Genomic DNA, 55,757 nt, shown 5'->3' on the forward strand with positions numbered 1-55,757 from the left:
CGTCGGGCCGAATGCGCCGCGCTCCAATATCGAACTGCTGGAGCGCCTGCGCCTGGCGCGAGAGCAAGGCTATGCCTGTGTCGAGGAAAGTTCGGCGGTGGGTACTTCGGCGATTGCCGCGGTGGTCAAGCATCCCGTTGACGGGCGAGTGATCGGTGTACTGAGCATTGCCGGGCCAAGCGCGCGGATGCCCGGCGCGCGGCTGCATGAATTGGCGCCGCTGCTGATGAAGTTCACCGAGGAATTGTCGGCGGCGAGCCTGGCGTCCGAATTGTTCGTCTGACTCGCACCGATCCCTGTAGGAGCTGCCGCAGGCTGCGATCTTTTGGTCTTGAAAATCAAAGTCAAAAGATCGCAGCCTGCGGCAGCTCCTACAGGTTGAGCGTCAAGTACAAAGTTGTGCGGTGTTCGCACGGTTTTCCCATCACTGGGTGTTTGATTGTGGAACGCGGTTCTAAATTGTTGCTGGAGTGACATTTCCAACAACAATCACAAGAGGATCGCGCCTTGACTCCGCCCCTTCGTATCGCCCTGATCGGCGCTGGCAACATGGGCCAGCAGCATTACCAGCATTTGCAAACCCTCGAAGAAGCCCGGTTGTGCGCAGTGGCGGATCCCGGCCCGCAGGCTCCAGCGCTGGCGGCGCAGTGGGGCGTGGCGTATTTCGCCGATCACCGGCAGATGCTGGAGCAGGTGCGGCCCGATGCGGTGATCGTGGCCAATCCGAATAATCAGCACGTCAGCACGGCGCTGGATTGCCTCGCCGCCGGGGTTCCGGTGTTGCTGGAGAAACCGGTGGGCGTGCATCTGGATGAGGCACGCGAACTGGTGGCGGCAGTCAAACGCAGTGGCGTGCCGGTGCTGGTCGGCCACCATCGGCGGCACAATCCGTTGATCGTGCGTGCCCACCAATTGTTGCTCAGCGGCGCGCTCGGGCGGCTGACCACGGTTACCGCGCTGTTCCAGTTACGCAAACCCGACCGATATTTCGAGATTCCGTGGCGCCGAGAACCGGGCGCGGGCCTGTTGCTGACCAATCTGATTCACGACCTCGATCTGCTGCGTCACCTGTGCGGTGAAGTGCAGTCGGTGCAGGCCGTCACCGACAACGCGGTGCGTGGGTTTGCCAACGAAGACAGTGTCGCGGTGTTACTGCAATTTGCCGGCGGTGCACTGGGCACGCTGAGCGGTTCCGATGCAGTTGCCGCGCCGTGGAGTTGGGAGCTGAACTCCGGAGAGAACCCGGTCTATCCGCGTCAGGACGATCAGCCGTGTTATCTGCTGGCGGGAACCGCCGGGGCGCTGAGCATTCCGCAACTCAAGTGCTGGCATTACGCTGCCGATCAAGTCGATGCCGGTTGGCACGAACCGTTGATTGCGCAGCAAGAACGGTGTGAGGCAGGGGACGCGTTGCGGTTGCAGCTGCAGCATTTTGTGCAGGTCGCGCGGCGTGAAGTCGAACCCTTGGTCAGTGCCGCCGATGCCGCGCGAACCCTGGCGCTGGTCGAGGCGATTCGTGAAGCGGCGGCCAGCGGCCGTGCCTGTTGCCCAGCAGCGGTCGAGGCTTGAGCATGAACGAACGAATCCTGTCCCTGGCCAGTCTCACCGTGCTCGAATTGTCGCCACCGCAAATGGTCGAGGTCGCGGCGCGTGCCGGTTACAGCCATGTCGGCCTGCGCCTGGAGCCGGCGACGCCTGAGGAATATCACTTTCCATTGGTGGCCGATGGCGGCTTACGGCGTCAGACGTTGGCGCGTTTGCGCGACACTGGCATCACTGTGCTCGATGTGGAAATCCTGCGTCTGAAACCGCAAACCGTGGTCGCCGATTTCGAGAAGCTGCTGGCCGTCGGCGCGGAGTTCGGCGCCAGTGAGTTACTGGTCGCCGGCAATGATCCTGACGAGCAACGGCTCACCGACAACTTTGCGGCGTTGTGTGATCTGGCGGCGCCTTACGGTTTGCATCCGCATCTGGAGTTCATGCCCTGGACCGATGCGCGCAACCTCGAGCAGGCGTCGCGCATCGTTGCCAATGCCGACCGGGAAAACGCCGCGGTGCTGGTCGATGCCTTTCATTTCGATCGCTCTGGTTCACGGCTGGAGGATCTGGCCCACGTCGCGCCTGCGCGCCTGCGTTATGCGCAATTGTGTGATGTGGCGGGACCGAGACCGGTGGACATGGCCGAGATCTTGCGTCAGGCGCGCAATGAGCGGCGGTTTCCCGGCGAGGGCGATTGTGATTTGCACGGTTTGTTGCGCAGTCTGCCAGCTAATATTCCACTGAGCCTGGAGATCCCCACGGTAAAACTGCTGGAGCAGGGCGTAAGCGGATTGCATCGAGCGCAGATGGCGCTCGACAGGACGCGGGAATTGTTGGCGCAGTTGTAAGTCAGTTTTTGTGGCGGGGCGCCAGCGTCCCCGTCACTGTTTATTTTTCCTTCAGAGATATCCAATGACCGTCAGCACCCCGCTCTCAGGTGTCAATCAACCCTTCAAGGGGATCCTGCTGATTGTCGTGGCGACTTTCCTGTTCTCCAGCCACGATGCGCTGTCGAAATACCTCTCGGGTTTCTACCCGATCATCATGGTGGTATGGGCGCGGTATCTGGTGCACACCTTGCTGATGGCGGGGATTTTCCTGCCGCAGTCGGGGTTGCGTGTACTGCGCACCAAACGACCGCTATGGCAGTTGGCGCGGGCGCTGTGCCTGCTCGGCACCAGTCTGTTTTTCACCACGGCGCTGCTGTACATCCCGCTGGCCGAGGCCACCGCGGTCAACTTTCTCGCGCCGGTGCTGGTGACGGCGCTGTCAGTGCCGTTGCTCAAGGAACGGGTGACGCGCGGGCAGTGGATCGCGGTGATCTGCGGTTTTATCGGGGTGCTGATCATCGTCCATCCGGGAGGCGAGTTGTTCACCCCGGCGGTGCTGCTGCCATTCTGCTCGGCGCTGTTTTTCTGCTTCTATCAACTGCTGACGCGCAAACTCAGTGAGGTCGACAGTCCGACCACCAGCAACTTCTTCGCTGGTCTGTGCAACACGCTGGTGATGAGTGCGTTGGTGCCGTTCTTCTGGCAGGTGCCGACCTTGTCGCACGCCGTGTTAATGCTGGCGCTGGGCAGTTGCGGGATGACCGCGCACCTGTTTCTGACCCAGGCGTTCCGCCATGCCGCGCCGGCATTGCTGGCGCCGTTCGGCTACTGCCAGATCGTGTTTGCCGGGTTGTTGGGGTGGGTGGTGTTCAATCACACGCCGAGTCTGTTGACGGTGATCGGGATTGCGGTGATCTGTTGCAGCGGCTTGGCGGCGGCATGGCAACAGAGCCGTAAGTGAAATAGAGACACGCCCCTGTGGGAGCGGGCTTGCTCGCGAAGGCGGTGTTTCAGTCGACAGCTTCAGTGACTGACTGGACGCTTTCGCGAGCGAGCCCGCTCCCACAGGGGGGAGGGGTGCAGGCCGGTTACTCGGTGACGTCTGGAATCTTGCGCGGGGCCATGAAGTACATCCAGGTCAGCGCAATGAAGTACATCGCCGGGATCAGGGTGAACAGCACCGTGTAATTGTTGTTGGTGACGGTCAGGATATGGCCGACGATCTGGGTCATGAACATCCCGCCGATCGCTGCGCACATACCGCCGAAACCGAACACCGTGCTCATCATGTGCTTGGGCGTGTAGTCCATCACCAGGCTCCAGATGTTCGCGGTCCAGGCCTGATGCGCGCCGATGGCAAGAGAGATTGCCGCGACGGCGACCCACAGATTGCTCGAACCAGCCGCCATGACCACGCCGATGATGCAGCAGGCGAACAGGAACATCGACAGCAGTCGCGCCTTGATCGAGTTCATGCCGCGACCGATCAGGAACGAAGACAGAATGCCGCCGCCGACGCTGCCGAAGTCGGCCGTTACGTAGATGATGATCAGCGGAATGCCCATCTGGGTGACGTTGATACCCAGGTTGTATTGCTGATTGAGAAACGGCGGCAGCCAGTACAGGTAGAACCAGAACACCGGCGCGGTCAGCGAATAGGCGAGGGCGAAGGCCCAGGTGCCGCGCATGCGCAGGATTCGCGAGAACGGTACGCGGGCCTGTTCCGGTTCGACTTCTTTCTGGATGTAGTCCAGCTCCGACTGTTTCACGCTCGGGTGATCTTCCGGGTTGAAGTATTTCAAGCCCCAGAACAGCAACCAGATCCCGCCCAGTGCCGACATGCACAGGAACGCGGCCTGCCAGCCCCACACATGAAGAATCAGCGGCAGCAGCATCGGCGTGAACATCGCGCCGACGTTGGTCCCGGCGTTGAAGATGCCGGTGGCCACCGCGCGTTCGCCGGCCGGGAACCACAGGCGCGTGGTTTTCACGCAGGCCGGGTAGTTGGCCGCTTCGGTCAGGCCGAGGATGAATCGGCAGACCATGAAGCCGACGGCCGACGTCGCCAGACCGTGGGCGCCGGTGGCCAGGCTCCAGAGCAGCACCGCGCAGAAGAACACGCGCTTCACGCCGATGCGGTCGATCAGGCGTCCCTGCAGGACGAAGCCGATCGCGTAGCCGACCTGAAACCAGAAGTTGATGTTGGCGTAATCCATCGCCGTCCAGCTCATTTCCTTGGCGAGGATCGGCTGCATGACGCCGAGGGCGGCGCGGTCGATGTAGTTCAGGGTCGTGGCGAAAAACACCAGCGCCAGCATGCCCCAACGGGTCTTGCCGACAGCCATGGCGCCGCGGATCTTGTCGCCGATGCCACCCGTGGCAGTGCTCATGGCCGGGGCCATGCGGGAAGTCTGTGAAGGAATCATTGTTCCACCCGTTTTTGAATTTGTTATGTGGTGTTGTTTGCACGCACTGCGACCGAAGGTTCATTTCCGGACTCAATGTGAAGTCGATGGTGGGCAGTGGACGAAAAATCGTCAATTCGCCGAAACGCCATAGTGTTCGATAATCGCACGCAAAACTAACCGGCTGGTACACTTTAAATTGCTGCTGAAGACGATGCAGCCAATAATTTCCTCACGATAAAAAATGATCCCCTGTAAAAAACTGCAGCGCAGTCCGGGAGTAGCAACATGCAGCGTTCCATTGCCACCGTTTCCCTGAGCGGCACCCTGCCGGAAAAGCTCGAAGCCATTGCCGCCGCCGGGTTCGACGGCGTCGAGATCTTTGAAAACGATCTGCTGTATTACGACGGCAGCCCGCGGGAAATCAGGCAGATGTGCGCTGACCTGGGGATCGCCATCACCCTGTTCCAGCCGTTCCGCGATTTTGAAGGCTGCCGCCGTGATCGGCTGGCGCGCAACCTGGAGCGGGCCGAGCGCAAATTCGACCTGATGCAGGAGCTGGGCACCGATCTGGTGCTGGTGTGCAGCAACGCTTCGGCGGACAGCGTCGGCGACCGGCAGATTCTCGTCGATGATCTGCGGCTGCTGGCCGAACGTGCCGGCGCTCGCGGGTTGCGTATCGGCTATGAAGCGCTGGCCTGGGGCCGGCACGTCAATACTTATCAACAGGTCTGGGACATCGTCCGCCAGGCCGATCACCCGGCGCTCGGCGTGCTGCTCGACAGCTTTCACACCTTGTCGCTGAAAGGTGATCCACGCGCGATTGCCGATATTCCCGGCGACAAAATCTTCTTCGTGCAAATGGCCGACGCGCCGATCCTCGCCATGGATGTCCTGGAGTGGAGCCGGCATTTCCGTTGCTTCCCGGGGCAGGGCGAATTCGATCTGCCGGGGTTCCTCGCGCCGATTATCCAGAGCGGTTACACCGGGCCGTTGTCGCTGGAGATCTTCAACGATGGTTTCCGCGCCGCACCGCCACGGGCGAATGCCGCCGATGGTCTGCGTTCGCTGCTGTATCTGGAAGAGAAAACCCGTCAGCGCCTGGAACAGCAAGCAACGCCAGTGGCCAACCGTGAAATCCTCTTCGAAACGCCACCGGCCAGCGAGTACAACGGCATCGAGTTTCTTGAGTTCGCCGTCGACGAAAGCCTTGGCGCCAAACTGAGCAACTGGCTGGAGCGCCTGGGCTTCGTCAAGGCCGGACAGCATCGCTCCAAGAGCGTGAGTCTGTTGCGTCAGGGCGATATCAACCTGATCCTCAATGCCGAACCGTATTCATTCGGCCACAGTTTCTTCGAGGCCCACGGCCCGTCGCTGTGCGCCACCGCCGTGCGGGTCAAGGACAGCGCCAGCGCCCTGGCCCGCGCCGTCGCCTACAAGGGCCAGCCCTATCGCGGCCTGGTCGGCCCCAACGAACTGGAACTGGCCGCGGTGCGTGCGCCGGACGGCAGCCTGATTTATCTGGTGGATGAGGCGGCGGACGTTTATGGCACTGACTTCAATCTGCTGCCGAACGCACAGGCCCGTGGCGGCCTCAAGCGCATTGATCACATGGCCATGGCGCTGCCGGCCGACAGCCTCGACAGCTGGGTGCTGTTCTACAAGAGCCTGCTGGATTTCGAGGCCGACGATGAAGTGGTGCTGCCCGATCCGTACGGTCTGGTGAAAAGCCGGGCGTTGCGCAGCCGCGACAGCTCGATCCGTCTACCGCTGAACATCTCCGAGAATCGCAACACCGCGATCTCCCACGCGCTGTCGAGTTATCGCGGCTCCGGTGTGCATCACATCGCCTTCGATTGTGATGACATCTTCGCCGAAGTCAGCCGCGCCAAAGAAGCTGGTGTGCCGTTGCTGGATATCCCGCTCAACTATTACGACGACCTCGCCGCGCGCTTCGATTTCGACGACGAGTTCCTCAGCGAGCTGGCGTACTACAACGTGCTCTACGACCGCGACGCGCAGGGCGGCGAGTTGTTCCACGTGTACACCGAGCCGTTCGAGGGGCGCTTCTTCTTCGAGATCATCCAGCGTAAAAACGGCTATGCCGGTTATGGTGCGGCGAACGTTGCGGTTCGTCTGGCGGCGATGGCCAAGTCACGCAGCGGTGCGGTGCGTCAGGCGAAGTTGTAGGAATTTCGTAAACGCGGGATTAAACACGAGCCGCGTGGCTTCCTTCACTGTGCAGCGCGGCCCATAATCGCCAACCTGTGCAGTGATGGCCGTGAGCCCGCAATGACAATGACTTCAGAACTCCCCGCTGCTCCCGTCGAATCCGGTATCGAGCCGCGCAAGAGTCGCAAGAACAACCCGGAAAAAACCCGCGAGAACATCCTGCAGGAGGCGATCGTCGAGTTCGTCCAGCAGGGCTTGTCCGGCGCCCGCGTCGACGCGATCGCCGAGCGCATCCACACCTCCAAACGCATGATCTATTACTACTTCGGCAGTAAGGAGCAGTTGTACGTCGAGGTACTGGAGAAGCTTTACGGCGACATCCGCAGCACCGAAAACCGCCTGCACCTGGCCGAGTTGCCGCCGGTGGTGGCGATCCGTCGACTGGTGGAATTCACCTTCGATCACCACGACCGCAACGTCGATTTCGTGCGCATCGTCTGTATCGAAAATATCCACAACGCCGAGTTCGTGAAGCGTTCGGACACGATCAAGGCGATGAACAATACGATCCTCGATTCACTGGGCGAGATTTTGCGTCGCGGTGCCGAGGAGGGTGTCTTCCGCGCCGGGCTGGACGCGCTGGATGTGCACCTGTTGATCAGCTCGTTCTGCTTCTATCGCGTCTCGAACCGCCATACGTTCGGTGAGATCTTTCAGATCGACCTGCCGGACGAAAGCATCAAGCAGCGTCATCGCGAGATGATCTGCGAGTCGGTGTTGCGCTACTTGCAGCCGTGACACTTACCCATTGTGGGAGCGGGCTTGCTCGCGAAGGCGGCATGTCAGCCTATACATCTGGCGCCTGACACACCGCTTTCGCGAGCAAGCCCGCTCCCACAGGTTCCTTTTGAGCTTCAGCCATTCATGCTTTGAAAATGCGCCAGCATCCGCTGTGCGTCCGGCACCACGCCGCTGAACAATTCAAACGCCTTCACCGCTTGAAACACCGCCATGTTGCCGCCATCTAGCGTGCGGCAACCCAAGGCGCGGGCGTTGCGCAGCAGTTCGGTTTCCAGCGGGAAGTAAACGATCTCCGCGACCCACAATTCCTTGCGCAGCAGTTCCACTGGCACCGGCATGCCCGGCAGTTTGGCCATGCCCATCGGCGTGGTATTCACCAGACCATCGGCCTGATTCAGCGTGCCCGGCAGATCACGCCCGGCCACCGCGCGGCCTGAGCCGAAATGCTGGTTGAGGTTGTTCGCCAGACTCTCGGCGCGCTCGCGGTCGACATCGAAAATACTCAGCTGCTGTACGCCTTCGCTCAACAGCGCGTGGGCCACTGCCGCTCCCGCACCGCCGGCGCCCATCTGGACGACACGCTCACGGGCGACATCCTGCAAGCCGCGACGAAAACCTTCGGCAAAACCCAGGCAGTCGGTGTTGTGGCCGATGCGTTTGCCGTCCTTGAGCACCACGGTGTTGACCGCGCCGATGCCCCGGGCTTCCGGCGACAGTTCGTCGAGCAGCGGGATGATCGCCTGCTTGCACGGGAAAGTAATGTTCAGGCCGGTGTAGTTCATCCGCTCGGCCGCCTGCAGCAAGTCGGGCAGGGCGTTGCTGTCCAGATGCAACTGATCGAGATCAATCAGCCGATACAGGTAGCGCAAGCCTTGGGCGTCGCCCTCATGTTCATGCAGTGCTGGCGTGCGCGAGGCTTGAATACCCGCACCGATCAGGCCAGCCAGTATTACCGGTTTACGGGTCATGCTGCGCGCCCCTTCAGTCGCTGACTGAAATGCTCCAGGGCCAGGCGATAGCCATGGCTGCCGAAGCCGCACATCACCGCCGTGGCGATGGCCGAGACAAACGAGTGGTGGCGGAATGGCTCACGCGCATGCACGTTGGACAGGTGTACTTCGATCACCGGCAACTCACTGGCCACCAGCGCGTCGCGGATCGCCACCGAGGTGTGCGTCCACGCCGCCGGGTTGATCACGATCCCGGCGCAGCGGCCGCGTGCCGCATGAATCCAGTCGAGCAATTCGCCTTCGTGATTGGTCTGGCGAAACTCCACGGCCAGGCCGAATTCTTCGGCAGCGCGGCCGCACAGAGCAGAAATATCAGCCAGGGTTTCGTGACCGTAGGTTGCCGGTTCACGAGTGCCGAGCAGGTTCAGGTTCGGGCCGTTGAGCACCAGAACGATAGGGGGCATGGGGGCAAACTCCACTTATTGTTTTTGGCTTGGGCCGAAGGTTTCAGCCTGTGGAGGTAAAATGTACCAGATGGTTACCATGGTCAATTGAACTGATTTAACCCGATGGTTTTGTGTTCGGTGATCGCACAAAAGCTACATCGCATTCAGATTTTCCGAATTGTATCGACAGTTTTGCTTACGTTTTTTTTCGAAGATGCAGCGCTTCCTCATCCGTGCCGACGCTAGTCTGAATGTGGTGAAAGGCATTGAGGTGCTGTGCAGCACCGGCCGTCGGATTTGAAAGGAAAATCAAATCCTGAAACTTATTAACCTAACGGATGGGTTAGCATGAAAGTATGCAACTACAGGGAATTGTCGATAAGCATCATGTTGCGAGATGAGCATTGCCCGCCACATGTTCACGTTAATGCAGGCGCCTGGAATGCCCGATTTCAGTTCAGTTTCTGGCACAACGACATTGAACTGTGGGATGTCGTGCCGCTTTCACGTCGACCGCCGCTGGCGGTGCTGGAAGGATTGTGTCGATCACTGGGGCAACCTGCTCATCTGCGTCGCGCACGAGGGATCTGGTGGTCAGGCTTGCAGACAGTTTGTCTCGACAATCAGGTGTGGGACTGCGAGTCAAACGAAGTCCCCGTGATGAAACCGGTCACCGCTACGACCTACAGGATCAGTTCGACGCGCTATGAACCAGAAGCAGACAAGACTGTTCTGACATTGCTCGGCAAACTGGCAGGAGTTGAAATCGATTTATGAAAGTCATCAAGGCAAAGCCGTCCGTACATCGTCCGCTGACGGAAGAAATGCTCGATGCCGCGATAAAACGTGGCGAAGCGCGCCAAGCTAGCAGCTTGCAGGCTGTTTCTGTGACCTTTGAAAGCCCGTCTCTGGTCATTCGTTTTGAAGACGGCAGCGGTGTGTTGCTACCGGTGAGCCAGTATTCGGAGTTCGACGGGTTTGATTCAGACGATTATGCGAACCTGACAGTCGGCTATGCAGGCACTGCGCTTTGCCACGAGGGCAAAGACCTCGACGTTTCCATCTCCGGAATGATTTCGGCGAGCCCGTCACTCATGAGGATGGCGGCTTCGGTGGTTGCGTCGCGTAACGGTCGTCAAAGCAGTGCGGCAAAATCCGAAGCTGCACGAGCAAATGGCAAGAAGGGCGGGCGTCCACGTAAGACCGACACTGCACCGTAAGCACCCACAAAAAAGCCGTCAATCAAGACGGCTTTCTCGTACCCGGCATTCGCCATCAACGCCGGGTCAGCAACACCCCGGACTCCATGTGATGCGTCCACGGGAACTGGTCGAACATCGCGCAGCGGGTGATGCGATGCGTGTCGTGCAGTTGGGCGATGTTGGCGGCCAGGGTTTCCGGGTTGCAGGAGATGTACAGGATGTTGTCGAAGCGCCGGGTCAGCTCGCAGGTGTCCGGGTCCATGCCGGCGCGCGGCGGGTCGACGAACACGCTGCCGAACTCGTAGCTCTTCAGGTCGATGCCTTGCAGGCGACGGAACGGGCGCACTTCGTTCAGCGCTTCGGTCAGCTCTTCGGCGGACAGGCGCACCAGCGTGACGTTATCCACAGCGTTTTCGCTGAGGTTGCTCAGTGCCGCGTTGACCGAGGTTTTGCTGATCTCGGTGGCCAGCACTTTGCGTACACGGGTGGCGAGCGGCAGGGTGAAGTTGCCGTTGCCGCAGTACAGCTCCAGCAGATCGTCGGGACGATCGCCCAATGCTTCGTACGCCCAGTTGAGCATCTTCTGGTTCACCGTGCCGTTGGGCTGGGTGAATGCGCCTTCCGGCTGGCGGTAGCTGAAGGTGCGACCACCGACTTCGAGTTTCTCCACCACGTAATCGTGGCCGATGACTTCGCGTTTGCCCTTGGAACGGCCGATGACGCTGACGTTGAGATCAGCCGCCAACTTCGACGCGGCCGCATGCCAGTGTTCGTCCAGCGGACGGTGATAGCACAGGGTAATCATCGCATCGCCGGCCAGGGTGGTCAGGAACTCCACCTGGAACAGCTTGTGGCTCAGCGCCGAACTGGCCTGCCATGCCGCCTTGAGCTGCGGCATCAACTGGTTGATGCGCAGGCTGGCAATCGGGAACTCTTCGATCAGGATCGGCGTGCGTTTGTCGTCCTGGGAGAACATCGCGTAGTGCCGTTCGCCGGCCTCGCGCCACAGGCGAAATTCCGCGCGCAGGCGGAAGTTCTGCAGCGGCGAGTCGAACACGGTCGGCTCTGGCGCATCGAACGGGGCCAGCAGGTCACGCAAACGCGTGACCTTGTCTTCGAGCTGAGTGGCGTAGGCCTGGGAATCGAAAGTCATGCGTTGAACCAACCCAACTTGATCACAAACAGAATCGACAGAATCACCAGCGCCGGGTTCAGCTCACGGGCGCGGCCCGACAGCAGCTTGATCACGGTCCAGGAGATGAAACCGAAGGCGATGCCGTTGGCGATCGAGTAGGTGAACGGCATGGCCAGCGCGGTGACCACGACCGGTGCGGCGACGGTGATGTCTTCCCAGTCTATTTCCGCCAGACCGGAAGTCATCAGCACGGCGACGAACAGCAGCGCCGGAGCGGTGGCGAACGCCGGAACGCTGGCCGCCAGTGGCGAGAAGAACAGCGCCAGCAGAAACAGGATCGCCACGACGATCGCCGTCAGCCCGGTACGGCCACCAGCACTCACGCCGGCCGCGGATTCGATGTAGCTGGTGGTGGTCGAAGTACCCAGCAGCGAGCCGGCCATCGCCGCGGTGCTGTCGGCGATCAGTGCCCGGCCCATTTTCGGCATGTGGCCGTCCTTGCCCATCAGTCCGGCGCGTTTGGCGACGCCGATCAGGGTGCCGGAGTTGTCGAACAGGTCGACGAACAGGAAGGCGAAGATCACGCTGACCAGACCGATGTCCAGTGCGCCCTTGATGTCCAGTTGCATGAAGGTCGGGGCCAGCGAAGGTGGCATCGAGGTCACGCCGCCGAACGGGGTGAAGCCCATGGCGATGGAAATGATGGTCACTGCCAGAATGCCGATCAGCACTGCGCCGCGCACTTTCAGCGCTTCGAGGGCGACGATCAGGGCGAAGCCGAGGGTGGCGAGGATCGGCGCCGGGGCTTTCAGGTCACCGAGGCCGACCATGGTCGCCGGGTTGCTGACCACGATGCCCGCGTTGTGCAGTGCAATCAGCGCCAGGAACAGGCCGATACCGGCGGCAATCGCCGAGCGCAGCGGCAGCGGGATGCTGTTGATGATCCATTCGCGGATGCGGAAGATCGACAGCAGAAAGAAGCACACTGCCGAGATGAACACCGCGCCCAGCGCCACTTGCCAGGTGTGGCCCATGTGCAGGACCACGGTGTAAGTGAAGAAGGCGTTCAGGCCCATGCCCGGGGCGAGGGCAATCGGGTAGTTGGCGATCAGGCCCATGATGGTCGAGCCGATGGCGGCTGCCAGACAGGTGGCGACGAACACCGCGCCCTTGTCCATGCCGGTCTCGCCGAGGATGCTCGGGTTGACGAACAGAATGTAGGCCATGGCCAGGAAGGTCGTGACGCCCGCCAGAATCTCGGTACGCACGTTGGTGTTGTGTGCCTTGAGTTGAAACAGCCTTTCCAGCATGTCTGCTCCCCGTGGCGCGCGCGGCGCCGTGAATGTATCGACCTCAACAGCAAAGCACAGACCGTCGCAAGCGCCTGGGATTTTGTGGTGGGCCGGAAAAAGCCGCGCATCATACCAGCAGCGTGAGGAATATGGCGGTTGTTGGTGCCGAACGTCGTCGAAGTTTTGCCACAAGGCCAACTGCGCCATACTGCGCGCTGAATTTTTCGGGGAAACGTGATCACATGGGCAAGCGCTGGATAAAGGCTTTCGGGGTAGTGGCCGGGCTGATGGCCGGGTCGACGGCGGCGCTGGCAGCTTCGGCGCCACCGTTGACTGAAGTGAAGGTGATCAAGGTTCAATCGCCGGCCTGTGGTCTGGAAGACATCGGCGATAACCAGCCGCAAACCCAATGCGATCACAGCGGCCCGAGCATCAAGGTGTTCGTGCTGGAAATCGGCTATGGCCAGAACCAGCCGCATGCCACGCTCGATGGTTTTGAAGTCAACGGCACCCGGGCGCCGGTGTGCGCCTTTGATAACGGCAACCTGACTGAGTGCAAGCCTGGCAGCAACACCGTCGGCTCACTGTATACCTTTGATCTGGCGGGCAAGCAGGAAGGCACCTTCACCTTCAGTAACACCTCGATCAACGCGCCACGCAACACCCTGTCGGCCCAGCTTTACATCAAGTAACGGCTGTCATCGAACAGGGCAAGGCAAAGCTGACTACGCTTGAAAGATCACCCAGCGGATAGCGCCCATGACCTTTAGAGCCCTGATTACCCTCGCCGAGGGCATTGATGATCTGCAAAGCGTGACCCTGATCGACGTGCTGCGCCGCGCCGGCGTCGAAGTCGTGGCGGCCAGCATCGAAGGCCGGCGCATGCTGACCTGCGCGCGCGGTACGCGCCTGACAGCGGACGGCATGCTGGTTGATGTATTGGCGCAGACCTTCGACCTGATCGTCCTGCCCGGTGGTGCCGTCGGCGCCCAACATCTCGCGGCGCATCAGCCGCTGCAGCAATTGCTCAAGGACCAGGCCAGCGCCGGCCGCCTGTTCGCCGCCATCGCCGAAGCCCCAGCCATCGCCCTGCAAGCCTCAGGTGTATTGCGCCAACGGCGCATGACCTGCCTGCCGAGTGCCAGCCATCAACTGTCGGGCTGTACGTTTGTTGATCAACCGGTGGTGGTCGACGGCAATTGCATCACCGCCCAGGGCTCCGGCGCCGCACTGGCCTTTGCCCTGACGCTGGTTGAGCAGCTTGGTGGCAAGGCATTGCGGGTGAAAGTGGCGGGGGAGATATTGGTTTGACGAGCCTCAGACCTTCGCCTCTTCCACCGGCACATGCATCCGGTCGCGGTTGGCCAGGGTCGGGAACAGTTTGATCCACGTTCCGGTGACCACCAGCGTGCCGATCCCGCCCATCACCACCGCCGGGACGGTGCCGAACCAGTGCGCGGTGAGGCCGGATTCGAATTCGCCCAACTGGTTCGAGGCGCCGATGAACAGGCCGTTCACCGCGCTGACCCGGCCACGCATTTCGTCCGGGGTTTCCAACTGAACGAAGGAGGCGCGGATCACCATGCTGATCATGTCCGCCGCGCCTAGCACCACCAGCACCGCCAGCGAGAACCAGAACGAGGTCGACAGACCGAAGGCGATGGTTGCGACGCCGAACACGCCAACGGCGGTGAACATCACCCGGCCAACATTGCGCTCGACGGCAAATCGCGCCAGAAACAGTGACATCCCCAGCGCGCCAACCGCCGGCGCCGAACGCAGCAGGCCCAATCCCCACGGCCCGGTGAGCAGGATGTCCTTAGCGAACACCGGCAGCAACGCGGTAGCGCCTCCGAGCAACACCGCGAACAGATCCAGCGAGATCGCTCCGAGAATGTCCGGGCGGCTGCGAATGAAGCGGATACCCGCCAGCAACGAGTCCAGCGTGGCTTTGCCTTTGTTCAGCGGCGTTTGTCGGGCGGGCAGGTTGAGCATCAAGGTGCAGGCGATGACATAGAGCAACACCGTCGGGCCGTAGACCCAGACACTGCCAAACGCGTAAAGCAAGCCACCGAGGGCCGGAGCGACAATGGTGGCTGACTGTTGAGCCGACTGCGCTGCGGCGACCGCCCGTGGAAACAGGGCGCTGGGCACGATGCTCGGCAGCAGCGCCTGGGTGGTCGGCATTTCGAAGGAGCGCGCCGCACCGAGCAGGAAGGCGAGGATAAAGATCATTTCCCGGGTGACGTGGTCGGTCGCACTGCCGATGGCCAGTGCCAGGGCGATCATCGCCTGCAATGACTGACAGATCGCCGCAACCCGACGCCGGTCATAGCGGTCGGCGACATGCCCGGTGTGCAGCATGAACAGCACCCGTGGCGCGAACTCGACCAGCCCGACCAGACCCAGGTCGAGCACGTTGCCGGTCAACTGATACAGATTCCAGCCGATCGCCACCGTGAGCATCTGAAAGCCACTGGCGGTGAAGATTCGGGCGAACCAGAACGCAAGAAAAGGACGATGGTGACGTAACAGCAGGGGCTCTTGGCTGGGCATCTGAAGGCAGGTCTGGCTCGAAGGGGAACGTCGAGGTTATCACCAGTCTGTAACAGGAAGTTGCTATGACAAAAAATTTAGTTAGCCAGACATCTATCGCTCCCTGGCATACCTCATCTCAATGTGGTGAGGGGATTTATCCCCGATCGGCTGCGCAGCAGTCGTAAAAAATTGACGATGCACCAAAAGGCAGGATGTCTTTGGGGCTGCTTCGCCGCCCATCGGGGATGAATCCCCTCACTACAGGTCGTGCAGCTCTGAGGAGTGTCTTTCAGAACGTTGCCCAGGCAATGAGGCAACTTGTCACGCGGCAAACGACCACGCCGTTCTTCGTCGGAAATGGGACTACTCTTTTAACGTTGCTTGATCCAGATCAAGACCCTCCCGGGCCATGCTCTGGTGGCCCGTTGGCCAGACTCCCTGCGTTGCGATGGCTGTTAAAAAAGAACGAATCAGAATTCGCCGCACTCCATATCCGTGGGGGCAGTAGGCAGGGGCCACAAGCCCCAATGCCGGTATTACCTGACAGAGGAAGACTTATGTTCGGTTTAGAGGCACTCGATCTCGCCCGAATTCAGTTCGCGTTCACCATCTCGTTCCACATCCTGTTCCCGGCCATCACCATTGGTCTGGCGAGCTACCTGGCGGTGCTTGAAGGGTTGTGGTTGAAAACCCATAACGACACTTACCGGGATCTCTACCACTTCTGGTCGAAAATCTTTGCCGTCAACTTCGGCATGGGTGTGGTCTCCGGTCTGGTCATGGCTTACCAGTTCGGCACCAACTGGAGCCGTTTCTCGGACTTTGCCGGTTCCGTCACCGGACCGTTGCTGACCTACGAGGTGCTCACGGCATTCTTCCTTGAGGCCGGTTTCCTCGGGGTGATGCTGTTCGGCTGGAACAAGGTCGGACGCAAACTGCACTTCTTCTCCACGGTGATGGTGGCGATCGGCACGCTGATCTCGACATTCTGGATTCTCGCTTCCAACAGCTGGATGCAGACGCCGCAAGGCTTCGAGATCGTCAACGGCCAGGTGATCCCGACCGACTGGCTGGCCATCGTGTTCAACCCATCGTTCCCGTATCGCCTGATGCACATGGCGACCGCCGCGTTCGTGGCCACGGCGTTCTTCGTTGGCTCGTCGGCGGCCTGGCACCTGCTTCGCGGCAAGGACAACCCGGCGATCCGCACCATGCTGTCGATGGCAATGTGGATGGCGCTGATCGTCGCGCCAATCCAGGCGGTTATCGGTGACTTCCACGGGCTGAACACCCTTGAGCATCAGCCGGCGAAAATCGCCGCGATCGAAGGCCACTGGGAAAACAAAGGCAACGAAGCGACCCCGTTGATCCTGTTCGGCTGGCCGGACATGAAAGAAGAGAAAACCAAATTCGCCGTGGAGATCCCGTACCTCGGCAGCCTGATCCTGACCCACTCGCTGGACAAGCAAGTGCCGGCACTCAAGGAGTTCCCGCCTGAAGACCGGCCGAACTCGACCATTGTGTTCTGGTCGTTCCGGGTCATGGTCGGTCTCGGCTTCCTGATGATCTTCACCGGTCTGTGGAGCCTGTGGCTGCGCAAGCGCGATTCGCTCTACACCTCGCGGCCGTTCCTGTATCTGGCGCTGTGGATGGGGCCGTCCGGCCTGATCGCGATCCTCGCTGGCTGGTTCACCACTGAAATCGGTCGGCAGCCGTGGGTGGTCTACGGGCTGATGCGCACGGCGGATGCTTCGTCCAATCACAGTTTCATGCAGATGAGCATCACCCTGATCATGTTCGTCGTGGTGTATTTCGCGCTGTTCGGTGCGGGGCTTGGCTACATGATGCGCCTGGTGCGCAAAGGGCCGAAAACCGACGAAGGCAAGGAAACCAACGAAGGTGGTCCTGGCCAGAAACGCACTCCGGCTCGGCCGTTGTCCGCAGCCGATGATGAAGGTACCGACGCCGACTCGCAGCGCAGCCTGGAAAAGGAGATTTGACTCATGGGTATTGATCTTCCGCTGATCTGGGCCGTGATCATCATCTTCGGCATCATGATGTACGTGGTCATGGACGGCTTCGACCTGGGGATCGGGATTCTCTTCCCGTTCATCCCGGGCAAGACCGACCGTGACGTGATGATGAACACCGTCGCCCCGGTTTGGGACGGCAATGAAACCTGGCTGGTACTGGGCGGCGCGGCGTTGTTCGGCGCGTTCCCGCTGGCCTATTCGGTGGTGCTGTCGGCGCTGTACCTGCCGTTGATCTTCATGCTGATCGGCCTGATTTTCCGCGGCGTGGCGTTCGAGTTCCGCTTCAAGGCCAAGGACGACAAGCGTCACCTGTGGGACAAGGCGTTCATCGGCGGCTCGGTGGCGGCGACGTTCTTCCAGGGCGTGGCACTCGGGGCCTTCATCGACGGTTTGCCGGTGGTCAATCGGCAATACGCCGGCGGTTCACTGGACTGGCTGACACCGTTCACCCTGTTCTGCGGCGCCGCGCTGGTGGTGGCCTATGCCTTGCTCGGTTGCACCTGGCTGATCATGAAGACCGAAGGCAAGTTGCAGGAGCAGATGCACAACCTCGCGCGGCCCTTGGCGTTCGTGCTGTTGGCGGTGATCGGCATCGTCAGTCTGTGGACGCCGCTGGCTCACCCCGAGATCGCGACACGCTGGTTCAGCATGCCGAACCTGTTCTGGTTCATGCCGGTGCCGATTCTGGTGCTGGTGACGCTGTACGGGCTGATCCGCGCGGTGGCGCGCAATGCCAACTACATGCCGTTCCTGCTGACCCTGGTGCTGATATTCCTCGGCTACAGCGGTCTGGGCATCAGCCTGTGGCCGAACATCGTGCCGCCGTCGATCTCGATCTGGGACGCCGCCGCACCGCCGCAAAGTCAGGGCTTCATGCTGGTCGGTACGCTGTTCATCATCCCGTTCATCCTGGGTTACACCTTCTGGAGCTATTACGTGTTCCGCGGCAAGGTCACCCATGAAGACGGTTACCACTGATCTCTCGCTCTGCTCACCCTGTGAGAGCAAGCCTTCTCGCGGTGGCGTCCTCAGCGACGCCATCGCCCAAGAGGAACGATGCAATGAACGGCAAACATTCCCTGCACGAGATTGAAGAAGCCGAAAAAAAGCCGCTGTGGCAGCGGCTCGGCTGGTTGGCCCTGATCTGGATCGGTAGCGTCGGCGCGCTGTTCATTGCCGCCAGCCTGATGCGCCTGTTCATGAACGCGGCCGGCCTGACCACACACTGAAACATCCCGTCCCGCTGCCCTTGGGCACGGTTTTATGACCCTCTGTACCGCGGAGGGTTTTTTTTGCCTGACGCTTTACTTGCGTGCTTTGAGAATCACGAATTTCGGTGTGGCTGCCACTTGCTCGACGCCACGGAACAGCCGCGCCAGCTTGCTGTGATAGCCCAGGTGCCGGTTGCCGACGATGTACAACGCACCGCCCACCACCAGCGCCTCGCGGGCTTGCTGGAACATGCGCCAGGCGAGGAAGTCGCCGACCACCTGTTGTTGATGGAACGGCGGATTGCACAGCACTACGTCCAGCGATTGCGGCTCCTGGCCGGCCAGACCATCGCCAGCGCGCACGAGCACTTCGCGCTCGCCCAGCGCGGCGCGCCAGTTCTCGGCGGCCGATTGCACGGCCATGAACGATTCGTCGACCAGCGTGTAGTGCGCGTCGGGGTTGTGCAGGGCGCTGGCGATGGCCAGGACGCCGTTACCGCAACCAAGGTCGGCGACCCGGGCGCTGCCGAGGTTTTTTGGCAGGTGCGGGAGGAAGGCCCGGGTGCCGATGTCCAGGCCCTCACGGCAGAAAACGTTGGCGTGGTTGAGCAATTCGATGGCCGGCTCGTCCAGCTGATAGCGCGAAGGGTAGGGCGAGGTCGCCGGGGCTTTGGCTTCAGGCGTTGCGATCAACAGGCGAGCTTTCTTCACCGCCAGTGAAGCCTGTACCGGGCCAATGTAACGCTCCAGCAGATCACCGGCTGCGCGCGGCAAATGCTTGACCATGGCCGCTGCCACCACTTCGGCGCCGGGTGCCAGTAGCCCTTGCAGGCGGATCAGTTGCTCTTCCAGCAATGCCAGCGTCTTGGGCACGCGGATCAGCACCCGGTCGAACGGCCCGATCAACGGCTCACTGGCCGCAATCCCGCGCACGGCATCAAATGCCAGGCCGTTGCGTACCAGGTTCTTTTCCAGGCCCTGGAATGCGAGAAACGAGTCGCCACTGCTGCTGACCTGAACCTTGCCTGCCAGACTCGCCGCCAGCGCTCCGAAGCTGTCATTGAGTACCAACACCCGGGTGTCTGCCGTCGGTTGTTGCGCGGCCAGATGATTGAGCAGGTATTCGTCAGCCGCATCGAACGCTTGCAGAGGTTCATTCTGCTGCTCGGGCTGGCGGATCAGGTCGAGTTGGGCAAAGGGTGTTTCGAGCAAGGGCATCGGGCGAGAACTCTGGTTATTCAACGGGTGGCCCGCAGCCCAGGGCGTCGCGCGGCGGAACCATCCGAGTGGACTGCGGCGTGCGGCGCACGTCATCACTCAGGAAGGTTGCAAATGGTACGTTTTTTTCCGTTGAAATACTCGCAGCTTTTAGTGGGCGGGCATGTCGAGAAGGCCGCAACTCTTGGCGGCAATGACCGCAGAAATCTTGTTGCAGACGTTCAGTTTGAGAATCACGTTTTGCACGTGGTAATTCACCGTCCGCTCGCTCAGGCAGAGGATCCTGGCAATCTCATAGGCCGTCTTGCCGAGCGCCGAGAGCTTGAGCACTTCCAGTTCTCGCGGTGAAAGGCGTGGGGGGACGGGCTTTTTGGCCGGTTTGGGCAAGGTTTTGGCGAACAGGTCACTCAGGTGGCTGGTTGCGTAAAACATATAGCCAAAATGCTCGTATAACTCGAGCGGACTTAATGGACCGTTTTTCCTGGCAAGGCTCAGGGTGCTGCACAGCCCGCTGTCTTCGTGGTGGAACGACTGGGACCAACCGTGTCGCAACCCATGCCTCTGTTGCGCGTCCCACAGCGACAAGGTTTGCGAAAACACGTCCTCGGTCCAGACAATCGGCAGCATTGAATGACTGCAGTGTGCTACTACCGGGTCGATTTTTCTGTAGTTTTGTCTTTCATAAAGTTGGTTCCACTCTTTCGGATAGTTATTGATTTGCAAGGTCTTTAAGTCAGCGTTCCGATTGTTTGATGTCAATGAGATGGCACAAAAATTGAAGCCAATATTTTGAGCGAATCGCAGCAAGATCGGATAAGCGGTCTCTATTTCTCTTGCGAAAGTCAGTTGCTTTAATTGCGACTCCTTCCACATTTCCATCACTCACTCTCCATGAGTCGTTCGTCGGGTGCTTTTTATGGATCCAATCGGATCCTGCACGCAACCGAGTGTAGGACAGGTCTTACAAATGGCGTTGAATTTTTTTGCTCTTGGAGGGGGCGGTTAGTTGCTGGAAAGGTTATTAGTCATCAATAACGCGTTGGATTTAACCTGTCATTCAATCGGACTTTGAATAAAGCTGTATTAACGGCATTTGGGTTTAATTCTCATTTTTTCGGGCGGTCTGAACGGTAAACCACTACAAAAGCAGTGGTGTTTATGCTCTGAGTTTGCGCGAGACTGTCAGGGTCTTTTCCGTGGAGTGCCCCCATGACTGTCAGCGCAGATAAATTTACTGCCCAGACCTTGCTCGACGTGCAGCCTTTGACCCCCAGTCTGTTTACCCTGCGCACCACGCGCGATACGGGCTTCAGGTTTCGCGCGGGACAATTCGCTCGCCTGGGGGTGACAAAGGCTGATGGCAGCACGGTCTGGCGTGCTTACTCGATGGTCTCTTCACCCTTCGACGAGTTTCTCGAGTTCTTCTCCATCGTGGTGCCAGGTGGCGAATTCACCAGTGAACTTAGTCGCTTGCAGGTCGGCGATACCCTGCTGGTGGAACGCCAGGCCTTTGGTTACCTGACGCTGGATCGGTTTGTCGACGGTCGGGATTTGTGGCTGTTATCCACCGGGACCGGGGTTGCGCCGTTTCTGTCGATTCTGCAGGACTTCGAAGTGTGGGAGCGATTCGAGCGGATCATTCTGGTGTACAGCGTGCGCGAAGCGCGGGAACTGGCCTATCAGTCGTTGATTGCAGAACTGTCCGAGCGTGATTACCTGGCAGAACACGCCCATAAACTGCAGTTCATTCCCACCGTTACCCGAGAAAAGGTTCCTGGTGCCTTGCATGGCCGTATTACCAGCCTGATTGAAAGCGGCGAGCTGGAGCGTGAAGCCGGTGTTGAACTGGCCCCCGAGCACTCGCGCGTCATGCTGTGCGGCAATCCGCAGATGATCGACGACACCCGGGCACTGCTGAAGAAACGCCACATGAGCCTGAGCCTGACGCGGCGGCCGGGACAGGTGGCGGTGGAAAACTACTGGTAAAAAAACGGCGCCATCAGGCGCCGTTCTTTATTCATCAAGCAGTCAAGGCCGGTTGTTCTGGGCCTTGAGCAGATCGCGGATCTCACCGAGCAACTCTTCTTCCTTGGTCGGAACCGGTGGCAGGGAAGGGGCTACGGCTTCTTCGCGTTTAAGGCGGTTGATGGCTTTGACACCCATGAAGATCGCGAAGGCGACGATCACGAAGTCCAGAATGCTCTGGATGAATTTACCGTAAGCCATGACCACGGCAGGGGCGTTGCCCTCGGCGGCTTTAAGCGTGATGGCCAGATCACTGAAGTCCACCCCTCCGATCAACAGGCCGATTGGCGGCATGATCACGTCGCCGACAAACGACGAAACAATTTTGCCAAAGGCGGCACCGATGATGATACCGACGGCCATGTCGACCACATTGCCTTTGACCGCGAAGGCCTTGAACTCACTAAGCACGCCCATAGGTTATTTCCTTGTTACAGATGAGGTTGGTGTACGCAGTGTAAATCAGCAAACGCGTCCTGCGCGAAACACCTTCTTACATTGCCCGTTTTTATCGACCGATAAATCTGCAATTAGTTTGCAAAGTGCCACTAATCGCGCGCGAAATACGCCGTAACACGCTGATCGGGAAGCCAAAATTTTCAATCGTCGGGTTACGAACTTTCTATTTATGTTCGCGGACTTAGCCCTCTAGCCTCTGGTTGGCGCACCTGGATGCGCCCAAAAGAACCAGAGGAACCTGATATGAATTCCACCCTTGGACTGGGGGCTTTTCCCCATCGCCGTACGCTCGGCGTACTCACCGCCAGCCTGTTGACCTTCTCCGTGCACGCCGCGCCCCTGACCCGGGACAACGGTGCAGCGGTGGGCGACAATCAGAACTCGCAAACCGCCGGCGCCACCGGCCCGGTGCTGCTGCAAGACGTGCAACTGATCCAGAAACTCCAGCGTTTCGACCGTGAGCGCATTCCCGAGCGCGTGGTGCATGCCCGCGGTACCGGTGCCCATGGCACGTTCACCGTGACCAACGACCTCAGCGACCTGAGCAAGGCCAAGGTATTCGCTGCCGGGCAGGTGACGCCAGTGTTCGTGCGCTTCTCCGCAGTGGTTCACGGTAACCACTCCCCGGAAACCCTGCGCGATCCACGGGGCTTTGCCACCAAGTTCTACACCGCTGATGGCAACTGGGACCTGGTCGGCAACAACTTCCCGACCTTCTTCATTCGCGACGCGATCAAGTTTCCGGACATGGTCCATGCGTTCAAACCCGATCCACGCACCAACCTTGACGATGACTCGCGTCGTTTCGACTTCTTCTCCCACGTGCCGGAAGCCACTCGCACGCTGACCGAGCTGTATTCCAATTCGGGTACTCCAGCCAGTTATCGGGAAATGGACGGTAATGGCGTGCATGCCTACAAGTTGGTTAACGCCAAAGGCGAAGTGCACTATGTGAAGTTCCACTGGAAAAGTTTGCAGGGCATCAAAAACATGACACCTGAACAAGTCGAGAAAGTTCAGGGCAAAGATTACAGTCATATGACTAATGATCTGGTCAGTCATATCAATAAGGGTGATTTCCCGAAATGGGACTTGTACATCCAAGTGCTGAATCCGCAAGATTTGTCCAAGTTTGATTTCGATCCATTGGACGCTACCAAGATCTGGCCGAATGTTCCTGAGCGAAAAGTTGGACAAATGGTGTTGAACCGTAATCCGGCCAATGTGTTCCAGGAAACCGAACAAGTTGCCATGGCCCCGGCCAATGTTGTGCCGGGTATCGAACCTTCAGAAGATCGTCTGTTGCAAGGTCGAGTGTTTTCTTATGCCGATACGCAGATGTATCGCCTGGGTGCAAACGGCCTGCAACTTCCGATCAATGCGCCAAAAGTTGCGGTCAACAATGGCAATCAGGACGGTGCGATGAACTTCGGTGCCACGGCGTCTGGCGTGAACTATCAGCCAAGCCGCCTGCAACCGCGTGAAGAGCCGCAGAGCGCGCGTTACAGCCAGCTGGCACTGTCGGGCAGCACCCAGCAGGCGAAGATTCAGCGTGAGCAGAACTTCAAACAGGCCGGGGATCTGTATCGCTCGTTCAGCCAGCAGGAGCGTCAGGACCTGATCGCCAGCTTCGGCGGTTCGCTGGCGACCACCGATGACGAGAGCAAGCACATCATCCTGTCCTTTCTTTATAAGGCAGATCCGGAATACGGCACCGGTGTGACCAAAGTGGCCAAGGGTGACCTGAGCCGGGTCAAGGCGCTGGCAGCGAAACTGGTCGACTGATCTCGACGCCATGCAACGCGGGGCCTGATTCAGGCCCCGTTCTGCCCAAGGAGAGCGTTTATGCGTGCCTTTCTTTTACTGTTGCTCGGTTGCCTGTCATTTACAGCGCTGGCCGAACAGAACCCCGAGGCGATCAAGGCGCAGTTGCAGGATTACTATTTCGATGCCGCCCGGCGTGGTGATGTGCCGATGCTCGAGACCTTTATCGAGTCTGGTTATTCCCTCGATACCCGCGACAGCAAGGGCTACACGGCTTTGATTCTGGCGGCGTATCACGGCCAGGGTGCGGCAGTTGACCGGTTATTGGCCGCAGGCGCTGATGCCTGCGCGCAGGACCAACGCGGCAACACGGCGCTGATGGGCGCGATTTTCAAAGGCGAGATGCAGATTGCTCGACGACTGATGGCCACCGATTGCAGCCCCGATCAGCGCAACGGCGCAGGCCAGACTGCGGCGATGTACGCCGGGTTGTTCAAGCGCATCGAACTGCTCGACGCGCTCAAGGCCAAGGGCGCCGATCTTAATGCCGAAGACCCGCTGGGCAACAGCGCCGCGCGTCTGGCCAACGGCGAAATCCGTACCGCCGCGCCGCGCTGAGCGGTGGCTGCGTTATCATCGCGGTTTTTGCCGGGGGATCCAGATGGCCAAGGCCAAGCGCATGTACGGCTGCACCGAGTGCGGCGCAACCTTTCCCAAGTGGGCGGGCCAGTGCGGCGAGTGCGGCGCCTGGAACACCCTGACCGAAACCATGATCGAAAGCGGCGGGGCCACGGCGCCCACCGGGCGTACCGGCTGGGCCGGGCAGCAGGCGCAGATCAAGACGCTGGCCGAAGTCAGCATCGAGGAGATTCCACGTTTCTCCACCGCGTCCGGTGAGCTGGATCGGGTTTTGGGTGGCGGTCTGGTCGATGGCTCGGTGGTGCTGATCGGTGGTGATCCGGGCATCGGCAAGTCGACGATTCTGTTGCAGACCCTGTGCAACCTCGCCAAGAGCATGCCGGCGCTGTACGTCACCGGTGAAGAGTCCCAGCAGCAAGTGGCGATGCGCGCCCGGCGTCTGGGGTTGCCCCAGGATCAACTGCGGGTGATGACCGAAACCTGCATCGAAACCATCATTGCCACCGCCCGTCAGGAAAAGCCCAAGGTGATGGTGATCGACTCGATCCAGACGATTTTCACCGAACAATTGCAGTCGGCCCCCGGCGGCGTGTCGCAGGTACGCGAGAGCGCGGCGCTGCTGGTGCGTTATGCCAAGCAGAGCGGCACGGCGATCTTCCTCGTCGGTCACGTCACCAAGGAAGGCGCGCTCGCCGGCCCGCGGGTGCTGGAGCACATGGTCGATACCGTGCTGTATTTCGAAGGCGAATCCGATGGCCGTTTGCGTTTGTTGCGGGCGGTGAAAAACCGTTTCGGTGCGGTCAACGAACTGGGTGTGTTCGGCATGACCGACAAGGGTCTGAAAGAAGTCTCCAACCCTTCGGCGATTTTTCTCACCCGTGCCCAGGAAGAAGTCCCGGGCAGTGTGGTGATGGCCACCTGGGAAGGCACCCGGCCGATGCTGGTGGAAGTGCAGGCGCTGGTCGATGACAGCCATCTGGCCAATCCACGGCGCGTGACGTTGGGCCTTGATCAGAACCGATTGGCGATGTTGTTGGCGGTATTGCACCGTCACGGTGGTATTCCGACTCACGACCAGGACGTGTTCCTCAACGTGGTCGGCGGGGTGAAGGTGTTGGAGACCGCATCGGATCTGGCGTTGATGGCGGCGGTGATGTCGAGCCTGCGCAACCGGCCGTTGCCGCATGATCTGCTGGTGTTTGGCGAAGTCGGTTTGTCCGGCGAAGTGCGCCCGGTGCCGAGCGGGCAGGAGCGCTTGAAGGAAGCGGCCAAGCATGGCTTCAAACGGGCGATCGTGCCCAAGGGCAATGCACCGAAAGAGGCGCCGCCGGGGTTGCAGATCATTGCCGTGACCCGGCTGGAACAGGCGCTCGACGCACTTTTCGAATAGTCCTATGGGAGCGGGCTTGCCCGCGAAAGCGGTGTGTCAGTCGAAATCAATGTCGACTGACACGGCCTCTTCGCGGGCAAGCCCGCTCCCACAGGGGATTTGTATTGATGGCTAGATTTCGATCAGGGCGCCGAGTTCGCGCTCAAGCTCGGCTTCGTCAGCCAGGTTGAGCTCGATCAACCGTCGCAAGCGCTGGATCGACTCCAGACTGATGTGCCGGCAGACGAAGCCTAGTTGTCCGTGATCTTCGTGAGCCAGGTGTACATCCATCTCGATATCGACATCATCGCTCAGATGAATGTTGACGAAGAAATCCTGCTCCCTATCCCCAAGCCACGGCTCCGGCCGTTCGATCAGCAGCCCTTTGAGCGACAGATCGATCAACTTCACCGGCCAGATGAATTGACCCTGACTCAGCTCGGTTCTGGCATCGAACGCAATACGTTTGAAGCGACGGCGATTGGCTGGGTGTTCGCTCATGGCGCAATCCTCGGAAGAGTTCGCTGACTATAGACCCGACCGTTGGGTGGCTGCCAATCGACAAGCCGTCTAGACCAACGTCGGGGTATGGCCTTTGGCGCCGTAAGCGCTAAACTCGGGGTGGCTGTCTTTCTTGTCCACCCTGGCTGGAATAATAAAATGAAAAATAATAATAGCCTGCTACGCCACTTACCCTGGCTAGTGCTGGCAATCGTAGGAGCGTGCGCCCTGGGCGTAGTGGCATTGCGCCGAGGAGAGGCGATCAACGCCTTGTGGATCGTGGTCGCGGCCGTGGCCATTTATCTGGTCGCGTACCGTTACTACAGCCTGTTCATCGCCAACAATGTGATGCAACTGGATCCGCGTCGGGCCACCCCCGCCGTGCTCAACAACGACGGTCTGGACTATGTGCCGACCAACAAACACATTCTTTTCGGTCACCACTTCGCCGCGATCGCGGGCGCCGGACCTCTGGTCGGCCCGGTATTGGCGGCGCAGATGGGTTATCTGCCCGGCACGCTGTGGCTGATTGCCGGGGTGGTGCTGGCGGGCGCGGTGCAGGACTTCATGGTCCTGTTCATGTCGACCCGGCGCAACGGCCGTTCCCTGGGCGACATGGTGCGTGAAGAAATGGGCCGCATCCCCGGCACCATCGCCCTGTTCGGCTGCTTCCTGATCATGATCATCATCCTCGCGGTGCTGGCGCTGATCGTGGTCAAGGCACTGGCAGAGAGCCCATGGGGCATCTTCACCGTGATGGCGACCATCCCGATCGCGATGTTCATGGGCATCTACATGCGCTACATCCGCCCGGGCCGCATCGGCGAGATCTCGGTCATCGGTGTGTTGCTGCTGCTCGGTTCGATCTGGCTCGGTGGGCAGATTGCCGCTGATCCGGTGTGGGCCAAGGCCTTCAGCTTCACCGGCGTGCAAATCACCTGGATGCTGATCGGTTACGGCTTCGTCGCCGCCGTGTTGCCGGTGTGGCTGATCCTCGCGCCACGCGACTACCTGTCGACGTTCCTCAAGATCGGCACCATCATCGCCCTGGCGATCGGCATTCTGGTGACCATGCCCGAGCTGAAAATGCCGGCGCTGACCCAGTTCGTCGACGGCACCGGCCCGGTGTGGAAGGGCGGTCTGTTCCCGTTCCTGTTCATCACCATCGCTTGCGGTGCGGTGTCCGGCTTCCACGCACTGATCTCTTCGGGCACCACGCCGAAGTTGCTGGATAACGAAACCAACGCGCGTTACATCGGTTACGGCGGCATGCTGATGGAATCGTTCGTGGCGATCATGGCCATGGTTGCCGCTTCGGTGATCGAGCCGGGCGTGTACTTCGCCATGAACAGCCCGGCCGCCGTGGTCGGCGGTGACGTCGCATCGGTGGCGCAGATGGTCAGCAGCTGGGGCTTCGCGATCACGCCGGAGGCGCTGCAAGCCGTGGCTCACGACATCGGCGAAACCACCATCCTCGCCCGTGCCGGCGGTGCGCCGACCCTGGCGGTCGGTATCGCGCAGATCCTGCACAGTGTCCTGCCGGGTGAAAACACCATGGCGTTCTGGTACCACTTCGCGATCCTGTTCGAAGCGCTGTTCATCCTGACCGCTGTAGACGCCGGCACCCGTGCCGGGCGCTTCATGCTGCAGGACCTGCTCGGCTCCTTCGTTCCGGCGCTCAAGCGCACCGAATCGTGGACTGCCAACCTGATCGCCACCGCCGGTTGTGTGGCGATGTGGGGCTGGTTGCTGTATCAGGGCGTGATCGATCCACTGGGCGGCATCAACACCCTGTGGCCGCTGTTCGGTATCTCCAACCAGATGCTGGCCGGTATCGCGCTGATGCTCGGCACCGTGGTCCTGATCAAGATGAAGCGCCAGCGCTACATCTGGGTCACCCTGCTGCCAGCCGCTTGGCTGCTGATCTGCACCACCACCGCAGGCTTCATCAAGCTGTTCGACGCCAACCCGGCGATCGGCTTCCTGTCGCTGGCCAAGAAATACAGCGATGCGCTGGCCAACGGTCAGGTGCTGGCACCGGCAAAAAGCGTCGAGCAGATGCAGCACGTGATCTTCAACGCCTACACCAACGCAACGCTCACTGCGCTGTTCCTGTTCGTGGTCTTCAGCATCCTGTTCTATGCGCTCAAGGTCGGCATCGCTGCCTGGGGCAAAAAAGAGCGTACGGATAAAGAATCGCCATTCCAGGCCCTGCCGGACGCGTAACCAGAGGATTGCACCATGTTCAATGACCTGAGTCGCCTCGGTAAATACCTCGGTCAGGCCGCGCGCCTGATGGTCGGCATGCCCGACTACGACACCTACGTCGAGCATATGCAAACCAAACACCCGGACAAACCGGTGATGAGCTACGAGATGTTCTTCCGCGAACGTCAGGAAGCGCGTTACGGTGGCAAGGGTGGGCCGAAGTGCTGTTGAGCTGACAGCCTGCGGTTGATGCAGTCCCCCTGTGGGAGCGGGCTTGCTCGCGAATACGGAGTGTCAGTTGATACGTGTGGTGACTGACACACCGCTTTCGCGAGCAAGCCCGCTCCCACATTTGTTTTGTGTTTCTTTAAGGAGATCGTGTTTTGTCTTCTCCCATACCCGTAACGGTACTCAGCGGTTTCCTCGGTGCCGGCAAGACCACCTTGCTGCGCCATCTGCTTAAAGCCGAGCATGGCCTGAAGATCGCCGTGATCGAGAACGAATTCAGCGACGCCGGCATCGACACCCAGTTGCTCGGCGTCGAGCCGGTGCAAGTCATGACCCTGGCCAACGGCTGCGTCTGCTGCACCATCCACACCGATCTGACCAAGGCCCTGTACCTGCTGCTCGAACGCCTGGACAGCGGTGAAATCGCCTTCGACCGTCTGGTGATCGAGTGCACCGGTCTGGCCGATCCGGCCCCGGTGGCGCAGACCTTTTTTATCGACGAAGAACTGCGCGAGCGCTATCTGCTCGACGGCATCATCACCCTGGTGGATGCGGCTCACGCCGACCAGCACCTGACCCAGACCATCGCCCAGGCGCAGATCGGTTTCGCCGACCGCTTGCTGGTGAGCAAGACCGATCTGGTGGATGAGGCCACGTTCACCGCGCTGAGCGAACGCCTGACGCGGATCAATCGTCGTGCGCCGATCCGCGTGGTCGAGCATGGCAACATCGATCTGGCCGAACTGCTCGACGTGCGTGGCTTCAATCTCAATGCCGACCTCGGTGGCGGGGTGAGCCTGCGTCCGGTGAGCAAGGCGCCGTCCATCGACCGCATCTCCAGTCTGGTGCTGCGCACAGACCAGCCGCTGGATATCGATCAGCTCAGTGAGTTCATGAACGAGCTGCTGGAAGAGCACGGCAAGCAATTGCTGCGTTACAAAGGTGTTCTGAACATTGCGGGTGAAGATCGACGCTTGGTGTTTCAGGGCGTGCTGAAACTTTACGGGTTCGACTGGGACACCGAGTGGGCCGAGGGTGAGGCGCGGGAAAGTGTGATTGTGTTTATTGCCGATGATTTGCCGGAAGAGAAGATTCGGGCGGGGTTTGCCAGAGTGACTTCTGCCTGATGGTTATTCGGCGTCAGGGCTGACACCTTCGCGAGCAAGCCCGCTCCCACAGTAGGCCGCATTCTGTCAGGAGGAATGCAATTCACTGTGGGAGCGGGCTTGCTCGCGAAGGCGATCTAACCGGCGACACGATGCTCAAGGGCTGTACCCAGCAAGGTCTGCTCAAGATGATCCAGGTGTTGATTCATCAGTCGCTCAGCCATGGACATATCCCCAGACGCGACCGCCTCGACAATCGCCAGATGCTCCTGCCACGCGCAGCAACCCGGCGTCGATCCATCACACCGCGCAATCGCCAGCGACGTCAACGGCACCAGGCTGCCAAGGAAATGTGCCAACGGTGCATTCCCCGCCATCTGGGCCAACTGCAGATGAAACTCGCCGGACAAACGAATCGCCGCCGCACGCCGTTCCTGAATCACGGCCAGGCGTTCGCGTTCGACCAGCGTGCGCAAGCGTTTCAAACTCTCCGCTGAGGCATTCTGACAAGCCAGACGCACTAGCGTCGCTTCGGTTAGGCGCCGGGCGTGCAGGGTTTGCCGGGTCTGCTCGGCATCCGGTGCGGCCACCCGTGGCCGATGGTTGGCGCGCAGCACAATCACCTGCTCATGGGACAACTGCGTCAGCACCCGGCGCACATCGGCGCGGCTGACGCCAAACATCTGCTTGAGACTGTCTTCGGTGAAGCGGCTGGCTGGGTCGATTCGCCGGTCCAGAATCGCGTCGAACAGCCGCGGGTACAGATCGTCTGCCGACGCCTGCAGGCGGGAGAAGGGCAGGTGGGCCGACATCTGACGAGTGTGCGGCGACGTGGCAAGGCTGTTCATGGCCGGTCTCCAGTGTGAATCAATCAGTGGCTGAGGTTGTCATCCGGAATGTTCAATTCAACGCCCATGCGTTGGCCTTCGCGCAGAATGTGCCGACGCATTTCGGCGCTGGCCTGGGCGCTGTTCTTGCTGCGGATCGCGCGCACCACCGCTTCGTTTTCTTCCAGGCGTTCGGCTAGGTGCTCAGGCGAATTGCGCAGCACTTCGGCGCTTTGCTTGAGGGCATTGCTGGTTTGCTGCACCACGCTCTGGAAAATCGGGTTCGAAGTCAGGGTGAAAAGCTCCTCGTGGAAGGCGATGTAGGCGCTGACCCCGGCTTCACTGTCACCGGCTTCAAGGGCTTCGCGCATGTCCATCAGGGTCAAGCGCAACTGGCCGACCTCCTTGCTGCTGATCGACTGCGCGACTAGACCGACGATGAAAGGCTCAAGGGTGTAGCGCAGTTGCAGCACGTCTTCGAGGCTGGCGCCGGCCACCGCGCTGTCGTGGCTCTGGCTGTCACTGAGCTGGGCGTCGAGCACCACCACGCCTTTGCCCGGCATCGAACGCACCAGGCCAAGGGTTTCCAGGACGATCACCGCTTCGCGCAGGCTCGGACGACTGATGCCCAGTTGTTCGGCCAGTTCGCGCTGGCCCGGCAGCATGTCGCCGGAGCGCCACTGACCACGGGCGAGGGCGGCGCGCAGTTTTTCTACGACTGAGTTGACGACGGTTGATGTGGTGATCACTTGTCTAGCTCCATAAGCCCATAGGGGATGCCGCAAACAAGATCAAAAGATCGCAGCCTGCGGCAGCTCCTGCGGGGTTGAAAATCAGAACTCTTGCTGGTGCGCCGGAGTTCCGCTTTTACGCGGTTGAAAGGTGTAGCCCTGCTGACCGCTGAGTACTTTGTTGGCGCGTTGCACATCGATGTCCTTTTCCCAACGGGCGATGGCCACGGTGGCGACGCAGTTGCCGATCAGGTTGGTCAGTGCCCTGCCGATGCCCATGAACCAGTCCACCGCCAGTACCAGCACCAGACCCACGACCGGAATCGCCGGGATCGCCGTCAGCGTCGCCGCCAGAATCACCAGCGCCGAGCCGGGAATGCCGTGGGCGCCCTTGGAAGTGATCAGCGACACCAGCAGAATCGTCAGCAGATCGGTCATCGCCAGTGGCGTGCCGGTGGCGTTGGCGATGAACACGATGGCCAGGGTCAGGTAGATCGAGAAACCGTCGAGGTTGAACGAATAGCCGGTGGGAATCACCAGCCCGACCGTCGAGCTGCCAATCCCCAGGTGTTCAAGTTTGCGCATGATCTGTGGCAGCACGGCGTCGGAAGAAGCGGTGCCCATGACGATCAGCAATTCTTCGCGCAGGTACTTGAGCAGGGGCCACAGACGCAGGCCCGAGGCGCGCATTACCACGCCGAGGATCACGCTGACGAACGCCATGCAGGTCAGGTAGAACAGGCCGACCAGACTGCCCAGGTGTTGCAGCGAATCGAGGCCGTACTTGCTGGTGGTGAAGGCGATGGCGCCGAACACGCCGATCGGCGCCAGGCGTACGATCATGCCCATGATCCGGAAAATCACATGGCTCAGCTCGTTGATCAGCCGCGAAATCCCGGAAGCCGCTTCGCCCACCAGATTCAGCGCGCTGCCGAACAGCACCGAGAACAGCAGCACTTGCAGAATGTTGTTGTCGGCGAAGGCTCCGAGCACCGAGGTCGGAATCAGGTCCATCAGGAACTGCGTGGTGGTGTGCATATGCTGGCCGCGTTCGGCGATGTCGCCCATGTCGGCGGCGGACAACTGCTCCAGATGGATGTTCGCGCCACTGCCGATGCCGGTGCTGAAGGCGAATACCAGGCCGATCACCAGCGCGATGGTGGTCAGCACTTCAAAGTAGATCACCGACTTGAGGCCGATGCGCCCGACCTTCTTCAGATCGCCCGCGCCGCTGATGCCGCTGACCACCACGCAGAACACGATCAGGCCGATAAGCATCTTGATCAGTTTGATGAAGCCGTCACCCAGTGGTTTGAGCTGAGCGGAATATTCGGGAAGGGTCAGCCCGCAGACGATGCCGAGCACCAGTCCGAGAACCACTTGGAGGAAGATTGAACGCGAGCACCATCTGAGCATGGGAGGAATCCTGGTCGGTGTCCTGGCTGCCGTGCGCCTTTGGGCGCATCAGATTCAGAACTTAATTATTGTGGTCTTACCGGTATGTCCAGTGCGGGTGCAGTCTAGGCGCGGATTTTTGCGGATCGCAAGTGAAAATTGACGAATTGGCATGACCGGTCTGACCAGTTGTGCGGTGAGTCCCATTCTTGAGCGGTTCAGGCGTTTGAAAAAATGTGGGCACAAAAAAACCGGCCAATCACTTGGCCGGTTTCTCATGCTGCGGATTTAACGTCGCGATTACGCGCCGTACACCGGCAGTTTCTTGCAGATGGCTTTGACTTTCTCACGAACGGCGTCGATCACCGCTTCGTTGTTCAGGTCAGCCAGGATGTCGCAGATCCAGCCGGCCAGCTCTTTGCACTCTGCTTCCTTGAAGCCGCGAGTGGTCACAGCCGGAGTACCGAAGCGCAGGCCGGAAGTGACGAACGGCGAGCGTGGGTCGTTAGGCACGGAGTTCTTGTTCACGGTGATGAACGCTTTGCCCAGAGCGGCGTCGGCGTCTTTACCGGAGATGTCCTGCTTGATCAGCGACAGCAGGAACAGGTGGTTCTTGGTACCGCCGGACACCACGTCGAAACCGCGCTCGATGAACACTTCGGCCATGGCCTGGGCGTTCTTCACCACTTGTTCCTGGTAAGCCTTGAACTCAGGCTGCAGCGCTTCCTTGAAGCAGATCGCTTTAGCGGCGATCACGTGCTCCAGCGGGCCACCCTGGGCGCCCGGGAATACCGCGGAGTTCAGCTTCTTCTCGATCTCGGCGTTGGCGCGCGCCAGGATCAGACCGCCACGAGGACCGCGCAGGGTCTTGTGCGTGGTGGTGGTGACCACGTCAGCGAATGGCACCGGGTTCGGGTAGACGCCAGCGGCGACCAGACCGGCCACGTGAGCCATGTCGACGAACAGGTAGGCACCGACCTTGTCAGCGATGGCGCGGAAGCGCGGGAAGTCGAGAATCTGCGAGTAGGCAGAGAAACCGGCCACGATCATTTTCGGCTTGTGCTCAACCGCCAGACGCTCGACTTCGTCGTAGTCGATCAGGCCGTTGGCGTCGATGCCGTACTGCACCGCGTTGTACAGCTTGCCGGAGGAGGAAACGCTGGCGCCGTGGGTCAGGTGACCACCGTGGGCCAGGCTCATGCCCAGGATAGTGTCGCCACCTTGCAGCAGAGCCAGGTAGACAGCGGCGTTGGCTTGGGAACCGGCGTGCGGCTGAACGTTGGCGTAATCGGCGCCGAACAGCTCTTTGGCGCGGTCGATGGCCAGTTGTTCAACAACGTCGACGTACTCGCAACCACCGTAGTAGCGCTTGCCCGGGTAGCCTTCGGCGTACTTGTTGGTCAGTACCGAGCCTTGAGCTTCCATCACCGCAGGGCTGGTGTAGTTTTCCGAAGCGATCAGCTCAATGTGCTCTTCCTGGCGCTGAGCTTCTTGCTCCATGGCGGCAAAGAGATCGGCGTCGTACTTGGCAATAGTCAAATCACGGCTGAACATGGCGGTCCTCAAGGATCGGGGGCAGAAAAGGGGGGCATTCTAACCCAATGGGTTTTGGATGGCATATGAAACGACATCATGTCGCAGACAAGTGGCGTTCATGCCAGATGTGCGGTGCTTTTGAAGGCCTCTTCGCGAGCAGGCTCGCCCCCACAGTAATCGAGGCAGGCCTGCGATTTTGTGATCGACATCAATCCCTGTGGGAGCGAGCCTGCTCGCGAAGGGCGCGCCGCCGATGTTCAGTCGAACATGAACAGTGCGTCATTGCTGAACTGCGCTTCAAACCGGCTCGCCGGCATTGGCCGTCCGAACAGATAGCCCTGAACCTCATCGCAGCCGTGCTCGCGCAGGAAGTCCAGTTGCTCATGGGTTTCCACGCCTTCGGCGATTACCGCCAGATTGAGGCTGTGGGCCATGGCGATGATTGCGCGAGCGATCTGCGCGTCCTGCTCGCCGGACGGCAGGCCGTCGACGAAGGTACGGTCGATCTTCAGCACGTCGATCGGAAATTGCTTGAGGTAGTTCAGCGACGAATAACCGGTGCCGAAGTCGTCGACCGCAATGCTCAGGCCCAGGTTTTTCAGCCCGGCCAGAATCTGCATTGCTTCGCTGACTTCGCGCATCAGGATACTTTCGGTCAGCTCCAGCTCCAGACACGCCGGTGGCAGCCCGGTTTCGCGCAGGATCGTGGCGATGCGCGTACCGAGCTGGCCATCGGAGAACTGCCGCGCCGAAATGTTCACCGACACCTTCGGCACGCGCACGCGGTTCTGGTGCCAGGTCTTGAGCTGACGGCAGGCCTCGCTGATCACCCAGTCGCCAACGTCCACCACCAGACCCAGCTCTTCCAGCACCGGAATGAAATCCCCCGGCGGCACCAGCCCGCGACGCGGATGACGCCAACGCAGCAGCGCTTCGGCGCCAGTCAGGCGTTTGCCGTCGCCGCTGAATTGCGGCTGGTAATACAGGACGAATTCGTTCTGCTCCAGCGCATGACGCAGGTCGCTTTCCAGCTCCAGACGTTCCAGCGCACTGGCGTTCATGTCGGCCTGATAGAACTGGAAGTTGTTCTTGCCGCGCTCCTTGGCGTGGTACATCGCGGTGTCGGCGTTCTTCATCAACTGGCTGAGTTCGTTGCCGTCCTGCGGGCTCAGGGCGATACCGATACTGGCGGTGACGAAGAACTCGCGACCTTCCAGCACAAATGGACGCACCAGGCTGGCGAGAATCTGCTCGGCCACATGAATCGCTCGGTTCAGCGCCATTTCGCGGCTGGAGCGGTGTTGCAGGAGCAAGGTGAACTCGTCACCGCCCATGCGCGCCACGGTGTCGTCATCGTCGACGCAGGCCAGCAACCGCGTGGCCATGTCTTTCAACATGCGGTCGCCAGCCGCGTGGCCGAGGGAGTCGTTGATCGGTTTGAAGCGGTCGAGGTCGAGGAACATCAGCACCACCCACGACTTCTGCCGTTCGGCCGATTGCAGCGCGGTGTGCAGACGATCCTGGAACAGCGTGCGGTTCGGCAGGTGGGTCAGGGCGTCGTAGTAGGCGAGGCGATGAATCCGCTGCTCACTGGCCTTGCGCTCGCTGATGTCGCTGAAGAAGCACACGTAACTGGCCAGATCGCCTTCATCGTCGAGTACCGCCGTGATGCCGACCCACGCCGGGTAATGCTCGCCGTTACGGCGCTTGAGCCAGACTTCGCCTTCCCAGGTGCTGTGCTGGTGCAATTGCTTGAGCACGTAGCGCAGGTGCGCGTCCTGTTGCTCGTCGACGGTGAGCATGTTCGGCAACTGGTCGAGCACTTCCGACACCGCATAACCGCTGACCCGGCTGAAGGCTTCGTTGGCCTGCACGATGTAACCGGCGGGGTCGGTGATCAGGATCGCCGAGGTCGAGTGCTCGAATACGGTGGCGGCCATGCGCAAGTCTTTCTCGGCGCGGCGCTGCTGGCTGATGTCGCGACCGACGCCGAGCACGCCTTCGAACGCGCCGTGTTCGTCCCACACCAGCACCAGCCGCAGCTCGATCGGGATCTTGCGGCCGTCGGCGCGCAGGCAGTCGAACAGGAACATTTGCGTCTGCACCTGGCTTCGCAGTTGCGCGAGTTGCTCAGGTTTGTCGAGCGCTTTGCTGACCCGATCCATCAAGGTGTAGATGCCGGATAGCTGCTGCGGGTTGGCGATCGTCGATTGCCAGCCATTCTGGAAGATCCACTCGGCGTCGTAACCCAGCACCGCCTGCACCGACGGGCTGACGTAGTTCAACGACAGCTTGCTGTCGGTGGAGAAAATCACATCGCTGATGCTTTCGGCGAGCATGCGGTAGCGCTGCTCGCTGTCGCGCAACGATTCACTGGCCTCGATCTGCTCGGTGATGTCCTTGGCCACGCCGATGATCCGCGTGACCTGATCATGTTTGTCACGGGCCAGCGCCTGCTCACGAATATCGAAGCGCCGCCATTTGCCGTCGCGATGGCGGAAGCGCAATTGGCACTGCAACAGCTGGCTGTACCCGGCGTGCCGCTGCATCTGCCGCGAGCGGTGGTAATAGTCGGCGTCCTCCGGGTGCAGGAGGATTTCCCAAAAATACTCGCCCATCTGGTGCAACTCGGAGCGGTTGTAACCGAGGGTCTGGCCGAGGTGGTGGTTGCTGAAAATCATCCGCTGGCTGATGACGTCCTGCACGTACAGATGATCCGGCACAGTGCGCACCACGTCCGACCAGAAGCCTTCGCGCTCCAGCAGCGACAGTTCGATCAGCTTGCGGCTGGTGATGTCGTTGATGCTCAGAATCACCGCTTTGTAGTCGTGCTGTTCCTGTGGCAGGCGCAGAACCATCCACAGGTGCTGATCGCGGCCGTTGATGTCCGGCAGTCTGATTTCCAGCTCCAGTTGATTCTGTTGCTGCAGAACCGCGGCGAGCACCTGGTGGCCGATGGCGCACTGGTTGTGCGGCTGACCGTCGATCAGCAACTGCCAGGCGTGCTCGCAGGAATTGACGTTGAGCAGTTGCAGTGCCACCTGATTGACCTCGGTGACGCGCAGTTCCTGCAGCAATTGCTGGCGCTGGACCGGTTGGTCGAGCCAGGCCTTGAGCTGGTCGCTGGTTTGGATCTGCGCCTTGTCGAACAACTGCTTGAGGCCCGAGAGGTCGAGTACGCACAGGGCGACGCCGGTGCCTTCGAAGATGTCCTGATAGCGCCGGCGGCCTTCATGTAACTGGCGCTGGCGCCGGCGCATGTTGAGCAGAGCGATCACTGGCAGCATCGAGAACGCCAGCCCCAACAGGCATTTGCCGATAAACGCCGGCAGCAGTTCTTCGAGCACGCGCTGGCGGTCGAACAGCCCGCGCAATTGCCAGTCGCTGCTGCTCAACGGCACGGTCAGCACGGTGTTGGCCATGTCGTCCGGGCTCAAGACGCCAGGCCTGGCCGAAGGCCGTGCCTCGTCGCGGCTGATGATCTGATGGTTGAGACGGTTTTCCACCAGCCACAACGGCCGGATGCCGGTTTCGCCCTGCTGGGTCAGCGAGTCGAAGAAGGTCGGGGTCAGGCGCAACGCCCAATAACCGCGCGTGCTGCCGCTGGCCTGATGCAATAACAGGTGTACCACCGAACCGTCGTCGGCGTTGCTGAAGTAATGCGCCTGAGCGCGGCTGCGGCGCACCAGTTCACCAAGGTAATCGGCGTCGTGGCTGTCGCTGGCGCTGTCGTTGAGGATTTTCCCGGACGGGCTGAGCAGGGCCAGACTGCGCAGGTCCGGGAGCGATTGCTGGAGCTTGCGCAGCAGCGACTGCTGTTCGTCGGACGACTGCGGCTGTTCGACGATCGGTAGCAGGTTGAGGGCGATTTGCGCATTCAGCGACATGTTCAGGCTGACCTGCGAGGCGAGGTCGGCGGTGTAGTCGATGGTGTACTGGCGCTGGTTTTTCTGGGTCTCGCGCAATTGATCGAGCAGTTGCCAGAACAGCAGGGCCAGCAGCAAAAGTACCAGCGTCGCCAATGCCCCCTTCAATGTTCCGCGCAGGGGCGAGCCGGTCCCCGGATTGGACGCGCTCACAGAAGCTGGCGGGGTAACGTTGGACAAGCTGAAATCCTGCGGTTTGGCTGGACTGGCGCGACGTGCACTATAAGCCGGACGCCCGAAGGGCGGCTAGCATGCCTTGAGTTGTGGCGAAGTGCCAGCCCCACTCGGCTGGACTGCCACCGGTCATTAAGGTAGCTTTGCCGGTTACGCGGGAGCGTTCCAGCTCCTAGAATCAGACTTTTTTCCGCGCGCACGCATTGATCACCATCAAGTGAACGACGCGCATGGTCTGGCCGGGCATCGCCTGCGCTCCAATCATTCATCTGTCACTGACCCAAGGTTCTCCATGGCTCAATACGTCTTCACCATGCATCGGCTGGGCAAAGTTGTTCCGCCGAAGCGGGAAATCCTGAAAAACATTTCGCTGTCGTTCTTTCCCGGCGCCAAGATCGGCGTACTCGGCCTCAACGGTTCGGGTAAATCCACGCTGCTGAAAATCATGGCCGGCGTCGACACCGAGTTCGAGGGCGAAGCCCGTCCGATGCCGGATCTGAACATCGGTTATCTGCCGCAAGAGCCACAACTTGATCCGACCAAGACCGTGCGTGAAGTGGTCGAGGAAGCGGTCAGCGTGATCAAGGATGCGCAGGCGCGTCTGGACGAGGTCTACGCCGCTTACGCTGATCCGGATGCCGATTTCGACAAACTGGCTGCCGAACAGGCCAAGCTCGAAGCGATCCTGCAGGCCAGCGATGGTCATAACCTGGAGCGTCAACTGGAAGTCGCGGCCGACGCCCTGCGTCTGCCGGCCTGGGACGCCAAGGTCGAACACCTGTCCGGTGGTGAAAAACGTCGTGTGGCCCTGTGCCGTCTGCTGCTGTCCGCTCCGGACATGCTGCTGCTCGACGAACCGACCAACCACCTGGACGCTGATTCGGTGGCGTGGCTGGAGCACTTCCTGCACGACTTCCCGGGCACCGTGGTCGCGATCACGCACGACCGTTACTTCCTCGACAACGTTGCCGGCTGGATTCTGGAACTCGACCGCGGCGCGGGCATTCCTTACGAAGGCAACTACTCGGGTTGGCTCGAAGCCAAGTCCGATCGTCTGGCGGCCGAATCCAAGCAGCAGTCGGCTCACGAAAAAGCCATGAAGGAAGAACTGGAGTGGGTGCGCAAAGGCGCGAAAGCCCGTCAGTCGAAATCCAAGGCTCGTCTGCAACGCTTCGAAGAAATGCAGTCGCAGGAATTCCAGAAGCGTTCGGAAACCAACGAGATCTACATCCCGGCCGGTCCGCGTCTGGGCGACAAGGTCATCGAATTCAAGAACGTCACCAAGGGCTACGGCGATCGCGTGCTGATCGACAACCTGTCGTTCTCCATGCCGAAGGGCGCCATTGTCGGCGTGATCGGTGGTAACGGTGCCGGTAAGTCGACCCTGTTCCGCATGCTGATGGGCAAGGAAACTCCGGATTCCGGCACCATCGAAGTCGGCGAAACCGTGCAACTGGCCTGCGTTGACCAGAGCCGCGAAGACCTCGACGGCAGCAAGACCGTGTTCCAGCAGATCTCCGACGGTTCCGATCAGATCCGCATCGGCAACTACGAGATCCCATCGCGCACTTATGTCGGTCGCTTCAACTTCAAGGGCGGCGACCAGCAGAAGTTCGTCAAGGACCTGTCCGGTGGTGAGCGCGGTCGTCTGCACCTGGCGCTGACCCTGAAGGAGGGCGGCAACGTCCTGCTGCTCGACGAACCGTCCAACGACCTCGACGTTGAAACCCTGCGTTCGCTGGAAGAAGCCCTGCTGGACTTCCCGGGCGCCGCCATTGTGATCTCTCACGATCGCTGGTTCCTGGACCGCGTCGCGACCCACATCCTGGCGTACGAAGACGACTCGCAAGCGGTGTTCTTCGAAGGTAACTACACCGAGTACGAAGCCGACCGCAAAAAGCGCCTCGGCGAAGCGGCGGCCCAGCCACATCGGGTACGCCACAAGAAACTGGCCTGATTCGGGTTGGTTGCATGAAAAAGCGGAGCCTTCGGGCTCCGTTTTTTTTGAGTTTTTTTCAGTGATACCGAGTCGTGGCCATCGCGAGCAGGCTCACTCCTACAATTGAAATACGGTCCCCTGTAGGAGTGAGCCTGCTCGAGATAGCGGTGTAATTGTTGGTGCATTACTTCGATTTGACCTCCCCATTCAGGTGCAAAACCAGCTCAAAAAACCGCCTGATTTATATCCTGTGCACCATTTAATTTCATAACTGCGACATTTTGCGCTGTTCCTGTGCGCAAATCGTTTGCTACAGTCCGGCTCAATCGCTTCCAACGACAATAAATTTGCCGAGACTTTTCCCATGATCGAATCCGTCGAATCCTTCCTCGCCCGCCTGAAAAAACGCGACCCGGATCAACCCGAATTCCACCAGGCCGTCGAAGAGGTCCTGCGCAGTCTGTGGCCGTTTCTCGAAGCCAAATCCGCGTTACCTGACCTCAGGCATTCTGGAGCGCATCTGCGAGCCGGAGCGCGCAGTGGTGTTCCGCGTGTCGTGGGTCGACGATCAGGGCAAGGTCCAGGTCAATCGCGGGTTCCGCATTCAGATGAACAGCGCGATCGGCCCGTACAAGGGCGGCTTGCGCTTCCATCCTTCGGTGAACATGGGCGTGCTGAAGTTTCTCGCCTTCGAACAGACTTTCAAGAACTCCCTGACCTCATTGCCCATGGGCGGCGGCAAGGGCGGTTCGGACTTCGATCCGAAGGGCAAGAGCGACGCCGAAGTCATGCGTTTCTGCCAGGCGTTCATGAGCGAGCTGTACCGCCACATCGGCGCGGACGTTGACGTGCCGGCCGGCGATATCGGTGTCGGGGCGCGGGAGATCGGTTTCCTGTTTGGCCAGTACAAACGCCTGAGCAACCAGTTCACCAGCGTGTTCACCGGTAAAGGCATGACCTACGGCGGCAGCCTGATTCGCCCGGAAGCCACCGGTTTCGGTTGCGTGTACTTCGCCGAGGAGATGCTCAAGCGCCGCGAGCAGACCGTTGAAGGCAAGCGCGTGGCGATCTCCGGTTCCGGCAACGTCGCGCAGTACGCGGCGCGCAAGGTCATGGACCTGGGCGGCAAGGTGATTTCGCTGTCCGACTCCGAAGGCACGCTGTACTGCGAATCGGGCTTGAGCGAAGAACAGTGGCAGGCGCTGCTGGAGCTGAAAAACGTCAAACGCGGACGCATCAGCGAACTGGCCACGGCGTTCGGTCTGGAGTTCCGCGCCGGTCAGTTGCCCTGGTCGCTGTCGTGCGACATCGCGCTGCCGTGTGCCACGCAGAACGAATTCGATGCAGACGCCGCACGTACGCTGCTGCGCAACGGCTGCGTATGCGTGGCCGAGGGCGCGAACATGCCGACCACGCTTGCGGCTGTGGATATCTTCGTCGAGGCCGGCATTCTGTTCGCCCCGGGCAAGGCGTCAAACGCCGGCGGGGTCGCGGTCAGCGGTCTGGAGATGTCGCAGAACGCCATGCGCCTGCTGTGGACGGCGGGTGAGGTGGACAGCAAGCTGCACGCGATCATGCAGTCGATCCACTACGCCTGCGTGCATTACGGCGAAGAGAACGGACGGATCAACTACGTCAAAGGCGCGAACATCGCCGGCTTCGTCAAAGTCGCCGATGCGATGCTCGCGCAGGGTGTGGTTTAAGCCGGTTCGATGCGAATCACTTCAATCACCTGATCGCCAGCGGGGCGCTGCCACAGCACTTCGTCATTGAGCCGGGCGCCGAGCAGCGCCCGGCCCAGCGGCGAAGCCCAGTTGATCAGGCCCTGGCTGGCGTCGGCCTGATCTTCGCCGACCAGTTGCACCCGACTTTCGGTGTTGTGTTCGTCGGCGTAGGTCACCCAGCTGCCGATCTGCACTTTATCGGTCGAGATCGCCGGGGCCGCGACCTGTGCGCTGGCGAGGCGTTGGTTGAAGTAGCGCAAATCTCTTTCGAGATCGGCTTGGCGCTGCTTGTCGGTCTGTTCGCCCTTGGCCGATTGTTCGGCGTGCAAGGCTTGCAGTTCGGCGACTTTAGCCTGCAACTGCACCAATCCTTGGGGGGTGACGTAATTGGGCTGCGCACTGACCTGCCGTTCGACGGGCTGATCGGCTTGCGCAGCGGCGTTATCTTCGTTGACGAAAGCGCGGCTCATGCTGTCCTCCTCTGCAAAGAGTTTGGGCCATGGTCGCCGGCATTTGGTTTCACTGGATGTCTGGAAGCGACCTATTGCGAGCGATAAGCCCGCCCGGCGTCCTGATCTTTCTGCTGCTGCCAGGCGCGCTCGCGTTCGTCCCAGTGCTCGTTGCGATACTCTTCGCGATCCTTGTTTTCCAGCATTGCCTGGCACTGGCGGAAGCCGTCGGTCCAGCCTTCGGCGTATTGCTTGTCCTTGAGATAGCGCGGCACGTTCTTGCGAAACTCGCCACTGATCGAACCGGCGGCTTGCCGGCCACTGACGCAGCCATCGTCAAAACCGTCGGCGAAGGCCGGTGGATAACCTTTGGCGATCAAGTCTTCGTGGGTGGTCTGGCAACCCCCGAGCAACAGCAAAACACCCAACAGCCCCGCACACCGCCCCATCGCACTCTCCCGCGCCGATTCTCGGCTGATAGGGAAAGTCTAGAAGCGGATTCGTCGGGCGTTGGTGAAAGACATGTAAGTAATTCGTTGAATACCGGAGAACCCTGTGGGAGCGGGCTTGCTCGCGAAAGCGGGGATCAGTCGAGATTTGAATCGCCTGACACGACGCCTTCGCGAGCAAGCCCGCTCCCTCAGGGGGTATTGATTAGGCTTCAGATCAGTAGTGGTACCACTTCACCTCAAGCATCACTTCGGTTTCCGGTGTCGCCACATGACTGAACTCACGCTGCGCACTCAGGCGCAAACCGAGGTTGCGCGACAGCTCCCATTGCTGATTCAGGCTTAAGCTACGGCGTACTTCACCATTGAAGAAGTAATCGCCCTTGGCTTCCAGGCTGAGATTGCCCAACGGGTTTTTCCACAACACGCCGGTATTGAAACCGCCGGCCGGGGAGACGAACTCGGCGAAGTCATTGTTGTGTTCAACGCGCACGGTGCCGAGGGCAAAACCCAATACGTCATCACCTAACGCCCAGGTACCGCCACCACCACCGTTGACGTGGCTGACCAGCGTCTCGTCATCATGCTTGCCCGGTACTCGCTCAAGGCCACCGGTGACTTGCCACGACAGAGGCTGCAGCAGTTCATTGCGCGGGGTCAGCGAGCGGATGGTCGCCAGGTCCAGTTGCTGGAACTGCCACTGGTTGCCTTCATACTGGCGCAGCTTCATCTGTAGAATTTCGATCTGCGCGCCGAGGGGGAAGCTTTCGGCGTTGTCGTTGAGATCGTGATAGGCCATGCGCAAACCGTACTCACCGAACGCACGATCACCGCGGGTGCCGACGCCGGTCTGCCAGGTGCGGGATTCGTGGCCGTCTTCGGGCAGGCCCGGTTGCGGGATCTGCAGCTCCGGCGCCGGGTTCTTGTTGATCGCCCGCAGCAGATCGAAGCTGCGCTGAGCGCGTTGCACATCACGCTCCTGGCCGTTGGCGCGGTAGCGCTCGAGACGATATGCCGCATCGATGATCAGCGCCTGACGATCCCGGGGCAGGGCCTTGAAGGTCGGCTCCTGCAACACCTGTTGATCGGCGCTGACCTTCAGCACCCATTGCTGTTCTTCGTTATTCAACGGCTCGGCGCGGCTGAGCAATTCACGCTCGCGTGACGGGCGATATTCGATACTTTCCACCAGCCCGGCCTCTTTCACCGCTTTGACCGTATCGGTAGGGATGGCGGTCAGCGGGAATTGCTCGGTCAGGCGCAGGCTTGGACGCGCCACTTGCAGCAGTTCGAGCAGGCGATACGAGCAGTTTTCGTCGAAGAAGAAATAGTCGAACTGGATCTGCTTCAGCTCCCACACATGCTCGACCATGCGTGCGGTTTCTGCTTGTGTCAGGTTCAGCCGGTATTCCCACAGGTCGCGGTTTTCCAGGCTGCGGTACTCGGAGAGTTTTTCCTGGTACGGCACCAGTGCGAACAGCCCGGGATAGCCACCCATCAGGCCCTTCCAGGCGTAGAGAATGCTGTTGTCCGAGCCTTCAATGTAAGCGCCGAAGTTGATCGCGTAACTCAGCAGTGAAGTCTTGTCGGCCTGCACGTCAGCCTGATCGATGCGCAACAGCGTGTGGCCGAACATCGACGACGGGCTGTTGAGGTAGGCCGCCGGGAAGATCATCACCGCGCTGTGCGGCGAGACGTCCTTGAACCACTTCTTGAATTCGGCGCAATCGGGGGCGGGCAGATCGCTGAGGTTGAGCTGTGCTTTCAACCAGCGCGTACGCGCCGGGTAGACGCACTGCGCATGCTGTTCGCCGAGACTGGCCGGGGCGTACAGCGCCTGCACGGTGGCGGCCAGCTCATGGTCGGGGTGTTCGTTGCCATCGGGCGCAAGAAAGAATTTCCTGTCGCTGACATAGCTGCGCCAGCCGCCAAGCTTGGCGGTTTCGTAATGACCGAGGGAAATCCAGAAGCGGTCGTTGGCCAGTTGCTGCAAACGTTGAGGGTCGATGTGAGGCGCGGCGGACAGCGGGGCGCAGACACAGAGCGCCAGCCAGGCAAGGCGTTTGAGCATAAGTGGCAACTTAAGTCGAAAGAAAATAAAACCCGGATCGGGCTGCGATCACTCCCCTGTGGCGAGGGGATTTATCCCCGATGGGCTGCGAAGCGGCCCTCATACCTGCAAAACTCGGTGTATCAGATACACCGAATTGAATGGTTTCACGACTGCTCCGCAGCCGATCGGGGATAAATCCCCTCACCACAGGTTCAGCGTCACATTCGAGTGATTGCACTCAAAACAAAACCCGCTTCCCGAAAGAAGCGGGTGGGGTCGAGCTTAAGCCTGAGTTGCGTACTTGGCCAGACGTGGGTCCGACTTCAGCACGGCCAGGGTGTTGGTATGCACGTCTTCTGCGGTCACGTCAGCTTTGCTGAAGATCTGCTGGAAGTGCTCGTGAGTGACAGCAGCGAAGTGCGCACGGTCTTCCGGCGCCACGCCCAGTACCACGGCGTAGGTCGTCAGCGCTTCGCCGTTGCCCTTGGCCATGTCTTCGGACAGCTCGTTCATCATGCCATTCATGGCGAACCAGGATTTACCGCCGTAGGTCAGCGACGCGTTGGTCGAGCAACCGTTGGTGCCGGAAGTCATACCGAACGTAGCGTTACCGGAGGTGCCGTTAGTGGTGGATGCCAGGAAGTGTGCCGGGGTGCCACGCTGACCTTCGAACAGCATGTTGCCCCAACCGCAATCCGGGCCACCCGGGGCTTGCGCCATGGCGTTGATGGAAACAGCGGTGAAGAGAGTACCGAGAAGAATCCGTTTCATAGCTTTGTTCTCTTTGTGTGCATACCAATGGACAGGGTTCTGACACCTGAAGGTGCCAGTGGGCCAGTATTCGTTCCAGCCGCGCAGTTTGGAGTTTAGGCACGTTCCAGGGGTTCCGTGAGTTTTTACAAAAGATTTGGCGATAACCCCGATTTGCCGGGGGGCGGGGCAGGGTCACCCGGTTGTCTATGCTTTGTCGTGTGGCGCGCCTTGCCAGTGGGGCACGGGCAGCGCCAGAATGCCGCTATCCGCCCCGCCTGATTGTTAAGGAAGCCCGATGCCTGATCCTGTTGCTGCCAGCCTGCGTATAGCGCCCGAAGCGCTGACTCGTCCGTTTTCCGCTGAACAGTTCAGCTTCACTACCACCAATGATCTGGAGCCCTTTCGCGGTGTGCTCGGCCAGGAACGTGCGGTCGAAGCCTTGCAGTTCGGTGTGGCGATGCCACGCCCCGGTTACAACGTCTTTGTCATGGGCGAGCCCGGCACTGGCCGCTTCTCGTTCGTCAAACGCTACCTGAAGGCCGAAGGCAAGCGCCTGCAGACCCCGGCGGACTGGGTCTACGTCAATAATTTCGATGAGCCGCGCGAGCCCCGCGCGCTGGAATTGCCTTCTGGCACTGCGGCTTCGTTCATCGGTGACATCAACGGCCTGATCGATAACCTGCTGGCAACCTTTCCGGCCGTGTTCGAACACCCGTCCTACCAGCAGAAGAAAAGCGCCATCGACCGCGCCTTCAACCAGCGCTACGACAAGGCCCTCGATATCATCGAGCGGCTGGCGCTGGAGAAGGACGTCGCCCTGTACCGCGACAGCAGCAATATCGCCTTCACGCCGATGCTTGAAGGCAAGGCGCTGGATGAAGCGGAATTCGCCCAATTGCCGGAAGCCGAGCGCGAACGGTTTCACGAAGACATCTCCGGCCTCGAAGAGCGTCTGAACGAAGAACTCGCCAGCCTGCCGCAGTGGAAGCGTGAGTCGAACAATCAACTGCGTCAGCTCAACGAGGAAACCATCACCCTGGCCTTGCAGCCGTTGCTCTCGCCGTTGTCCGAGAAGTACGCGGAGAACGCTGCGGTCTGCGGTTACCTGCAAGCGATGCAGGTGTACTTGCTGAAAACCGTGGTCGAGCAACTGGTCGACGACAGCAAGACCGACGCCGTGGCGCGCAAGCTGCTGGAAGAGCAATACGCGCCGAGCCTGGTGGTCGGGCATCCGGCCAGCGGCGGGGCGCCGGTGGTGTTCGAGCCGCACCCGACTTACGAAAACCTGTTCGGGCGCATCGAGTACACCACCGATCAGGGCGCGCTTTACACCACTTACCGGCAGTTACGCCCAGGTGCTTTGCATCGCGCCAACGGCGGCTTCCTGATCCTTGAAGCGGAAAAAATGCTCAGCGAGCCGTTCGTGTGGGACGCGCTGAAGCGTGCCCTGCAATCGCGCAAACTGAAAATGGAGTCGCCGCTGGGCGAGATGGGCCGTTTCGCCACCGTGACCCTCAACCCGCAACATATTCCGTTGCAGGTCAAAGTCATCATCATCGGTGCGCGACAGTTGTACTACACGCTGCAGGACCTGGATCCGGACTTCCAGGAGATGTTCCGCGTGCTGGTCGACTTCGACGAAGACATCCCGATGGTCGACGAAAGCCTGGAGCAATTTGCCCAGTTGCTGAAAACCCGCACTTCGGAAGAAGGCATGGCACCGCTGACCGCCGATGCGGTGGCGCGTCTGGCGACCTACAGCGCGCGGCTGGCCGAGCATCAGGGGCGTTTGTCGGCGCGGATCGGCGATCTGTTCCAACTGGTCAGCGAGGCGGACTTCATCCGTCATCTGGCCGGCGATGAAATGACCGATGCCGGGCACATCGAGCGTGCGCTGAAAGCCAAGGCCACTCGCACCGGTCGGGTCTCGGCGCGGATTCTCGACGACATGCTCGCCGGGATCATCCTGATCGACACCGACGGCGCGGCGGTCGGCAAGTGCAACGGGCTGACTGTGCTCGAAGTGGGTGATTCGGCGTTCGGTGTGCCGGCGCGGATTTCCGCCACGGTGTACCCGGGCGGCAGCGGTATCGTCGACATCGAGCGCGAGGTCAACCTGGGTCAGCCGATCCACTCCAAAGGCGTGATGATCCTTACCGGGTACCTGGGCAGCCGTTACGCTCAGGAATTCCCGCTGGCGATCTCCGCGAGCATCGCGCTGGAGCAATCCTACGGTTACGTCGATGGCGACAGTGCGTCGCTGGGCGAGGCTTGCACGCTGATTTCGGCGCTGTCGAAAACTCCACTGAAGCAGTGTTTTGCGATCACCGGTTCGATCAACCAGTTCGGCGAAGTGCAGGCAGTCGGCGGGGTCAACGAGAAAATCGAGGGCTTCTTCCGTCTCTGCGAAGCACGTGGGTTGACCGGCGAGCAGGGCGCGATCATTCCGCAGGCCAACGTCGCCACGCTGATGCTCGACGAGAAGGTGCTGGCGGCGGTGCGCGCCGGTCAGTTCCACGTGTACGCGGTGCGTCAGGCCGATGAGGCGCTGAGCCTGTTGGTCGGCGAGCCGGCCGGTGAGCCGGATGCTGACGGTCAGTTCCCCGAGGGCAGCGTCAATGCGCGCGTGGTCGAGCGTCTGCGGGTGATTGCCGAGATGATCAGTGAAGACGACCTGAAAGAGGCGGAAAAGGAACTGGCGCAGGAGGCACTAGCCGAAGCCAAACCAGCCTGACCGCAAACGCGGTAAAAACTGTGGGAGGGGGCTTGCTCCCTCCCACAGTTGTTTTTCCAGATTGATTTTTGCGCTGATCTTCGGGAAAAGTGCCACTACTCTGACGTCAGAATTCACACAATGACCATTCGGCGCCTTCTGGTTCTATCCAGCTTGCGCAGCGGACTTTTCTTCTATTCTCTGCTCAAGGACATCGACAGTATCACTGGATCGAAACAGCCTTCGCGTGAAGGCTGAATACAGGCTTTACCGAGGGTCGCCGCCATGTCGCGCAACCTCTGCCTCACCCGTCAGTGCCTGGGTCTCGTGACCCGCATCGAATGCGCCATCAAACCGTTGGCCGGCGATAACGGCATGTGGACCTTGCTCTTCGCTGCCGGCATGGCCGGCGAACAACCCTCCGCCATCAAGGCCCAGGGCCCGTTTCACGGGCCGGTCGCCGCCGAGTCGATTCTCGACACTATTGTGGAAAGCCTGACGATGCACGGCTACGAGCTGGCCGACGATCCGCAGATCTGGAGCCTGCACCTGCAGGCACAGTTGCGCCAGATCAATGGCGGGCGTGGGCGTACGGTCGGCGTGTTCGACCACTAGGCGCAATCATGGCGCGGTGTCGGACTGCTGCGCCTTGTCGAGTTTGACCTCAAAGCCGTATTGCACGGTATTGAGCTCGGTCCGCTGATAGGTCTCCACGTGCGTTGGACGACCATAGAAGTAATGCACGCCGAACAGCGCCGGGCCATCCGCACTCGCGTCATGACTGACCGAGAGAATCTGTTTCAGGTAGTTGCCGCTGTCGTCCTTGACGAAGAATCGCCAGGCGTTGGCCGGAAACAGTTTCAGGTCCACCACCAAGGTGTTGTTCTTGATCTCCAGGCCTTTGGGCAGGGATTTGGCGTCGTAGGCTTTTTTCTCCACGCTGGCGAGAAACAGCGGCATCGACCCCACGGCAATCGCCGGGGTTTCCGGGAACAGGTTCAAATCGTAAGTAATGGTCGCTTGCAGCGGATCGACCTGATACGCCTCGGGCGGCAGTTCGATCGGCTCATCGAGTTTGCCGCTGCGTTTCTCGGTGAAGAACGTCACGGGACTCTCGCCGGGGCTGAAATCATCACCGAGCAATTCATCGTTGAAGGTTCGCCGGTGAGAGAACTCGATGCGTGCAGCGCTCGGATCCTCCACGGACTGATGGATGCGGATACCGGCCTTCAACGCTTCCTCGGTGAGGCTTGCGCCCTTGAGCCAGTTCGGCGCCAGATCGTCATAGACGACCACCGCCGGGTCCAGCGGTTGGATGGCTTTTTCGGTGGTGTGCTGGCTGAAAGTGCGCACTGGCAGATCCAGTGTTTTGCGGGTCACGGTTGCCGATGAGAAATCCAGCACGCTGACTTCGAGGGTGTCGATGGGGCCGTTGAAGTAGACCTTGTTGTAGCGGCGCGGATGCTGCTGCTCGAAGGTCTGCTGTTCGTCCTCGAGCTGTTTTTCCAACGCCTCGCTCCAGGTTTTCTGTTGTTGCAGATGCGCCAGTTGTTTCTCGTAGAAGGCGACTTGTGCCGGGCTCTCATTGATTGAGCCGGCGCGCACCAGGTATTGCCCGCTGGTGTCACGGGCCTGAACGATGACTGGATTGAGCTGCGCACCCTCGACCTCAGGGGCCAATGGCAGGCTGTTGCTGAATTCGACTTCGGCGTAGTTCTTTTCAAGCTTCAGCAGGGTGACGCTGAGGTTGTCATCGGTGCGGGTCTGGCCGACGTCCTTCTGGCTCAGGTTGAAGCTGAACAGGCGGCGCGGCGCGATGACTTCGACTTTGCCTTGCAGGCTCACCGGTTGTGGCTGGCTCTTCTTGTCCACGTCCAGCCCTTCGATGAACGGGTAGGTCACGGTCAGGTCATCGGGGTTGTTGACGTTGGAGCTGGACGGGCTCAACTGAATGCCGGGATCGGTTTCCGACCACTCCGGCTGATAGGCGATCACGCGCTTGTTGCTCAGGGTCACCGACTGCCATTCCACGCCGTGCGGGAATAGAAAGCCGCCGGGAATGTTCAGGTTGAACGGGAATACCGGTTGCAGGTCGGTAAGGTAATCGGAGCTGGCGTCCTTGTGCAGCACGAACAGTCCGTTGATAAAGGTATCGACCAGCGCCTGCGGCGAAGGGTAGTGCTTGAGGATGCCGAGGGTGTCTTCACCATAGACGGTTTTCAGCGGGGTGCTGTCGAGCTTGAGCTGCGCGCGTTCGAGCAGCAGCAGCGAACCGCCGAGTTCGGTCACGGCATCTTTGAGTTTCGGGTCGGTAATGGCGTCCAGTGAGTGTTCGAAGGCTGCCGTCTTCGCGTCGAGGCTGACCGAGGGCTTTTTCTCATCGCCGGGTGAGCAGCCACCCAGCAGTAGAACGAGGCAAACTCCGGCAGTCGTCAACGGTAATCGCACATGCATTTCCAGTCGTCCTGTCCACTTTCGCTAGGCGGTCAATGGTTTGGACAGTAGCAGAAAAAAATTCACACACACACGCAGGTTGCGGTGATGGGAGGTGCGAGCCGGGCGGTTTCTGGCGGTCACGGGCGGCTGGTATACTCGCCGCCGATTTCAATCCTTATTGTGTGAGAGTCAATGGAACGCTTTATCGAAAATGCAATGTACGCCACGCGCTGGCTGCTGGCGCCGATCTATATCGGGCTGTCCCTCGGGCTGCTGGCGCTGGCATTGAAATTCTTCCAGGAAGTGTTTCATGTCATTCCCAACGTGTTTTCCATGGCCGAATCGGATCTGATCCTGGTGCTGCTGTCGCTGATTGACATGGCGCTGGTGGGCGGCTTGTTGGTGATGGTGATGATTTCCGGCTACGAGAACTTCGTGTCCGAGCTGAACATCGACGAAGGCAAAGAGAAGCTCAGCTGGCTGGGCACCATGGACTCCTCGTCGCTGAAGATGAAAGTGGCGGCGTCGATCGTGGCGATTTCCTCGATCCACCTGCTGCGGATCTTCATGGATGCCAAGAACGTCGATCCCGAGCACCTGATGTGGTACGTGATCATCCACATGACCTTCGTGATTTCGGCGTTCGCGATGGGTTACCTGGACAAGCTCACCAAGCACTGATCATTGGCTGAACGCTGCAAAAACACCGCCCGTCTGTTGCGAAACAGACGGGCGGTGTCGTTTGTGGCTTGTGCTTTGGCGCGCGCGGGCATATCCCTGTAAGAGTCCTGGCTCGCCACCGCACGAGGTGCGTTCATGAACCTGCAAGAGTTGAATGCGTTTGCCATCGCCAGAAAGGTCGATGAGCTGAACCTGATCTCCATGGAGGGCGGGATTTATCTGCTCGAAGCGCGGATGCACGGGGCGGCGTATCCGCTGAGTGATCTCAAGGGCGAGATGCTGCAGCTGCGCTCGGTGGAGCATGCACGGGATCTTTTGCATAACTTTCCGGTGCTGCCGTTCAACCTTGTGCACACCTCGGTGCACGACGAAATGTGCGGCCTGGGCGGCAGCGTCGATGAAAGCCTGAAAGTGCCACTGGCTTGGCGTTCGGCCCTATAGGCCTTGCGCCCCATCGCCGGGCATCTGTGCTAGTCTGCTCGCCCTTTTGGTTCCGGGCGCGCCGGGACGCGCTGTGCACGCACGGCAAGTCTGATGGCCGTCCGCACAGCGGAGCAGTGTCATGTCCGAAGTAAATCTGTCCACCGACGAAACCCGCGTCAGCTACGGTATTGGCCGTCAGCTGGGTGACCAGCTGCGCGACAACCCGCCACCGGGTGTCAGCCTGGACGCCATCCTGGCCGGTCTGACCGACGCATTCGCCGGCAAGCCAAGCCGTGTCGATCAGGAAGCCATGTCCGCCAGCTTCAAGGTTATCCGCGAGATCATGCAAGCCGAAGCCGCCGCCAAAGCTGAAGCGGCTGCCGGTGAAGGCCGTGCTTTCCTGGCTGAAAACGCCAAGAAAGAAGGCATCACTACTCTGGCTTCCGGTCTGCAATTCGAAGTGCTGACCCAGGGCGAAGGCGCCAAGCCGTCCCGTGAAGACACCGTGCGTACTCACTACCACGGCATGCTGATCGACGGCACTGTGTTCGACAGCTCCTACGATCGTGGCCAGCCAGCAGAATTCCCGGTTGGCGGCGTGATTGCTGGCTGGACCGAAGCTCTGCAACTGATGAATGCCGGCAGCAAATGGCGCTTGTACGTGCCGAGCGAACTGGCTTACGGCGCTCAAGGCGTCGGCAGCATCCCGCCGCACAGCGTTCTGGTATTCGACGTCGAGCTGCTGGACGTTCTGTAATGCCTGGCCTGTCCCGGTGACAGGTCAATAATGTGGGAGCGGGCTTGCTCGCGAAGGCGTCCTTTCAGGCAATCATTCGTTGCCTGACACAGCGCTTTCGCCAGCAGGCTGGCTCCCACAGTTTTTTCCGCGCTACTCATATTTCGATCTTGTGATGCAGCTCATTGGTCGGGCGCAAGGCCCGGGCATAGCAGAACAGGAACAGATTGCGCACCAGCTCCTTGAGCACCAGCGGTTCGCTGGAATTCAGGCTGCTGACGTCCAGATCACCCTGATCCTGCAGCTCATGTAGGGCTTCTTCTTCCAGTACCGCACAGACTTCGCCGGTTTCCCGATGCAGGATCCTGAGGTACGGGTGTGGGCGGTCCAGCCAGGCATCGATCAAATAAGTCATGGGTCTCATCTCCTTGAAAGGTTTCAATGAGAATAATTCTTATTCGTCAAATAGCAAGTGCCTATTGGCGGAATGCGATTTTTTCCGGGTAAAGATTGCGTAAGGTCAAAACGGCTGGCGTCTGGCTATTACGCGAGAATGCGGGGGCTGGCGGGGAGGGTGACGCACCATCCCGCGGCGGGCGCGGGATGGATGACAGCAGGATCAGACCTTTCTGACGAACTCGGACTTGAGCTTCATCGGGCCGATGCCATCGATTTTGCAGTCGATGTCGTGGTCGCCGTCGCACAGGCGGATGTTCTTGACCTTGGTGCCGACCTTGACCACCAGCGAGGTGCCCTTGACCTTCAGGTCCTTGATCACGGTGATGGTGTCGCCGTCCTGCAGCACGTTGCCGACCGAATCTTTCTTCACGGCATCATCGGATGCCACTTCGGCTTCGCCGTTGGCCGACCACTCGTGGGCGCACTCAGGGCAGATCAGTTGGGCACCGTCTTCGTAGGTGTATTCGGAATTGCATTTCGGGCAGGGTGGCAACGTGCTCACTAAGGCTCCTTGGGATGTGGATCGCTAAAAGTCGCACATTGTATAAGGTTTTAGCGCGTAGAGGGCAGGCAACAAAAAGCCGCAGGCTTCGGCGGAAGGCTGCGGCTCTTTGATTGCGCGGTGATCAGTGCGTGCGGGCGACCGCAAATTCGCTCAATTCCACCAGTGCATCGCGGTATTCGCTGGCCGGCAGCGCGTCGAGGCACTTGATCGCACGGGCCACGTAGTCGCGGGCCAGTTGCGCGGTGTACTCCAGCGAACCCGAGGCTTCCACGGCGATGCGGATGCTTTCGAGGTCTTCGATCCCGCCTTTCTGGATCGCCTGACGTACCAGAGCAGCTTGCTCCGGCGTACCTTCGCGCATGGTGTAGATCAGCGGCAGGGTCGGCTTGCCTTCGGCCAGATCGTCACCGACGTTCTTGCCCAGAGTCTCGGCATCGCCCTTGTAGTCCAGCAGGTCGTCGACCAGCTGGAACGCCACGCCGAGGTGATCACCGAAGGTGCGCAGGGCTTCGCTCTGCTCGGCGGTGGCACCGGCCAGTGCGGCGGCGCTGTGGGTCGAGGCTTCGAAAAGCATCGCGGTCTTGCCGCGGATGACTTCCATGTAGGTTTCTTCGGTGGTGCTGGCGTCGCGTACCTTGGACAGTTGCAACACTTCGCCTTCGGCGATGATGCGCGTGGCCTGGGACAGGATCTTCATCACCGGCATCGAGCCCAGCTCGACCATCATTTCGAACGAGCGCGAGTACAGGAAGTCGCCTACCAGCACGCTCGGGGCGTTGCCCCACATGGCGTTGGCGGTCGAGCGGCCACGGCGCATGCCGGACATGTCGACCACGTCGTCATGCAGCAGGGTCGCGGTGTGCAGGAATTCGATGGTGGCGGCCAGCAGGCGCATGTCGTCGCCTTCGCGACCCAGGGCCTTGCCGCACAGCAGCACCAATAAAGGACGCAGGCGTTTGCCGCCAGCCGAGGTGATGTAATCGCCGATTTTCGATACCAGCGGCACTCGGGAAGTCAGCTGCTTCTTGATGATGCCGTCGACGGCGTTAAAATCGTCCGCCACCGCGCGGTAGAAAGCTTGGGGTTGCATCAGCGACAGTTGCTCCAGAAGGGTTGCGCGGCATGCTAGGACCCACACCGGGGCCTGTCAAGGCGCGATGGACGGCCACTTGCGTGACTCTCGCGGCTTGCGTACAATCGCGCACCCTGAACTTCCTGGGCAGCACCTGCCTTACGCAATTGCACTTGGGCCGTTCCAGCCCCATGCAGCCATGCCAGCCAATACCTCTTCTTATAAAGAGCTGGGTGAGCAGGATTATCGGAGAAATACCATGTACGCAGTAATCGTTACCGGCGGTAAGCAATACAAGGTCGCTGAAGGTGAATACCTGAAGATCGAAAAACTGGAAGTCGCTACTGGCGAATCCGTGACTTTTGACCGCGTTCTGCTGGTCGCCAATGGCGACGACGTGAACATCGGCGCACCTGTTGTTGCTGGCGCAACCGTCAAGGCTGAAGTGATCTCCCAAGGTCGTCACGATAAAGTCCGCATCATCAAGTTCCGTCGCCGTAAGCACCACATGAAGCGTATGGGCCACCGCCAGTGGTTCACCGAGATCAAAATCACCGGTATTCAGGCTTAATTACAGCCTAATTCCTCACTAGGAGAATTGAACTCATGGCACACAAAAAAGCTGGTGGTAGTACCCGTAACGGTCGCGACTCAGAAGCCAAACGCCTTGGCGTGAAGATGTATGGCGGCCAGGTCATCAAGGCC

General features: G+C 60.2%; 51 protein-coding genes and 1 pseudogene (2 of these 52 running past the window's edge). 29 read left to right on the top strand and 23 right to left on the bottom strand.

The window, feature by feature from the left end; translation table 11 throughout:
- The 4 genes from CRO59_RS19215 to CRO59_RS19230 all read left to right on the top strand — a co-directional run.
- Positions 1-283: the final stretch of an IclR family transcriptional regulator gene (locus CRO59_RS19215; RefSeq protein ID WP_097089295.1), read on the top strand. The gene continues 494 nt to the left of window position 1, outside the view; the window shows 283 of its 777 coding nt (coding positions 495-777); the start codon falls outside the window, past its left edge; it ends in the stop codon at positions 281-283.
- A gap of 224 nt (positions 284-507) precedes the next feature.
- A complete protein-coding gene (locus tag CRO59_RS19220) occupies positions 508-1,569 on the top strand; it encodes a Gfo/Idh/MocA family protein (protein WP_097089293.1) in 1,062 nt (353 codons plus the stop codon).
- 2 nt (positions 1,570-1,571) lie between these two features.
- On the top strand, positions 1,572-2,387 hold the full coding sequence (locus CRO59_RS19225) for a sugar phosphate isomerase/epimerase (protein WP_097089291.1): 816 nt from the start codon (positions 1,572-1,574) through the stop codon (positions 2,385-2,387).
- A 64-nt stretch (positions 2,388-2,451) separates the two neighbouring features.
- On the top strand, positions 2,452-3,330 hold the full coding sequence (locus tag CRO59_RS19230; protein WP_027612857.1) for a DMT family transporter: 879 nt from the start codon (positions 2,452-2,454) through the stop codon (positions 3,328-3,330).
- A 127-nt stretch (positions 3,331-3,457) separates the two neighbouring features.
- On the opposite strand, the gene CRO59_RS19235 is transcribed toward CRO59_RS19230, so the two are convergent.
- A complete protein-coding gene (locus CRO59_RS19235) occupies positions 3,458-4,795 on the bottom strand; it encodes an MFS transporter (RefSeq protein ID WP_097089289.1) in 1,338 nt (445 codons plus the stop codon).
- A gap of 267 nt (positions 4,796-5,062) precedes the next feature.
- On the opposite strand from CRO59_RS19235, the gene quiC reads away from it, so the two are divergent.
- Entirely contained in the window at positions 5,063-6,964 is a 1,902-nt protein-coding gene (gene quiC, locus CRO59_RS19240; protein ID WP_027612855.1) for a 3-dehydroshikimate dehydratase QuiC, read from the top strand.
- 102 nt (positions 6,965-7,066) lie between these two features.
- Positions 7,067-7,744: a TetR family transcriptional regulator gene (locus CRO59_RS19245; RefSeq protein WP_027612854.1), complete on the top strand. Its 678-nt coding sequence runs from the start codon at positions 7,067-7,069 to the stop codon at positions 7,742-7,744.
- A 116-nt stretch (positions 7,745-7,860) separates the two neighbouring features.
- Here the strand turns inward: CRO59_RS19245 and CRO59_RS19250 are convergent, their stop codons facing one another.
- A complete protein-coding gene (locus CRO59_RS19250; RefSeq protein ID WP_096795254.1) occupies positions 7,861-8,715 on the bottom strand; it encodes a shikimate dehydrogenase in 855 nt (284 codons plus the stop codon).
- Positions 8,712-9,161 carry a type II 3-dehydroquinate dehydratase gene (gene aroQ / locus CRO59_RS19255; protein WP_025108744.1) on the bottom strand — a complete coding sequence of 150 codons (450 nt, stop codon included), beginning with the start codon at positions 9,159-9,161 and terminating at the stop codon, positions 8,712-8,714. Before aroQ ends, CRO59_RS19250 begins: the two co-directional genes overlap by 4 nt.
- A 330-nt stretch (positions 9,162-9,491) precedes the next feature.
- Here aroQ and CRO59_RS19260 point away from each other — a divergent pair, with 330 nt between their 5' ends.
- Positions 9,492-9,920 (top strand): DUF4160 domain-containing protein, encoded by a 429-nt coding sequence (locus CRO59_RS19260; RefSeq protein WP_097089287.1) that lies wholly within the window; start codon positions 9,492-9,494, stop codon positions 9,918-9,920.
- Complete coding sequence (locus CRO59_RS19265; protein ID WP_097089285.1) at positions 9,917-10,363, top strand: DUF2442 domain-containing protein; 447 nt, start codon at positions 9,917-9,919, stop codon at positions 10,361-10,363. Before CRO59_RS19260 ends, CRO59_RS19265 begins: the two co-directional genes overlap by 4 nt.
- Before the next feature lie 55 nt (positions 10,364-10,418).
- Here the strand turns inward: CRO59_RS19265 and trmA are convergent, their stop codons facing one another.
- Entirely contained in the window at positions 10,419-11,498 is a 1,080-nt protein-coding gene (trmA, locus tag CRO59_RS19270; RefSeq protein ID WP_027612851.1) for a tRNA (uridine(54)-C5)-methyltransferase TrmA, read from the bottom strand.
- A complete protein-coding gene (locus CRO59_RS19275; protein WP_007963748.1) occupies positions 11,495-12,790 on the bottom strand; it encodes an NCS2 family permease in 1,296 nt (431 codons plus the stop codon). The genes trmA and CRO59_RS19275 overlap by 4 nt, the downstream gene beginning before the upstream one ends.
- Before the next feature lie 224 nt (positions 12,791-13,014).
- Between CRO59_RS19275 and CRO59_RS19280 the strand changes: the two genes are divergently transcribed.
- Complete coding sequence (locus tag CRO59_RS19280) at positions 13,015-13,464, top strand: DUF4879 domain-containing protein (RefSeq protein ID WP_097089283.1); 450 nt, start codon at positions 13,015-13,017, stop codon at positions 13,462-13,464.
- Positions 13,465-13,531: 67 nt separating this feature from the next.
- Positions 13,532-14,083 carry a DJ-1 family glyoxalase III gene (locus CRO59_RS19285; protein WP_097089281.1) on the top strand — a complete coding sequence of 184 codons (552 nt, stop codon included), beginning with the start codon at positions 13,532-13,534 and terminating at the stop codon, positions 14,081-14,083.
- 6 nt (positions 14,084-14,089) lie between these two features.
- On the opposite strand, the gene CRO59_RS19290 is transcribed toward CRO59_RS19285, so the two are convergent.
- Complete coding sequence (locus tag CRO59_RS19290; protein WP_047602595.1) at positions 14,090-15,328, bottom strand: MFS transporter; 1,239 nt, start codon at positions 15,326-15,328, stop codon at positions 14,090-14,092.
- Between the two features lie 539 nt (positions 15,329-15,867).
- Between CRO59_RS19290 and CRO59_RS19295 the strand changes: the two genes are divergently transcribed.
- The 3 genes from CRO59_RS19295 (at position 15,868) to CRO59_RS19305 (ending at position 18,572) form a co-directional block, all read left to right on the top strand.
- Positions 15,868-17,310: a cytochrome ubiquinol oxidase subunit I gene (locus CRO59_RS19295; RefSeq protein ID WP_027612845.1), complete on the top strand. Its 1,443-nt coding sequence runs from the start codon at positions 15,868-15,870 to the stop codon at positions 17,308-17,310.
- Positions 17,311-17,313: 3 nt separating this feature from the next.
- Positions 17,314-18,321, top strand: coding sequence for a cytochrome d ubiquinol oxidase subunit II (gene cydB, locus CRO59_RS19300; protein ID WP_007963753.1), 1,008 nt, complete (start codon positions 17,314-17,316; stop codon positions 18,319-18,321).
- Between the two features lie 83 nt (positions 18,322-18,404).
- Positions 18,405-18,572, top strand: coding sequence for a DUF2474 domain-containing protein (locus CRO59_RS19305; protein WP_007963754.1), 168 nt, complete (start codon positions 18,405-18,407; stop codon positions 18,570-18,572).
- 75 nt (positions 18,573-18,647) lie between these two features.
- Here CRO59_RS19305 and CRO59_RS19310 read toward each other — a convergent pair whose 3' ends face one another.
- Positions 18,648-19,772, bottom strand: coding sequence for a methyltransferase (locus tag CRO59_RS19310; RefSeq protein ID WP_097089280.1), 1,125 nt, complete (start codon positions 19,770-19,772; stop codon positions 18,648-18,650).
- A 150-nt stretch (positions 19,773-19,922) separates the two neighbouring features.
- The gene (locus CRO59_RS19315) at positions 19,923-20,651 is read right to left on the bottom strand and encodes an autoinducer binding domain-containing protein (RefSeq protein ID WP_027612843.1); all 729 of its coding nucleotides are present in this window, start codon (positions 20,649-20,651) and stop codon (positions 19,923-19,925) included.
- A gap of 330 nt (positions 20,652-20,981) precedes the next feature.
- Here CRO59_RS19315 and CRO59_RS19320 point away from each other — a divergent pair, with 330 nt between their 5' ends.
- Positions 20,982-21,758 (top strand): ferredoxin--NADP reductase, encoded by a 777-nt coding sequence (locus CRO59_RS19320; RefSeq protein ID WP_027612842.1) that lies wholly within the window; start codon positions 20,982-20,984, stop codon positions 21,756-21,758.
- 42 nt (positions 21,759-21,800) lie between these two features.
- On the opposite strand, the gene mscL is transcribed toward CRO59_RS19320, so the two are convergent.
- Positions 21,801-22,214 carry a large-conductance mechanosensitive channel protein MscL gene (mscL, locus tag CRO59_RS19325; protein WP_027612841.1) on the bottom strand — a complete coding sequence of 138 codons (414 nt, stop codon included), beginning with the start codon at positions 22,212-22,214 and terminating at the stop codon, positions 21,801-21,803.
- 285 nt (positions 22,215-22,499) lie between these two features.
- On the opposite strand from mscL, the gene katB reads away from it, so the two are divergent.
- From katB to radA, 3 genes are read left to right on the top strand one after another with little or no spacing between them, the layout of a single operon-like run.
- Positions 22,500-24,041, top strand: coding sequence for a catalase KatB (gene katB, locus CRO59_RS19330; protein WP_097089278.1), 1,542 nt, complete (start codon positions 22,500-22,502; stop codon positions 24,039-24,041).
- A 60-nt stretch (positions 24,042-24,101) separates the two neighbouring features.
- The gene (locus tag CRO59_RS19335; protein WP_097089277.1) at positions 24,102-24,638 is read left to right on the top strand and encodes an ankyrin repeat domain-containing protein; all 537 of its coding nucleotides are present in this window, start codon (positions 24,102-24,104) and stop codon (positions 24,636-24,638) included.
- Between the two features lie 43 nt (positions 24,639-24,681).
- A complete protein-coding gene (gene radA, locus CRO59_RS19340; protein ID WP_007963764.1) occupies positions 24,682-26,049 on the top strand; it encodes a DNA repair protein RadA in 1,368 nt (455 codons plus the stop codon).
- Positions 26,050-26,160: 111 nt separating this feature from the next.
- Here radA and CRO59_RS19345 read toward each other — a convergent pair whose 3' ends face one another.
- Positions 26,161-26,529, bottom strand: coding sequence for a PilZ domain-containing protein (locus CRO59_RS19345; protein ID WP_027612837.1), 369 nt, complete (start codon positions 26,527-26,529; stop codon positions 26,161-26,163).
- Positions 26,530-26,688: 159 nt separating this feature from the next.
- Here CRO59_RS19345 and CRO59_RS19350 point away from each other — a divergent pair, with 159 nt between their 5' ends.
- From CRO59_RS19350 to yjiA, 3 genes are all read left to right on the top strand, one after another.
- A complete protein-coding gene (locus CRO59_RS19350; RefSeq protein WP_097089275.1) occupies positions 26,689-28,755 on the top strand; it encodes a carbon starvation CstA family protein in 2,067 nt (688 codons plus the stop codon).
- A gap of 15 nt (positions 28,756-28,770) precedes the next feature.
- Positions 28,771-28,968 carry a YbdD/YjiX family protein gene (locus tag CRO59_RS19355; RefSeq protein WP_003228401.1) on the top strand — a complete coding sequence of 66 codons (198 nt, stop codon included), beginning with the start codon at positions 28,771-28,773 and terminating at the stop codon, positions 28,966-28,968.
- 152 nt (positions 28,969-29,120) lie between these two features.
- Complete coding sequence (gene yjiA, locus CRO59_RS19360; protein WP_097089273.1) at positions 29,121-30,092, top strand: GTPase; 972 nt, start codon at positions 29,121-29,123, stop codon at positions 30,090-30,092.
- Positions 30,093-30,208: 116 nt separating this feature from the next.
- Here the strand turns inward: yjiA and CRO59_RS19365 are convergent, their stop codons facing one another.
- The 5 genes from CRO59_RS19365 to morA form a co-directional block, all read right to left on the bottom strand.
- On the bottom strand, positions 30,209-30,919 hold the full coding sequence (locus CRO59_RS19365; protein ID WP_097089272.1) for a GntR family transcriptional regulator: 711 nt from the start codon (positions 30,917-30,919) through the stop codon (positions 30,209-30,211).
- A 23-nt stretch (positions 30,920-30,942) separates the two neighbouring features.
- Positions 30,943-31,647 carry a FadR/GntR family transcriptional regulator gene (locus tag CRO59_RS19370; RefSeq protein ID WP_027612834.1) on the bottom strand — a complete coding sequence of 235 codons (705 nt, stop codon included), beginning with the start codon at positions 31,645-31,647 and terminating at the stop codon, positions 30,943-30,945.
- An 84-nt stretch (positions 31,648-31,731) separates the two neighbouring features.
- On the bottom strand, positions 31,732-33,045 hold the full coding sequence (locus CRO59_RS19375; protein ID WP_097089270.1) for a C4-dicarboxylate transporter DctA: 1,314 nt from the start codon (positions 33,043-33,045) through the stop codon (positions 31,732-31,734).
- 279 nt (positions 33,046-33,324) lie between these two features.
- Positions 33,325-34,578, bottom strand: a complete 1,254-nt coding sequence (gene glyA, locus CRO59_RS19380; RefSeq protein WP_003228394.1) for a serine hydroxymethyltransferase — start codon at positions 34,576-34,578, stop codon at positions 33,325-33,327.
- A 239-nt stretch (positions 34,579-34,817) separates the two neighbouring features.
- Positions 34,818-38,666, bottom strand: coding sequence for a cyclic di-GMP receptor MorA (gene morA, locus CRO59_RS19385; RefSeq protein ID WP_097089268.1), 3,849 nt, complete (start codon positions 38,664-38,666; stop codon positions 34,818-34,820).
- Positions 38,667-38,952: 286 nt separating this feature from the next.
- Here morA and ettA point away from each other — a divergent pair, with 286 nt between their 5' ends.
- A complete protein-coding gene (gene ettA, locus CRO59_RS19390; RefSeq protein WP_003228391.1) occupies positions 38,953-40,617 on the top strand; it encodes an energy-dependent translational throttle protein EttA in 1,665 nt (554 codons plus the stop codon).
- Between the two features lie 346 nt (positions 40,618-40,963).
- Positions 40,964-42,302, top strand: a pseudogene (gene gdhA, locus CRO59_RS19395) (NADP-specific glutamate dehydrogenase).
- On the opposite strand, the gene CRO59_RS19400 reads toward gdhA, so the two are convergent.
- The 4 genes from CRO59_RS19400 to CRO59_RS19415 form a co-directional block, all read right to left on the bottom strand.
- Positions 42,299-42,793, bottom strand: a complete 495-nt coding sequence (locus CRO59_RS19400; protein ID WP_097089266.1) for a GreA/GreB family elongation factor — start codon at positions 42,791-42,793, stop codon at positions 42,299-42,301. The pseudogene gdhA and the gene CRO59_RS19400 overlap by 4 nt on opposite strands.
- A gap of 71 nt (positions 42,794-42,864) precedes the next feature.
- Entirely contained in the window at positions 42,865-43,221 is a 357-nt protein-coding gene (locus tag CRO59_RS19405; protein WP_097089264.1) for a hypothetical protein, read from the bottom strand.
- Positions 43,222-43,438: 217 nt separating this feature from the next.
- On the bottom strand, positions 43,439-45,292 hold the full coding sequence (locus CRO59_RS19410) for a DUF4105 domain-containing protein (protein ID WP_097089262.1): 1,854 nt from the start codon (positions 45,290-45,292) through the stop codon (positions 43,439-43,441).
- Between the two features lie 264 nt (positions 45,293-45,556).
- Entirely contained in the window at positions 45,557-46,045 is a 489-nt protein-coding gene (locus CRO59_RS19415; RefSeq protein ID WP_007909797.1) for a DUF3015 domain-containing protein, read from the bottom strand.
- Positions 46,046-46,322: 277 nt separating this feature from the next.
- Between CRO59_RS19415 and CRO59_RS19420 the strand changes: the two genes are divergently transcribed.
- Together CRO59_RS19420 and CRO59_RS19425 are read left to right on the top strand one after the other, a co-directional pair.
- Positions 46,323-48,761: a Lon protease family protein gene (locus CRO59_RS19420; RefSeq protein ID WP_027612829.1), complete on the top strand. Its 2,439-nt coding sequence runs from the start codon at positions 46,323-46,325 to the stop codon at positions 48,759-48,761.
- 264 nt (positions 48,762-49,025) lie between these two features.
- Complete coding sequence (locus tag CRO59_RS19425) at positions 49,026-49,355, top strand: hypothetical protein (RefSeq protein WP_007963794.1); 330 nt, start codon at positions 49,026-49,028, stop codon at positions 49,353-49,355.
- 6 nt (positions 49,356-49,361) lie between these two features.
- Here CRO59_RS19425 and CRO59_RS19430 read toward each other — a convergent pair whose 3' ends face one another.
- Positions 49,362-51,194, bottom strand: coding sequence for a hypothetical protein (locus CRO59_RS19430; protein WP_097089260.1), 1,833 nt, complete (start codon positions 51,192-51,194; stop codon positions 49,362-49,364).
- Positions 51,195-51,368: 174 nt separating this feature from the next.
- Here CRO59_RS19430 and CRO59_RS19435 point away from each other — a divergent pair, with 174 nt between their 5' ends.
- From CRO59_RS19435 to CRO59_RS19445, 3 genes are all read left to right on the top strand, one after another.
- Positions 51,369-51,857, top strand: coding sequence for a TIGR00645 family protein (locus tag CRO59_RS19435; RefSeq protein WP_007963798.1), 489 nt, complete (start codon positions 51,369-51,371; stop codon positions 51,855-51,857).
- A gap of 135 nt (positions 51,858-51,992) precedes the next feature.
- Positions 51,993-52,298 (top strand): DUF6482 family protein, encoded by a 306-nt coding sequence (locus CRO59_RS19440; RefSeq protein ID WP_027612827.1) that lies wholly within the window; start codon positions 51,993-51,995, stop codon positions 52,296-52,298.
- 121 nt (positions 52,299-52,419) lie between these two features.
- Positions 52,420-53,037: an FKBP-type peptidyl-prolyl cis-trans isomerase gene (locus tag CRO59_RS19445; protein ID WP_003228367.1), complete on the top strand. Its 618-nt coding sequence runs from the start codon at positions 52,420-52,422 to the stop codon at positions 53,035-53,037.
- A gap of 136 nt (positions 53,038-53,173) precedes the next feature.
- On the opposite strand, the gene CRO59_RS19450 is transcribed toward CRO59_RS19445, so the two are convergent.
- The 3 genes from CRO59_RS19450 to CRO59_RS19460 all read right to left on the bottom strand — a co-directional run bounded on the left by CRO59_RS19450 (position 53,174) and on the right by CRO59_RS19460 (position 55,070).
- On the bottom strand, positions 53,174-53,431 hold the full coding sequence (locus CRO59_RS19450; RefSeq protein WP_003228365.1) for a hypothetical protein: 258 nt from the start codon (positions 53,429-53,431) through the stop codon (positions 53,174-53,176).
- A gap of 204 nt (positions 53,432-53,635) precedes the next feature.
- Entirely contained in the window at positions 53,636-53,977 is a 342-nt protein-coding gene (locus CRO59_RS19455) for a zinc ribbon domain-containing protein YjdM (RefSeq protein ID WP_003228364.1), read from the bottom strand.
- A gap of 124 nt (positions 53,978-54,101) precedes the next feature.
- Positions 54,102-55,070, bottom strand: a complete 969-nt coding sequence (locus tag CRO59_RS19460) for a polyprenyl synthetase family protein (protein WP_003228362.1) — start codon at positions 55,068-55,070, stop codon at positions 54,102-54,104.
- A gap of 241 nt (positions 55,071-55,311) precedes the next feature.
- Between CRO59_RS19460 and rplU the strand changes: the two genes are divergently transcribed.
- Both rplU and rpmA read left to right on the top strand, forming a co-directional pair.
- A complete protein-coding gene (gene rplU, locus CRO59_RS19465; protein ID WP_003228361.1) occupies positions 55,312-55,623 on the top strand; it encodes a 50S ribosomal protein L21 in 312 nt (103 codons plus the stop codon).
- A gap of 35 nt (positions 55,624-55,658) precedes the next feature.
- A protein-coding gene (rpmA, locus tag CRO59_RS19470) for a 50S ribosomal protein L27 (protein ID WP_003228360.1) crosses the window boundary here: on the top strand, positions 55,659-55,757 show its beginning. 159 nt of this gene lie beyond the right edge of the window; 99 of the gene's 258 nt are visible here — the first part of the coding sequence; it begins with the start codon at positions 55,659-55,661; its stop codon lies off the right edge, out of view.

The sequence above is a fragment of the Pseudomonas sp. LAMO17WK12:I5 genome (assembly GCF_900215165.1).
GTDB classification, from domain to species: domain Bacteria; phylum Pseudomonadota; class Gammaproteobacteria; order Pseudomonadales; family Pseudomonadaceae; genus Aquipseudomonas; species Aquipseudomonas putida_A.

What these genes read in the sequence shown, in the direction of transcription:
- CRO59_RS19225 (WP_097089291.1), top strand. Translation starts at nt 1,572, where the DNA reads ATGAACGAACGAATCCTGTCCCTGGCCAGTCTCACCGTGCTCGAATTG.
- CRO59_RS19230 (WP_027612857.1), top strand. Translation starts at nt 2,452, where the DNA reads ATGACCGTCAGCACCCCGCTCTCAGGTGTCAATCAACCCTTCAAGGGG.
- CRO59_RS19235 (WP_097089289.1), bottom strand. Translation starts at nt 4,795, where the DNA reads ATGATTCCTTCACAGACTTCCCGCATGGCCCCGGCCATGAGCACTGCC.
- quiC (WP_027612855.1), top strand. Translation starts at nt 5,063, where the DNA reads ATGCAGCGTTCCATTGCCACCGTTTCCCTGAGCGGCACCCTGCCGGAA.
- CRO59_RS19245 (WP_027612854.1), top strand. Translation starts at nt 7,067, where the DNA reads ATGACAATGACTTCAGAACTCCCCGCTGCTCCCGTCGAATCCGGTATC.
- CRO59_RS19250 (WP_096795254.1), bottom strand. Translation starts at nt 8,715, where the DNA reads ATGACCCGTAAACCGGTAATACTGGCTGGCCTGATCGGTGCGGGTATT.
- aroQ (WP_025108744.1), bottom strand. Translation starts at nt 9,161, where the DNA reads ATGCCCCCTATCGTTCTGGTGCTCAACGGCCCGAACCTGAACCTGCTC.
- CRO59_RS19260 (WP_097089287.1), top strand. Translation starts at nt 9,492, where the DNA reads ATGAAAGTATGCAACTACAGGGAATTGTCGATAAGCATCATGTTGCGA.
- CRO59_RS19265 (WP_097089285.1), top strand. Translation starts at nt 9,917, where the DNA reads ATGAAAGTCATCAAGGCAAAGCCGTCCGTACATCGTCCGCTGACGGAA.
- trmA (WP_027612851.1), bottom strand. Translation starts at nt 11,498, where the DNA reads ATGACTTTCGATTCCCAGGCCTACGCCACTCAGCTCGAAGACAAGGTC.
- CRO59_RS19275 (WP_007963748.1), bottom strand. Translation starts at nt 12,790, where the DNA reads ATGCTGGAAAGGCTGTTTCAACTCAAGGCACACAACACCAACGTGCGT.
- CRO59_RS19280 (WP_097089283.1), top strand. Translation starts at nt 13,015, where the DNA reads ATGGGCAAGCGCTGGATAAAGGCTTTCGGGGTAGTGGCCGGGCTGATG.
- CRO59_RS19285 (WP_097089281.1), top strand. Translation starts at nt 13,532, where the DNA reads ATGACCTTTAGAGCCCTGATTACCCTCGCCGAGGGCATTGATGATCTG.
- CRO59_RS19290 (WP_047602595.1), bottom strand. Translation starts at nt 15,328, where the DNA reads ATGCCCAGCCAAGAGCCCCTGCTGTTACGTCACCATCGTCCTTTTCTT.
- CRO59_RS19295 (WP_027612845.1), top strand. Translation starts at nt 15,868, where the DNA reads ATGTTCGGTTTAGAGGCACTCGATCTCGCCCGAATTCAGTTCGCGTTC.
- cydB (WP_007963753.1), top strand. Translation starts at nt 17,314, where the DNA reads ATGGGTATTGATCTTCCGCTGATCTGGGCCGTGATCATCATCTTCGGC.
- CRO59_RS19305 (WP_007963754.1), top strand. Translation starts at nt 18,405, where the DNA reads ATGAACGGCAAACATTCCCTGCACGAGATTGAAGAAGCCGAAAAAAAG.
- CRO59_RS19310 (WP_097089280.1), bottom strand. Translation starts at nt 19,772, where the DNA reads ATGCCCTTGCTCGAAACACCCTTTGCCCAACTCGACCTGATCCGCCAG.
- CRO59_RS19315 (WP_027612843.1), bottom strand. Translation starts at nt 20,651, where the DNA reads ATGGAAATGTGGAAGGAGTCGCAATTAAAGCAACTGACTTTCGCAAGA.
- CRO59_RS19320 (WP_027612842.1), top strand. Translation starts at nt 20,982, where the DNA reads ATGACTGTCAGCGCAGATAAATTTACTGCCCAGACCTTGCTCGACGTG.
- mscL (WP_027612841.1), bottom strand. Translation starts at nt 22,214, where the DNA reads ATGGGCGTGCTTAGTGAGTTCAAGGCCTTCGCGGTCAAAGGCAATGTG.
- katB (WP_097089278.1), top strand. Translation starts at nt 22,500, where the DNA reads ATGAATTCCACCCTTGGACTGGGGGCTTTTCCCCATCGCCGTACGCTC.
- CRO59_RS19335 (WP_097089277.1), top strand. Translation starts at nt 24,102, where the DNA reads ATGCGTGCCTTTCTTTTACTGTTGCTCGGTTGCCTGTCATTTACAGCG.
- radA (WP_007963764.1), top strand. Translation starts at nt 24,682, where the DNA reads ATGGCCAAGGCCAAGCGCATGTACGGCTGCACCGAGTGCGGCGCAACC.
- CRO59_RS19345 (WP_027612837.1), bottom strand. Translation starts at nt 26,529, where the DNA reads ATGAGCGAACACCCAGCCAATCGCCGTCGCTTCAAACGTATTGCGTTC.
- CRO59_RS19350 (WP_097089275.1), top strand. Translation starts at nt 26,689, where the DNA reads ATGAAAAATAATAATAGCCTGCTACGCCACTTACCCTGGCTAGTGCTG.
- CRO59_RS19355 (WP_003228401.1), top strand. Translation starts at nt 28,771, where the DNA reads ATGTTCAATGACCTGAGTCGCCTCGGTAAATACCTCGGTCAGGCCGCG.
- CRO59_RS19365 (WP_097089272.1), bottom strand. Translation starts at nt 30,919, where the DNA reads ATGAACAGCCTTGCCACGTCGCCGCACACTCGTCAGATGTCGGCCCAC.
- CRO59_RS19375 (WP_097089270.1), bottom strand. Translation starts at nt 33,045, where the DNA reads ATGCTCAGATGGTGCTCGCGTTCAATCTTCCTCCAAGTGGTTCTCGGA.
- glyA (WP_003228394.1), bottom strand. Translation starts at nt 34,578, where the DNA reads ATGTTCAGCCGTGATTTGACTATTGCCAAGTACGACGCCGATCTCTTT.
- ettA (WP_003228391.1), top strand. Translation starts at nt 38,953, where the DNA reads ATGGCTCAATACGTCTTCACCATGCATCGGCTGGGCAAAGTTGTTCCG.
- CRO59_RS19400 (WP_097089266.1), bottom strand. Translation starts at nt 42,793, where the DNA reads ATGAGCCGCGCTTTCGTCAACGAAGATAACGCCGCTGCGCAAGCCGAT.
- CRO59_RS19405 (WP_097089264.1), bottom strand. Translation starts at nt 43,221, where the DNA reads ATGGGGCGGTGTGCGGGGCTGTTGGGTGTTTTGCTGTTGCTCGGGGGT.
- CRO59_RS19410 (WP_097089262.1), bottom strand. Translation starts at nt 45,292, where the DNA reads ATGCTCAAACGCCTTGCCTGGCTGGCGCTCTGTGTCTGCGCCCCGCTG.
- CRO59_RS19415 (WP_007909797.1), bottom strand. Translation starts at nt 46,045, where the DNA reads ATGAAACGGATTCTTCTCGGTACTCTCTTCACCGCTGTTTCCATCAAC.
- CRO59_RS19420 (WP_027612829.1), top strand. Translation starts at nt 46,323, where the DNA reads ATGCCTGATCCTGTTGCTGCCAGCCTGCGTATAGCGCCCGAAGCGCTG.
- CRO59_RS19425 (WP_007963794.1), top strand. Translation starts at nt 49,026, where the DNA reads ATGTCGCGCAACCTCTGCCTCACCCGTCAGTGCCTGGGTCTCGTGACC.
- CRO59_RS19430 (WP_097089260.1), bottom strand. Translation starts at nt 51,194, where the DNA reads ATGCATGTGCGATTACCGTTGACGACTGCCGGAGTTTGCCTCGTTCTA.
- CRO59_RS19435 (WP_007963798.1), top strand. Translation starts at nt 51,369, where the DNA reads ATGGAACGCTTTATCGAAAATGCAATGTACGCCACGCGCTGGCTGCTG.
- CRO59_RS19440 (WP_027612827.1), top strand. Translation starts at nt 51,993, where the DNA reads ATGAACCTGCAAGAGTTGAATGCGTTTGCCATCGCCAGAAAGGTCGAT.
- CRO59_RS19445 (WP_003228367.1), top strand. Translation starts at nt 52,420, where the DNA reads ATGTCCGAAGTAAATCTGTCCACCGACGAAACCCGCGTCAGCTACGGT.
- CRO59_RS19450 (WP_003228365.1), bottom strand. Translation starts at nt 53,431, where the DNA reads ATGACTTATTTGATCGATGCCTGGCTGGACCGCCCACACCCGTACCTC.
- CRO59_RS19460 (WP_003228362.1), bottom strand. Translation starts at nt 55,070, where the DNA reads ATGCAACCCCAAGCTTTCTACCGCGCGGTGGCGGACGATTTTAACGCC.
- rplU (WP_003228361.1), top strand. Translation starts at nt 55,312, where the DNA reads ATGTACGCAGTAATCGTTACCGGCGGTAAGCAATACAAGGTCGCTGAA.